At 61.5% G+C, this 57245-nt stretch carries 55 protein-coding genes and 1 pseudogene (1 of these 56 running past the window's edge); 12 read left to right on the forward strand and 44 right to left on the reverse strand.

Going from position 1 to position 57245, the window contains the following annotated elements; all coding sequences use genetic code 11:
• The 5 genes and pseudogenes from NBH21_RS06405 to fghA all read left to right on the forward strand — a co-directional run.
• Positions 1–127, forward strand: a pseudogene (locus NBH21_RS06405) (S-(hydroxymethyl)glutathione dehydrogenase); the annotation flags it as partial.
• Positions 124–585, forward strand: a complete 462-nt coding sequence (locus NBH21_RS06410; RefSeq protein ID WP_250916280.1) for a GNAT family N-acetyltransferase — start codon at positions 124–126, stop codon at positions 583–585. The pseudogene NBH21_RS06405 and the gene NBH21_RS06410, both read left to right, overlap by 4 nt.
• On the forward strand, positions 582–1022 hold the full coding sequence (locus NBH21_RS06415; RefSeq protein ID WP_099057953.1) for a YaiI/YqxD family protein: 441 nt from the start codon (positions 582–584) through the stop codon (positions 1020–1022). Before NBH21_RS06410 ends, NBH21_RS06415 begins: the two co-directional genes overlap by 4 nt.
• Positions 1023–1046: 24 nt before the next feature.
• The gene (locus NBH21_RS06420) at positions 1047–1709 is read left to right on the forward strand and encodes a DUF1345 domain-containing protein (RefSeq protein ID WP_250916279.1); all 663 of its coding nucleotides are present in this window, start codon (positions 1047–1049) and stop codon (positions 1707–1709) included.
• A gap of 25 nt (positions 1710–1734) precedes the next feature.
• The gene (fghA, locus tag NBH21_RS06425) at positions 1735–2568 is read left to right on the forward strand and encodes an S-formylglutathione hydrolase (protein WP_250916278.1); all 834 of its coding nucleotides are present in this window, start codon (positions 1735–1737) and stop codon (positions 2566–2568) included.
• A gap of 52 nt (positions 2569–2620) precedes the next feature.
• Here fghA and NBH21_RS06430 read toward each other — a convergent pair whose 3' ends face one another.
• From NBH21_RS06430 to NBH21_RS06470, 9 genes are all read right to left on the reverse strand, one after another.
• Positions 2621–4231, reverse strand: a complete 1611-nt coding sequence (locus NBH21_RS06430) for a glycoside hydrolase family 43 protein (RefSeq protein WP_250916277.1) — start codon at positions 4229–4231, stop codon at positions 2621–2623.
• Between the two features lie 96 nt (positions 4232–4327).
• Positions 4328–5380 carry an L-glyceraldehyde 3-phosphate reductase gene (mgrA, locus tag NBH21_RS06435; protein WP_250916276.1) on the reverse strand — a complete coding sequence of 351 codons (1053 nt, stop codon included), beginning with the start codon at positions 5378–5380 and terminating at the stop codon, positions 4328–4330.
• 64 nt (positions 5381–5444) lie between these two features.
• Positions 5445–6578 (reverse strand): Gfo/Idh/MocA family protein, encoded by a 1134-nt coding sequence (locus tag NBH21_RS06440; RefSeq protein WP_250916275.1) that lies wholly within the window; start codon positions 6576–6578, stop codon positions 5445–5447.
• Between the two features lie 22 nt (positions 6579–6600).
• The gene (locus NBH21_RS06445; protein WP_250916274.1) at positions 6601–7362 is read right to left on the reverse strand and encodes a sugar phosphate isomerase/epimerase family protein; all 762 of its coding nucleotides are present in this window, start codon (positions 7360–7362) and stop codon (positions 6601–6603) included.
• 67 nt (positions 7363–7429) lie between these two features.
• Positions 7430–9892 (reverse strand): glycoside hydrolase family 2 protein, encoded by a 2463-nt coding sequence (locus tag NBH21_RS06450; protein WP_250916273.1) that lies wholly within the window; start codon positions 9890–9892, stop codon positions 7430–7432.
• A gap of 62 nt (positions 9893–9954) precedes the next feature.
• The gene (locus NBH21_RS06455; protein ID WP_250916272.1) at positions 9955–11046 is read right to left on the reverse strand and encodes an ABC transporter ATP-binding protein; all 1092 of its coding nucleotides are present in this window, start codon (positions 11044–11046) and stop codon (positions 9955–9957) included.
• Positions 11047–11052: 6 nt separating this feature from the next.
• Positions 11053–11958, reverse strand: a complete 906-nt coding sequence (locus tag NBH21_RS06460; RefSeq protein ID WP_280925058.1) for a carbohydrate ABC transporter permease — start codon at positions 11956–11958, stop codon at positions 11053–11055.
• Between the two features lie 31 nt (positions 11959–11989).
• Positions 11990–12940, reverse strand: coding sequence for a carbohydrate ABC transporter permease (locus NBH21_RS06465; RefSeq protein ID WP_250916270.1), 951 nt, complete (start codon positions 12938–12940; stop codon positions 11990–11992).
• 263 nt (positions 12941–13203) lie between these two features.
• Entirely contained in the window at positions 13204–14439 is a 1236-nt protein-coding gene (locus NBH21_RS06470; protein WP_250916269.1) for an ABC transporter substrate-binding protein, read from the reverse strand.
• Between the two features lie 447 nt (positions 14440–14886).
• Between NBH21_RS06470 and NBH21_RS06475 the strand changes: the two genes are divergently transcribed.
• The gene (locus tag NBH21_RS06475) at positions 14887–15924 is read left to right on the forward strand and encodes a LacI family transcriptional regulator (RefSeq protein WP_250916268.1); all 1038 of its coding nucleotides are present in this window, start codon (positions 14887–14889) and stop codon (positions 15922–15924) included.
• Between the two features lie 78 nt (positions 15925–16002).
• On the opposite strand, the gene gndA is transcribed toward NBH21_RS06475, so the two are convergent.
• The 9 genes from gndA to ccoN all read right to left on the reverse strand — a co-directional run bounded on the left by gndA (position 16003) and on the right by ccoN (position 25796).
• Entirely contained in the window at positions 16003–17430 is a 1428-nt protein-coding gene (gndA, locus tag NBH21_RS06480) for an NADP-dependent phosphogluconate dehydrogenase (RefSeq protein WP_250916267.1), read from the reverse strand.
• Between the two features lie 140 nt (positions 17431–17570).
• Positions 17571–17726 (reverse strand): cbb3-type cytochrome oxidase assembly protein CcoS, encoded by a 156-nt coding sequence (gene ccoS, locus NBH21_RS06485; RefSeq protein ID WP_250916266.1) that lies wholly within the window; start codon positions 17724–17726, stop codon positions 17571–17573.
• The gene (locus NBH21_RS06490; protein WP_250916265.1) at positions 17723–20023 is read right to left on the reverse strand and encodes a cation-translocating P-type ATPase; all 2301 of its coding nucleotides are present in this window, start codon (positions 20021–20023) and stop codon (positions 17723–17725) included. The genes ccoS and NBH21_RS06490 overlap by 4 nt, the downstream gene beginning before the upstream one ends.
• Positions 20020–20520, reverse strand: a complete 501-nt coding sequence (locus NBH21_RS06495; RefSeq protein ID WP_250916264.1) for a FixH family protein — start codon at positions 20518–20520, stop codon at positions 20020–20022. Before NBH21_RS06495 ends, NBH21_RS06490 begins: the two co-directional genes overlap by 4 nt.
• Complete coding sequence (ccoG, locus tag NBH21_RS06500) at positions 20517–22106, reverse strand: cytochrome c oxidase accessory protein CcoG (RefSeq protein WP_250916263.1); 1590 nt, start codon at positions 22104–22106, stop codon at positions 20517–20519. Before ccoG ends, NBH21_RS06495 begins: the two co-directional genes overlap by 4 nt.
• A 282-nt stretch (positions 22107–22388) precedes the next feature.
• On the reverse strand, positions 22389–23252 hold the full coding sequence (gene ccoP / locus NBH21_RS06505) for a cytochrome-c oxidase, cbb3-type subunit III (RefSeq protein ID WP_250916262.1): 864 nt from the start codon (positions 23250–23252) through the stop codon (positions 22389–22391).
• Positions 23253–23255: 3 nt separating this feature from the next.
• A complete protein-coding gene (locus tag NBH21_RS06510; RefSeq protein WP_099057967.1) occupies positions 23256–23408 on the reverse strand; it encodes a cbb3-type cytochrome c oxidase subunit 3 in 153 nt (50 codons plus the stop codon).
• Between the two features lie 10 nt (positions 23409–23418).
• The gene (gene ccoO / locus NBH21_RS06515) at positions 23419–24150 is read right to left on the reverse strand and encodes a cytochrome-c oxidase, cbb3-type subunit II (RefSeq protein WP_250916261.1); all 732 of its coding nucleotides are present in this window, start codon (positions 24148–24150) and stop codon (positions 23419–23421) included.
• Between the two features lie 14 nt (positions 24151–24164).
• Positions 24165–25796 carry a cytochrome-c oxidase, cbb3-type subunit I gene (ccoN, locus tag NBH21_RS06520; RefSeq protein WP_250916260.1) on the reverse strand — a complete coding sequence of 544 codons (1632 nt, stop codon included), beginning with the start codon at positions 25794–25796 and terminating at the stop codon, positions 24165–24167.
• A gap of 285 nt (positions 25797–26081) precedes the next feature.
• On the opposite strand from ccoN, the gene NBH21_RS06525 reads away from it, so the two are divergent.
• Complete coding sequence (locus NBH21_RS06525; RefSeq protein ID WP_250916259.1) at positions 26082–26606, forward strand: hemerythrin domain-containing protein; 525 nt, start codon at positions 26082–26084, stop codon at positions 26604–26606.
• A 55-nt stretch (positions 26607–26661) separates the two neighbouring features.
• On the opposite strand, the gene NBH21_RS06530 is transcribed toward NBH21_RS06525, so the two are convergent.
• The 8 genes from NBH21_RS06530 to hemN all read right to left on the reverse strand — a co-directional run bounded on the left by NBH21_RS06530 (position 26662) and on the right by hemN (position 34616).
• Positions 26662–27390 carry a PAS domain-containing protein gene (locus NBH21_RS06530; protein ID WP_250916258.1) on the reverse strand — a complete coding sequence of 243 codons (729 nt, stop codon included), beginning with the start codon at positions 27388–27390 and terminating at the stop codon, positions 26662–26664.
• 265 nt (positions 27391–27655) lie between these two features.
• A complete protein-coding gene (locus NBH21_RS06535; protein ID WP_250916257.1) occupies positions 27656–28585 on the reverse strand; it encodes a lipid A biosynthesis lauroyl acyltransferase in 930 nt (309 codons plus the stop codon).
• A 3-nt stretch (positions 28586–28588) separates the two neighbouring features.
• On the reverse strand, positions 28589–29617 hold the full coding sequence (locus NBH21_RS06540; RefSeq protein ID WP_250916256.1) for a zinc-binding dehydrogenase: 1029 nt from the start codon (positions 29615–29617) through the stop codon (positions 28589–28591).
• Between the two features lie 64 nt (positions 29618–29681).
• Positions 29682–30971 (reverse strand): beta-ketoacyl-ACP synthase, encoded by a 1290-nt coding sequence (locus NBH21_RS06545; protein ID WP_250916255.1) that lies wholly within the window; start codon positions 30969–30971, stop codon positions 29682–29684.
• Positions 30972–30983: 12 nt separating this feature from the next.
• Entirely contained in the window at positions 30984–32189 is a 1206-nt protein-coding gene (locus NBH21_RS06550; protein ID WP_250916254.1) for a beta-ketoacyl-ACP synthase, read from the reverse strand.
• A 93-nt stretch (positions 32190–32282) separates the two neighbouring features.
• Positions 32283–32756, reverse strand: a complete 474-nt coding sequence (locus tag NBH21_RS06555; RefSeq protein ID WP_250916253.1) for an ApeI family dehydratase — start codon at positions 32754–32756, stop codon at positions 32283–32285.
• 122 nt (positions 32757–32878) lie between these two features.
• Positions 32879–33157, reverse strand: coding sequence for an acyl carrier protein (locus NBH21_RS06560; protein ID WP_003502893.1), 279 nt, complete (start codon positions 33155–33157; stop codon positions 32879–32881).
• A gap of 109 nt (positions 33158–33266) precedes the next feature.
• The gene (hemN, locus tag NBH21_RS06565; RefSeq protein ID WP_250916252.1) at positions 33267–34616 is read right to left on the reverse strand and encodes an oxygen-independent coproporphyrinogen III oxidase; all 1350 of its coding nucleotides are present in this window, start codon (positions 34614–34616) and stop codon (positions 33267–33269) included.
• A 199-nt stretch (positions 34617–34815) separates the two neighbouring features.
• On the opposite strand from hemN, the gene NBH21_RS06570 reads away from it, so the two are divergent.
• Positions 34816–35541: a Crp/Fnr family transcriptional regulator gene (locus NBH21_RS06570; protein WP_250916251.1), complete on the forward strand. Its 726-nt coding sequence runs from the start codon at positions 34816–34818 to the stop codon at positions 35539–35541.
• A gap of 61 nt (positions 35542–35602) precedes the next feature.
• Here the strand turns inward: NBH21_RS06570 and NBH21_RS06575 are convergent, their stop codons facing one another.
• From NBH21_RS06575 to cobA, 5 genes are all read right to left on the reverse strand, one after another.
• Positions 35603–36031 (reverse strand): L,D-transpeptidase, encoded by a 429-nt coding sequence (locus tag NBH21_RS06575; RefSeq protein WP_250916250.1) that lies wholly within the window; start codon positions 36029–36031, stop codon positions 35603–35605.
• 130 nt (positions 36032–36161) lie between these two features.
• Entirely contained in the window at positions 36162–37142 is a 981-nt protein-coding gene (gene cbiB / locus NBH21_RS06580; RefSeq protein WP_250916249.1) for an adenosylcobinamide-phosphate synthase CbiB, read from the reverse strand.
• Positions 37142–38143, reverse strand: a complete 1002-nt coding sequence (gene cobD, locus NBH21_RS06585; protein WP_250916248.1) for a threonine-phosphate decarboxylase CobD — start codon at positions 38141–38143, stop codon at positions 37142–37144. Before cobD ends, cbiB begins: the two co-directional genes overlap by 1 nt.
• Positions 38140–39444: a cobyrinic acid a,c-diamide synthase CobB gene (locus NBH21_RS06590; RefSeq protein WP_250916247.1), complete on the reverse strand. Its 1305-nt coding sequence runs from the start codon at positions 39442–39444 to the stop codon at positions 38140–38142. The genes cobD and NBH21_RS06590 overlap by 4 nt, the downstream gene beginning before the upstream one ends.
• Entirely contained in the window at positions 39441–40283 is an 843-nt protein-coding gene (cobA, locus tag NBH21_RS06595; RefSeq protein WP_250916246.1) for a uroporphyrinogen-III C-methyltransferase, read from the reverse strand. Before cobA ends, NBH21_RS06590 begins: the two co-directional genes overlap by 4 nt.
• A gap of 92 nt (positions 40284–40375) precedes the next feature.
• Between cobA and NBH21_RS06600 the strand changes: the two genes are divergently transcribed.
• The 3 genes from NBH21_RS06600 (at position 40376) to NBH21_RS06610 (ending at position 44359) form a co-directional block, all read left to right on the forward strand.
• Complete coding sequence (locus NBH21_RS06600; RefSeq protein WP_250916430.1) at positions 40376–41506, forward strand: cobalt-precorrin-5B (C(1))-methyltransferase; 1131 nt, start codon at positions 40376–40378, stop codon at positions 41504–41506.
• Position 41507: 1 nt separating this feature from the next.
• Positions 41508–42179 carry a cobalt-precorrin-6A reductase gene (locus NBH21_RS06605; protein ID WP_250916245.1) on the forward strand — a complete coding sequence of 224 codons (672 nt, stop codon included), beginning with the start codon at positions 41508–41510 and terminating at the stop codon, positions 42177–42179.
• A gap of 251 nt (positions 42180–42430) precedes the next feature.
• Positions 42431–44359 (forward strand): FAD-binding monooxygenase, encoded by a 1929-nt coding sequence (locus NBH21_RS06610; RefSeq protein ID WP_250916244.1) that lies wholly within the window; start codon positions 42431–42433, stop codon positions 44357–44359.
• Positions 44360–44394: 35 nt separating this feature from the next.
• On the opposite strand, the gene NBH21_RS06615 is transcribed toward NBH21_RS06610, so the two are convergent.
• From NBH21_RS06615 to NBH21_RS06655, 9 genes are all read right to left on the reverse strand, one after another.
• Positions 44395–45357 (reverse strand): nucleoside hydrolase, encoded by a 963-nt coding sequence (locus NBH21_RS06615; protein WP_250916243.1) that lies wholly within the window; start codon positions 45355–45357, stop codon positions 44395–44397.
• A 187-nt stretch (positions 45358–45544) separates the two neighbouring features.
• A complete protein-coding gene (locus NBH21_RS06620) occupies positions 45545–46000 on the reverse strand; it encodes a GFA family protein (RefSeq protein WP_113448526.1) in 456 nt (151 codons plus the stop codon).
• A 14-nt stretch (positions 46001–46014) separates the two neighbouring features.
• Positions 46015–46485 carry a hypothetical protein gene (locus NBH21_RS06625; protein ID WP_250916242.1) on the reverse strand — a complete coding sequence of 157 codons (471 nt, stop codon included), beginning with the start codon at positions 46483–46485 and terminating at the stop codon, positions 46015–46017.
• A gap of 49 nt (positions 46486–46534) precedes the next feature.
• Complete coding sequence (gene cobM / locus NBH21_RS06630) at positions 46535–47314, reverse strand: precorrin-4 C(11)-methyltransferase (protein ID WP_250916241.1); 780 nt, start codon at positions 47312–47314, stop codon at positions 46535–46537.
• A 60-nt stretch (positions 47315–47374) separates the two neighbouring features.
• Complete coding sequence (gene cobJ, locus NBH21_RS06635; RefSeq protein WP_250916240.1) at positions 47375–49201, reverse strand: precorrin-3B C(17)-methyltransferase; 1827 nt, start codon at positions 49199–49201, stop codon at positions 47375–47377.
• A gap of 4 nt (positions 49202–49205) precedes the next feature.
• Positions 49206–49934: a precorrin-2 C(20)-methyltransferase gene (gene cobI, locus NBH21_RS06640; protein WP_250916239.1), complete on the reverse strand. Its 729-nt coding sequence runs from the start codon at positions 49932–49934 to the stop codon at positions 49206–49208.
• A complete protein-coding gene (gene cbiE, locus NBH21_RS06645) occupies positions 49931–51160 on the reverse strand; it encodes a precorrin-6y C5,15-methyltransferase (decarboxylating) subunit CbiE (RefSeq protein WP_250916238.1) in 1230 nt (409 codons plus the stop codon). The genes cobI and cbiE overlap by 4 nt, the downstream gene beginning before the upstream one ends.
• A gap of 7 nt (positions 51161–51167) precedes the next feature.
• On the reverse strand, positions 51168–51812 hold the full coding sequence (locus NBH21_RS06650) for a precorrin-8X methylmutase (RefSeq protein WP_250916429.1): 645 nt from the start codon (positions 51810–51812) through the stop codon (positions 51168–51170).
• 28 nt (positions 51813–51840) lie between these two features.
• The gene (locus NBH21_RS06655) at positions 51841–53184 is read right to left on the reverse strand and encodes a sirohydrochlorin chelatase (RefSeq protein ID WP_250916237.1); all 1344 of its coding nucleotides are present in this window, start codon (positions 53182–53184) and stop codon (positions 51841–51843) included.
• Positions 53185–53518: 334 nt separating this feature from the next.
• On the opposite strand from NBH21_RS06655, the gene NBH21_RS06660 reads away from it, so the two are divergent.
• Positions 53519–54304 carry a TSUP family transporter gene (locus NBH21_RS06660; RefSeq protein WP_250916236.1) on the forward strand — a complete coding sequence of 262 codons (786 nt, stop codon included), beginning with the start codon at positions 53519–53521 and terminating at the stop codon, positions 54302–54304.
• Here the strand turns inward: NBH21_RS06660 and NBH21_RS06665 are convergent.
• The 4 genes from NBH21_RS06665 to cobN form a co-directional block, all read right to left on the reverse strand.
• A complete protein-coding gene (locus NBH21_RS06665; protein ID WP_250916235.1) occupies positions 54287–55549 on the reverse strand; it encodes a low temperature requirement protein A in 1263 nt (420 codons plus the stop codon). The genes NBH21_RS06660 and NBH21_RS06665 overlap by 18 nt on opposite strands.
• Before the next feature lie 103 nt (positions 55550–55652).
• The gene (locus NBH21_RS06670) at positions 55653–56078 is read right to left on the reverse strand and encodes an EamA family transporter (protein WP_250916234.1); all 426 of its coding nucleotides are present in this window, start codon (positions 56076–56078) and stop codon (positions 55653–55655) included.
• On the reverse strand, positions 56078–56710 hold the full coding sequence (gene cobO / locus NBH21_RS06675; protein ID WP_163899325.1) for a cob(I)yrinic acid a,c-diamide adenosyltransferase: 633 nt from the start codon (positions 56708–56710) through the stop codon (positions 56078–56080). The genes NBH21_RS06670 and cobO overlap by 1 nt, the downstream gene beginning before the upstream one ends.
• Positions 56707–57245, reverse strand: the final stretch of a protein-coding gene (gene cobN, locus NBH21_RS06680; RefSeq protein ID WP_250916233.1) for a cobaltochelatase subunit CobN. 3538 nt of this gene lie beyond the right edge of the window; the window shows 539 of its 4077 coding nt (coding positions 3539–4077); the start codon falls outside the window, past its right edge; its stop codon occupies positions 56707–56709. The genes cobO and cobN overlap by 4 nt, the downstream gene beginning before the upstream one ends.

Below are 57245 nucleotides of genomic sequence, written 5' to 3' on the forward strand. Positions count from 1 at the left end.
CTGGTACATGGAAGGCAAGATCCAGATCGACCCGATGATCACCCACACCATGCCGCTCGAAGACATCAACCATGGCTTCGAACTCATGCACAAGGGTGAATCCATCCGCGGCGTCGTCGTCTATTGACGGCCCTGCCCGCCTATATCGTCGATGTGCGGAGACTGGACCAGTTCTCCGCCATCGAACTCTATGACATGCTGAAAATGCGTGTCGATGTCTTTGTCGTCGAGCAGGAATGCGCTTATCCCGAGCTCGACGGCAACGACCCCGAATGCCTTCACCTGCGACTGATGAACGGTCCCGAACTCCTCGCCTGCGCCAGACTTTGGCGACCGCAATCGGATGCGAATCCACGGATCGGCCGTGTCGCGGTTTCACCCGACCATAGGGGAAAGCGTCTCGGAGAGGCATTGATGCGGGAAGCGATTACCGAGTGCGAGAAGGCCTATCCGAACGAACCGATAGAGCTTTCCGCCCAAGCCCATCTGCAGCGGTTCTATGCCTCGTTCGACTTCAGGCCGATCTCCGGCGAGTATCTGGAGGATGGTATCCCGCATGTCGACATGCTGAGGAACGCGCGATGATCTATGTCGATGCCGACGCCTGCCCGGTGAAACCGGAAATCCTGAAGGTCGCGGAGCGGCACGGAATGGAAGTGACCTTTGTCGCCAATTCCGGCCTTCGCCCCTCACGCGATCCCATGGTGAAAAATGTCATCGTTTCCAACGGGTTCGACGCTGCGGACAACTGGATCGCCGAACGGGCTGCAGCCGGCGACATCGTCATCACGGCCGATGTGCCGCTGGCCGGCCGCTGCGTCGCGGCCGGGGCTCAGGTGACGGGGCCGACTGGCAGGGTCTTTGACACCACCAATATCGGCATGGCCACCGCCATGCGCGACCTCGGGGCGCATCTGCGCGAAACAGGCGAAAGCAAGGGCTACAATGCCGCCTTCTCGCCGCGCGACCGTTCCGCCTTCCTCGAAACGCTTGACCGGCTCTGCCGCAGGGTCAAGAAATGAGCTGGTATCTTTAGGAAAGTGGCGATGAAGCAGGGAGGAAAGCGATACGGCATCGACCGGCGGCATCGTCCGTTCGTCGTCGCCCTGCTGCTGGCGCTCGTTACCCTGCCGATCACCATGCCGCTCGTGCCCGGCTTCACGGTGGAGATCGCGGCCATCGTCTTTTTCCTCGGCTATCTCCTGCAGATCGCCCACCGCATGCCGGTGCTGACCGCCGCCCATTTCAGGGCGAGCGCCGACAGCGACGACGCCCCGGCACTGACCATTATCGCCGTGACGCTGCTCGTCGTTGCTGTCGCCGTCATTTCGCTGTTCCTGGCGCTCAACCATGTGGCCGCCTCGACGGGCTGGACACTCGGGCTTGCCTTCTGCTCCGTCATTCTCGGCTGGATGACCATCCACACCATGGCCGCGATGCACTATGCCCATATCTTCTGGCGCCCCTCGACGGCTGGCGGAAAGAAGACACATAAGGGCGGCATGGATTTTCCCGACACCGAGGAGCCCGGCGGTTACGAGTTTCTCTACTATGCCTTCGTCATCGGCATGACGGCGCAGACGTCGGACGTGGCGATCACCACGACGACGATGCGCAAGGCCACGCTGGTACACTCCATCGTCTCCTTCTTTTTCAACACGGTGCTTGTCGCAGCGGTCGTGAATGCAGCGGTCGCTCTGGCAGGCTGATTCTATCAAATCAAGGGTAAGTTCCATGAAAATCATCTCCCAGAACACCGCCTTCGACGGCATGCAGGGCGTCTTTTCCCACGACTCCGATGCCTGCCAGTGCGAGATGACCTTCGCCGTCTTCGTACCGCCGCAGGCGATCAAGGAAAAGCGGCCGGTCCTCTGGTATCTCTCGGGCCTCACCTGCACCCATGCCAACGTTATGGAAAAAGGCGAGTATCGCCGCATGGCTTCCGAACTCGGCCTCATCATCGTCTGCCCCGACACCAGCCCGCGCGGCAACGACGTGCCGGACGAACTGACCAACTGGAAGATGGGCAAGGGCGCGGGCATGTATCTCGATGCGACCGAAAAACCCTGGTCCGAGAACTACCAGATGTACACCTACATCACGCAGGAACTGCCGGCGCTGGTCGCCGAACACTTCCGCGTCGACATGGACAGGCAGGGCATCTTCGGCCACTCGATGGGCGGCCATGGCGCCATGACCATCGCGCTGAAGAACCCCGAAACCTACAGGAGCTGCTCGGCGTTTGCGCCGATCGTCAGCCCTTCGACGGCCGACTGGACGCCCGACGCCTTCACCAAGTATCTCGGCGAGGATCAGGCCGCATGGCGGCCCTACGACGCCTGCGCGCTGGTCGAGGACGGCGCGCGTTTCCCGGAATTCCTGATCGATCAGGGCAAGGCCGACAGCTTCCTCGAAACCGGCCTGAAACCCTGGCTGTTCGAAGAGGCGATCAAGGGCACCGATATCGGCCTGACACTCCGCATGCATGAGCGCTATGACCACTCCTACTTCTTCATCTCCACCTTCATGGACGATCACCTGAAGTGGCACGCCGAACGCCTCGGGTAAGCCAGCTTCACCTGTCAGACAGAAAGGGCGGCCACGAGCCGCCCTTTCCCTTTCAAAGCCTGCGATAGACGAACCGGTCGAAATCGGCGGGCTTTGCACGCCCGCTGATATCGAAGGCGAACATGCCGGTAAACGCGCCGGTGAAAGACCCGTGTTCTCCCCGGCCGCCCTCATCCGAAACGACACCGGCATCGAGTACAGGTCCGATCGACCGCCATTGGTCCTCACCCGCAGCGCGCCAGAAAAATCGCAGCGCGTTGTCGATGACCTCCATGGCGAGATCCATTGCGCCCGGCGGCACGGCAATGCCGTGACCTGCCGGAAACTCCAGCCGTCCCTCCGGGTAATCGCCGGGGCATGATAGGACCGTCAGGACACGACCGAGCTTTTCGTGCAGCGTTACACCCAGCGCATGGAACTTGTGCCGGTTGTAGTAGTAGGTCAGCCCCGCGACCTGCTGATAGGTATCCGGCTCGAATTCGACCCTTGTCTCGGCCCGGAACCGGTGATCCTCCTGCCTTCGCGCAACCAGCGACTGTTCGAACCAGGAGCCGATGCTTTCGCGCGCGAAAAGCCGAAGATGCCCGGGGCGTCGCGTCAGGCTGAAAAGCCGGTAGGGTTCGGGGCTTCTGAGCCATTGGAAGTCTTCCGGCAATTCCACGCCATCGAAATCGCTCTGGACGACTTCAGGGCGTTCGTTCCGTGTCACGGTAAAGGGCGCCTCGACGCTGACGGCGGGTACAGGGCCGCCATCGGCGAGATAGAGCCAGCCGTCATCACGCCAGATGCATTTCTGGATCGCCGTCTCTCGGCCGAGCGTGCATCTTTTCAAGGGAGAAAGCGGCCGGCCGCAGAGATGAGTGTGATAGGCCTCGCCTTCCGGCGTCTCGACATACTGGCCATGCCCGGCCCTCTGCAATGTTGCCTGCGGGTGGTCCTTCGAGGTGATGAGATGCGCCCGCGGATGCATCTCGTAAGGGCCGTCGATCGTTCGGGAGCGTGCCATGGTCACGGCATGGTCGTAGCCCGTGCCGCCCTCGGCCGTCGTGAGATAGTACCAGCCGTTACGTTTGAAGAGATGCGGACCTTCCACCAGCCCCAGCGGACTTCCAGCAAAGATGTTCTTCACCGGCCCTGTAAGTTTCTTCGATACGGGGTCCCATTCCTGCAGAAGGATACCGTCGAATGCGGGGTGCTTTGGGGATCCGCCATAGCTTTCGGAGCGATGGTTCCATTGCATGTTGAGGAACCACTTGCGCCCGTCGTCGCCATGAAAAAGCGACGGGTCGAAACCGGAAGAGTTCACATAGGCCGGATCGGACCATTCCCCATCGATGGTGGGCGATGTCACGATGTAGTTATGGGCATCCTTGAAGTTACCGTCGAAGCGCTTCACGTCGGTGTAGACGAGCCAGAACAACCCGTCGGAAAATGACAGGCAGGGCGCCCAGACGCCGCAGCTGTCGGGATTGCCGCGCATGTCGAGCTGGCTTGCCCGCTCCAGCGGCCGCCGCACCAGCCGCCAGTTCACCAGATCCCGCGAATGGTGGATCTGCACGCCCGGATACCACTCGAAGGTCGAGGTGGCGATGTAGTAGTCCTCTCCGACCCGGCAGATCGACGGATCCGGGTTGAAACCCGGCAGGATGGGGTTCTGGATCATGTGTTCTCCTCCCGAAAGAACTGAGGTAGCAGCCCCTCATCCGGCAGCGTCCTACGGACCTTTCTGCCCGCCGGAGCTGAGGGGTAACTCCAGCGGCTATTTCTTCCGTCTCGGCGGTCCCTTGCGCTCGGCGGATGCTGCCCAGATGTTGATGTCGGCGTCCCTGGCATAGACATCGATCTCGGCCAGTTCCTCCTCGGAAAACGCACGGTTCTCCAGAGCCTTGACGCAATCTTCCACCTGTTCCGGGCGCGACGCGCCGATCAACGCCGAGGTGATCCGCCCGCCCCTGAGCACCCAGGCGAGCGCCATCTGCGCGAGCGTCTGGCCACGCCGCCCGGCGATGGCGTTCAGCGCGCGGATATTCTCGATGTTGCGCTCGTTGAGGAAGGCCGGATCGAGAGAACGGTCGAGCGCTGCACGGCTGCCGGCCGGAATACCGCCGAGGTATTTCGAGGTCAGCATGCCCTGGGCCAGCGGCGAGAAGACGATGGAACCGACGCCGAATTCCTCCAGCGTGTCGACGAGGCCGTCCTCCTCGATCCAGCGGTTGATCATCGAATAGCTTGGCTGGTGGATGAGAAGCGGCGTGCCGAGCGATTTCAGGATGTCGTAGGCAGCACGCGTCCGGTTCGAGTTGTAGGAGGATATGCCGATGTAAAGCGCCCTGCCCGAGCGCACGATGTGGTCGAGTGCTGCGCAGGTTTCCTCGAGCGGCGTATCAGGATCGAAGCGGTGGGAATAGAAGATGTCGACGTAATCGAGGCCGAGCCGCTTGAGGCTCTGGTCGCAGGAAGAGACCAGATATTTCCGGCTGCCCCATTCGCCATAGGGACCCGGCCACATGCGATATCCGGCCTTGGTCGAGACGATCAGTTCGTCCCGGAGACCAGCGAAATCGGTTTTCAGGATTTCACCGAAAGCCTGTTCCGACGCGCCGCCGGGCGGGCCGTAATTGTTGGCGAGATCGAAATGGGTGATGCCGAGATCGAAAGCTCTCTGGCAGATCGCCTGCTTGGTGACATGCGGTGTCTCGACGCCGAAATTCTGCCAGAGCCCGAGCGAAATCGCCGGTAGTTTCAAGCCGCTCTTGCCGCAGCGGTTATAGGTCATCCGCTCGTAGCGGTCTTCGGCCGGTGTCCAGGTCATGTATTCCTCCAGTATGAAAGACGGGGGCTCCTCACCCCCGTCTTACCGGCAATCATCCGCGTCGTCACCGCAGCAGAGCGTGCGCCTCTTCGATGCCGAGTGCGGCGGGTTGGGTGCAGGTGGTCGAGAGAGTCACGAACTCTCCGGTCTCTCCGGATTTCAGGATGGAGGTCATGACATCGACGCCGTGCAATGCGCGGTCGAGCGAGCAGCGAGCGTCCCGTCCATCGAGGATAGCGGTCGCCATATCGGCAAGGCCCGCCGTGCGGTAGTTGGCGCGAGGCCCCTGCGGGCTTTCCTGATTGTCGACGCCGAAGGGATGGTCCCACACCTCCAGCGGCCGAATATCCTTGTCACGGCCGGAAGCTTCGACCTTGCCGCCGAAGAAGTTCGGATCGGGAAGGAAGAGCGAGCCATCCGTGCCGTAGAGTTCCATGTTGCCGTGGCGGTGGGACCAGACATCCCAGCTTGCCGAGAGCGTGACGGTCGCGCCGTTTGCGAACTCCATCAGCGCATGGATATTGGTCGGCGTCCGCACGGGGATCACCTCGCCTGCCCGCGGCTGGCTGGTGATGGTGCGCGTCTCCGACGCCATGGAGGTGAGCGCCGCCACGCGCTTCACAGGGCCGATCAGGTTGACGAGATTGGCGATGTAGTAGGGCCCGAGGTCGAGGATCGGCCCGCCGCCCGGCAGGAAGAAGAAATCCGGGTTCGGATGCCACATTTCCATGCCCGGGCTCATGACGTGGCAGGTACCCGACGTGATCCGGCCGACGCCACCGCCCTCGATGAACTTGCGGGCAAGCTGGTGCGAGCCGCCGAGGAAGGTATCGGGCGCGCAACCGACGGAAAGCCCTTTCTCCTTGGCGATCCGGCGAAGCTCCTCGCCGGCCGAGAGGCTGAGCACTAGCGGCTTTTCCGAATAGACATGCTTGCCCGCCTCGAGGATGCGCTTGGACACGGCGTAATGCGCGTCGGGAATGGTCAGGTTGACGATGATGTCGAGTTCGTCATTCGCCAGCAGTTCGTCCAGGGTCTGCGCCTTGACCCCATACTCCTCCGCGCGCAGTTCCGCGGCATTCATGTTGAGGTCGCTGCAGGCCAGCACCTTCAGCCCCTTGAACAGCGGGGAAAGCGAAAAATAGGTGGTCGAGATATTGCCGCATCCGATGATGCCGACGCCGAGTTCGCGTGCCATGGGATTGTCCTGAGTGAAGAGGTCAGTAGGTATTGAACGATGCGATGGAGCGTGTGATCAGGCGGCCGATATCCTTCGGATTGTCATGTTCAAGGATGTAATGGGCGACGCCATAGGGTTTGAGCGCTGCAATGAGATCCTTCCACGGCACGGTTCCGTGACCGACATCCGCCCAGCCGTCCTCATCGGTGTTGGTGCCGGCCGGCGCGATGTCCTTGACATGGACGGCGGTGATGCGCTTGCCGTAGCTTTCGATCCAGGCGAAGGGGTCGGCCTTGCCCCGGATGACCCAGGCGATATCCGCCTCCCATGAGAGTTCCGGTCCGCCAGCAAGGATCTGCTCCTGCGGCGTGGAGCCGTCCGGGAGCGTTGCGAATTCGAAGTCGTGATTGTGCCAGCCGAACACCAGACCGGCATCGCGGAACGGCTTGCCGGCTTCCTGCAGGCGCTTGCCGAAGGAAAACCAGCCGACCTCGTCCGTCGGACGGGCGTCGGGCATCAGGTAGGGGCAATAGATCGCCTCGATGCCGAGCGCCCTGGCGATCTTCAGCGCCCTGCCGGCATCGCCTTCCAGCATGTCGAGGCCGAAATGGCCGGTGGGCATCGTCAGCCCGTTGCTGTCGAGTTCCGCACGAAGAGAAGCGAGACCCGCATCGTCGAGCGAGGCATACATCGCGCCATAGCCTTCGACATGGGTGTAGCCGGCCTTGGCGAGTTGCGGAAAGATCGCGGAAAAGGGCTGGAAATTGCGGGCGCTATAAAGCTGGAAACCAAGCTTGGTCATGGGGTTATTCCTCCTCTTGGCGAACAGGGACGAAGTTGCGCCCTGCCCGCTTTCCCTGTGAGATTGTTCAGCCGGCGGACTGGCTGCCGTGAAGGTCGTAGACGGTGATCCTCGGAAGCGATCCGGCGGCAAGCGGTGCTGACGGCTTGAAGACGATGCGGCGGGTCTGACCGCCATGAAGATCGAAGGCATTGTCGGAAAAGCGCCCGCCGACATCGGCCTCGAGCATGACGAACAGGGCGAGGCCCCGGGCGCTGACGTCAATCTCGAACGAGCCGCCTGCGATCTCGCTGACCGAGACATCAAGTCCGGATGGCTGAAGATCCAGCGCCTTGTAGGTGCCCGTTACGTGATGTCCCTCGCCGGCCATGCCGTTGGAAGCCGTGAAGCTCCAGCCGAGAAGGCTGTCGATCGGCACATCGGTCGCGTCGATTTCGACCAGCGTTCCCGCCCGGTCCGGCGCGCAGGTGCCGCTGGTGCTCGCTAGCGGAATGCGTTCGCCGGCGAGTGTCAGCGCAAACAAGGTCAGGTCGATTTCGACCGGATCGGCAGTGTCGTTGACCATGGAGAGCGCGATACGCGTTCCATCGGCGGACGGGATGGCGGCGACATTGACCGGCTGGAAAAACCGGCGCGCCATGTAATGCATCGCCTTCCAGCCGCCGCCGTAATCGAGGCTCGACCACGAAGCGACCGGCCAGGTGTCGTTGAGCTGCCAGTAGAGCGTACCCATGCAATGGGGTTTCAGCGAGCGCCAGTAATCGACAGCCGTGCGGATCGCGAGACCCTGCTGGATCTGCGAGAGATAGACGAATTTGGGAAAGTCGCTCGGGAAGCGGAAATAGCGGAACATGGTGCCGGCAATCCGCTCGTTGCCTCCGGCGTTCTTCTGGTGCAGTTCGATCACCGGCGAGGCGATGTTGAGGTCGGCCTCCTCCGCAAACTCGCGGATAACAGGCAGGGACGTGTAGGACTGGAAGCCGAATTCCGAGCAGAAGCGTGGTCTGACGCTGCGGTAATTGTCGAACGACTTATTCTCGTGCCAGACCGACCAGTAGTGCATGTCGCCGGAACCGTCGGCATGCCATGCGTCGCCATAATCGAGATAGCCGGAAGCAGGGCTCGACGGCCACCAGATCGCCTGCGGATACGCACTCTTCACGCCCTGCTCGATCGTCCGGTTGAGCCGGTCATAGGCGACGAGATAACGATCGCGGTTCTTGACCGATTCCGGGAACCAGGTGAGCGCGCCGACCAGTTCGTTGTCGCCGCACCAGAGTGCGATGGAGGGATGCGACGAAAGCCGCCTGACCTGATAATCGACTTCCTGCACCACATTCGAGAGGAAATCCTCGCTGCAGGGGTAGAGATTGCAGGCGAACATGAAATCCTGCCACACCATGAGCCCGAGACGGTCGCACAGATCGTAGAACCAGTCGGCCTCGTAGAAACCGCCGCCCCAGATGCGGATCATGTTCATGTTGGCTTCGACGGCCGAGTTCAGAAGGTCCTCTGTTTTTTCCCGGTCCGTGCGGGAATAGAGGGCATCCGCCGGTATCCAGTTTGCCCCACGGCAGAAGATCTCGCGGCCGTTCACCCGGAAAGCAAAGCGGCTGCCGGCCTCGTCCGGATCGGTCAGGAGTTCGATCGTCCGAAGCCCGATCTGCCGGGTGACCGTCTCGCCGGGAATGTCGACGGAAAGAGCGTAAAGCACCTGTTCGCCGCTTCCCGCCGGCCACCAGAGCCTGGGGCTGTCGACATGAAAGACATGGGTGATCTTCGTCTCTCCGGCCGCAATACCGCAATCGAGCCTCACCCTTTCACTATCGAATTCGAAATGGACCGGCACGATGGCGGGATCGGCCGAAAACAGTGTCAGGGTGACATGGATATCGACGCTGCCATTCTCGTGGTGGACTTGTTCGGTCTCGAGATGTTCGATCCGCGCGGGATCGAGCCTCTTCAATGCAATGTTGCCGTAAAGGCCGAGCGGCGCGATGGCGATGTTCCAGTCCCAGCCGAAATGGCATTGCGGCTTGCGCAGCATGTTGCCGTTCGGGATTGGCGAATTGGCCTTTTGATACGGAATGTAGAAGGGCTGCCGCGCCTGCCGCTCGGCGCCGGCCGCAATGCTCGAATGAAAATGGATGCGGATGCGGTTTTCACCCGGCTCTATCGCCTTGGACACATCGGGCCGGTAGCGGCGGAAGCAGTTATCGGCTGAGAGCACCGGCACGTCGTTGACGAATACCACTGCGACCGTGTCCAGATTGTCGATATCGAGATACCAGTTGCTGCCTTCCGCATGATCGACGAAGAAGTTCCGCTCAACCGACCACTCGCGTTCGGCAACCCACTGCACCGCCTCCTCGTTGCGCCCCCAATACGGATCGGGAATGATCTCCGCGGCCTGTAGCGCCGAATGAACGTCACCCGGCAACACTATCGTCGCGGAATGTTCACCATCCCCGGAGGAAAGCCGCCATTCGCCTGAAAGGTCGATTGTGGGAGTATCGATATGTGATGCCATGTCCTTGATCCGGATATCTTATGCAAAACAGAGTGAGGTGAACCGCAGCAGGCCGCAGTCGCTCAGATCCGCTCCTCCGCGCCCGCGTCGAAAAGAGACGCCACGGACATGTCGAAACCGAGGCGCACCTTGGTGCCCGGGCTGTAACGCCGGGTGCCTGCTGTCCTCACCGAAATGACGTGGCCGGCATGCTTCAGCCAAAGCAGGTTGTCCGCCCCCATTGGCTCCTCAATGTCGACGGTTGCCTCATGGATTTCTGCCGCCTCCGGCACATCCTCGTCCAGCATGACGTGTTCCGGCCTGACCCCGAGCACGACCTTGCGGCCGGGTTCCAGAGAAGCGCCAGTCTGATAGCCGTAGAGCGAGAAATCAGCGCCGCCGGTGGTGAAAACCACCTTGCCCTCGCGGCTGGCGAGTTCTCCCCGGAAGAAGTTCATCGGCGGCGAACCGATGAAGCCTGCAACGAACAGGTTTCTTGGCCGGTTGTAGATCGTCATGGGGTCGTCGAGTTGCTGGATCACGCCGCTCTTCATGATGGCGATGCGATCGGCCAGCGTCAGCGCCTCGATCTGGTCGTGGGTGACGTAGATCATCGTGTTCTTAAGCGATTGGTGCAGCCGCTTGATCTCCACGCGCAGCTCCGAGCGCAGCTTGGCGTCGAGGTTCGATAGCGGCTCATCGAACAGGAAGACATCGACATCGCGCACCAGCGCGCGGCCGATGGCGACGCGTTGACGCTGGCCGCCGGAAAGCGCTGCCGGCTTGCGGTCGAGCAACTGCTGGATCTGCAGGATCTCGGCGGCGCGCGCCACCTTCTCCCGGATCTTCTCCGCCGGCACCTTGGCGACCCTGAGACCGAAGGAAAGGTTCTTCTCCACGCTCATCTGCGGATAAAGCGCGTAGGACTGGAACACCATGCCGATGCCGCGATCCTTGGGTTCTTCCCAGGTGACGTTACGATCCTTGATGAAGATCTGGCCGTCGGTCGGCTCCAGGAGACCGGCGATGCAGTTGAGCAGGGTCGACTTGCCGCAGCCGGACGATCCCAGCAGCACGAGGAATTCGCCGTCCCGGATGTCGAGGTTGAGGTTCTCCAGAACGTTGACCGCGCCGAAGCTCAAAGACAGGTCCTTGATCGATACACTGTACGACATATGCGCTTAACCCTTCACTGCGCCGGCGGCGATGCCGCGGACAAAAAGCCGGCCGGACACGAAATAGACGATGAGCGGGACCGCGCCGGTTAGCAGCGTGGCAGCCATGTTGACGTTGTATTCCTTCACCCCCTGGACGGAGTTGACGATGTTGTTGAGCTGAACCGTCATCGGGTAATATTCCGGTCGGGTGAAAACGACGCCGAACAGGAAGTCGTTCCAGATGCCGGTCACCTGCAGGATCATCGCGACCACGAAGATCGGCAAAGACATCGGCAGCATGATGCGGAAATAGATCTGCCAGAACCCCGCCCCGTCGATGCGCGCCGCCTTGAACAGCTCCTCGGGCAACGAGGTGAAGTAATTGCGGAAAAGCAGCGTCAGGATCGGCATTCCGAAGATGGTGTGCACGATCACGAGACCGCTCAGCGAGCCATAAAGCCCGATTTCGCGCAGCACGATGACGATCGGGTAGATCATCACCTGATAGGGAATGAACGCGCCGACGATCAGGATGGTGAAGAAGAAATCCGCGCCCTTGAAGCGCCAGTTGGCGAGCGCGTAACCGTTGACCGATGCAATCAGGATCGAGATCAGCGTCGAGGGAACGGTGATGCGCACCGAGTTCCAGAAACCGCGCGAGAGACCGTCGCAATTCAGGCCCGTGCAGGCCGTCGCCCAGGCCTTGACCCAGGGCTCGAAGGTGATCTCTACAGGCGCCGAGAAGATGTTGCCGAGCCGGATTTCCGGCATGCCTTTCAATGATGTGACAACCATCACATAGAGCGGCAGCAGGTAGTAAGCCGCGGCCACGAACAGCGTGCCGTAGATCACGATGTTGCGCGATGAAAGCTGACTCTTCGGCTTTGCCCCGCGCGGCCCGGCCTGAAGGCGGCCTGCCGGCTCATCCATGCCGGCGACGGACGAATTGAGGGAACCCGTGTTATCCACGCTTCTTACCTCCGAATTCCAGATAGGCCCATGGAATGACGATGATCGCGACCGTGACCAGCATCATGGTGGAGGCGGCAAAGCCCTGCCCCAGGTTCTGCGCCTGGAACATGTAATCGTAGACGTATTTCGCCGGCACTTCGGAGGCGATGCCCGGACCGCCGCTCGTCTGGGCAACGACGAGATCGTAGACCTTGACGATGCCACTCGCGATGATGACGAGCGTGGTGATGAATACCGGCCGCATCATCGGTATGACGATGAACAGATAGGTCCGCCACATCGGGATGCCATCGACACGCGCTGCCTTCCAGATGTCTTCGTCGATGCCGCGCAGGCCGGCGAGCAGAAGGCACATGACGAGGCCCGTTCCCTGCCACAGCCCTGCGATCAACACGCCGTAGATGACGATGTCGGAGTTGTAGAGCGGGTCGAAGGTGAAGCTCGTCCAGCCGAGGCTCCTGACCACCGACTGAATGCCGAATTCCGGATTGAGCACCCATTGCCAGACAAGGCCCGTCACAATGAAGGACAGCGCGAAGGGATAGAGAAAGATCGTCCGGAATGTGTTTTCGAAACGGATCTTCTGGTCCATCAGCGCCGCCAGCATGAAGCCGATCACCAGGCTGAAGATCAGCGTTAAGATGCCGTAGATCGCGAGATTCTCGATCGAGACCAGCCAACGGGGCGCAGCCCACAACCGCTCATATTGATCGAACCCGACGAACTTCAGTCGGGGCAGCAGCTTGGAATTGGTGAATGAATAAACGACCGTCCAGACCGTTCCGCCGAGAAAGATGACGAGAGCCGTCAAAACCATCGGAATCGAGGCAATCTTGGCGTTGAGATTGCGCAAGAGCTGATTGGGTCGGCCTGAGCGCTTCCGGCCCGCCGATCGGCCAGGAAATTGGTCCGGCAATGGGCCGGTCAACTGATCCGTCATGGGTCACTCCTCCTTAGAGCGCCGTGCGTCCCATCCGGGCGCACAAAGGACGCTCTAACATCTTGAATCTACGCATCGGCCCGAAAATCGATCCCGATCTTCGGGCCGATGCGCTGGTGATCCAGTACTTCCCGCACGACAGCTCGCCGCGAAGCATGGGGCTTCCGGTTCCGTCATGCAGGCACGACTTGCGAGGCGTCGCTTCCCGCTGTGGAAGCCCGGCGCGGATCAGGACCCGCGCCGGAAGCCTCGGGAGACTGTGATCAGTCCGCCGACGCGATGATGTCGACGAAGCGCTTCTGCGCGTCCTCCGGTGTCATCGACGGATTGGCGAAGAATTCGGAGAACAGGTCCTCCTTCTGCTTCTGGCTGTCGGCCGACAGAAGCTGGTCCGTCCAGGGGATGACGTCGCCCTTGGCGAGGATATCGAGACCTTTCTTCATGCAGTCGTTGGCCGCAGCCAGATCGACGTCGCCGCGCACCGGCAGCGAACCCTTCTTGAGGTTGAAGGCGACCTGCGTCGCCGGCGCGACGAGTGTCGAGGCAAGCACCTCCTGCGCCTTGGACTTTGCTTCGTCCTTCAGCAGCGGGAAGTAGAAGGCATCACCGCCCGTGGCGATGACCGCATTGACGCCGAGACCCGGCAGGCAGGTGTAGTCCTTGCCCGCAACCTTGCCGGCGAGCGCAAATTCACCCTGAGCCCAGTCGCCCATGATCTGGCCGCCGGCCTTGCCGGTGATGACCATATTGGTCGCCTGGTTCCAGTCCTGAACGTTCGTGCCCTTCGACAGACGGCGCGCGTCATCGGCCGCCTTGAAGATCTTGGCGATCTCCGGACCGGCGGCCAGTTCGGCATCCTTGTCGCCGAACACCTTCAGGAAATTGTCCTTGCCGGCGAGCGCCAGGAACAGAACGTCGAAGGCGCCGTTCGACTGCCACGGCTGACCACCGACAGCGAGCGGCACGATCCCGGCCTTTTCAAGCGCGGGTGCAGCGGCAACGAATTCGTCCCAGTTCCCGGGAACCTCGACGCCAGCTTTGGTGAAGGCATCGTTGGAAAGCCAGAGCCACTGCCAGGAGTGGATATTGACCGGCGCGCAATAAATCTTGCCGTCGATCGTGCAGCTGTCGAGAAGGCTTGCCGGACGGATGATTTCCTTCCACTTCTCCTTGGTCGCGACATCCGTCAGGTCGCGCATGAGGCCGGACTGGACGAGTTCTTCCGCCTGACGGCCATGGTTGAACTGGGTAGCCCCCATCGGATCGCCGCCGGTGATGCGGCTTACCATGATCGGTCGGGCCGTCCCGCCGGAACCGGCAATGGCGCCATCGACCCATCTGTTGCCCGTGGCATCGAAAGCCTTGGCAAGTTCCGCGACCGCGGCCGCCTCCCCGCCCGACGTCCACCAATGGGTCACCTCGAGATCGGTGGCATGAGCGGCACCGAACGGCAGTACGACGCTAGCGGCCAGAAATGCCGCGACGCTACGAAAATTCATTGAGTCTCCTCCCTCACTGAAACGTTGCCGTAAAAATCTATGCGAAACGATTTAGTCACGCAACCGTCGCGTGGAAATTTTATTTTTACTTTATGAATTTCCATCCTGAATTGCGTAAGAGACTAACAATACCCACCGCCACTGTTCTGGAAATTCCGCGACGCGGGAACGCGGGAAGCTTCTAAAAACTCAATGACATGCTTTGAATCAGCGAAATAATTGCTGTGTCGCACACGTCGTGAATATCTGCAGCGCAGCAGAAACGGGGGAAACGGCACCTTCACCCAAAGATTGTACACGTATTGCGATGCAATATGGAATTCGCTCGACAAACGAACTGTAACGTTTCAGTTTTGAACGAAAACCATTCACCCAATACACGAGGATGCGTTTGCAGCCGTCGAGAAGGTAATTATACTGCTTGTTCGGGGCAGTGACGGGGACAGCATGAAAAACGGAAATGAAGGAGCCATACCGGCTCCGGCAGCAGAGACCAGGGAGCGGCCAACCCTCAAGACCATTGCCTTCATGACCGGACTAGGCATCACCACGGTTTCGCGCGCCCTCAAGGACGCGCCGGATATCGGTGCCGAGACGAAGGAGCGGGTTCGCATGGTCGCCCGCCAACTCGGATATCAGCCCAACCGCGCCGGCGTTCGCCTGAGAACGGGAAAGACCAACGTGATCGCGCTGGTGCTGAGCATCGACGAGGAGATCATGGGCTTTTCCAACCAGATGGTCTTCGGCATTTCGGAAGTGCTGTCCAACACGCCGTACCACATCGTCGTGACGCCGCATTCCCATTCCAAGGATCCGATGCTTCCGATCCGCTATATTCTGGAGACCGGATCGGCTGACGGCGTCATTATCTCCCGCACGGAACCGGATGATCCGCGCGTGCGCCTGCTCGTCGAACAGAACATGCCCTTCGCCACCCATGGCCGCACTGATTGCGGCCTGGTGCACCCCTATCACGACTATGACAACGAAGCCTTCGCCCATCAGGCCGTCGAACGACTGGTGAAACGGGGGCGTCGTCGCATCGCGTTACTTCAGCCACCGAGCAAGCTCACCTACTATACGCACACGCGAAACGGTTTCCTGTCCGCCCTGCATCAGGCCGGAGCGGAGGAAGTGCCCTTGCGGGTCACGATCGATTCACCGCTGGCCGACATCCGCGATGCGGTGGAAGCCCTGATGCGTTCGGACAATGCGCCTGATGGCATCGTCTGTTCCGCCGGAAGCGGTGCTATCGCCGTCAACGCCGGCATCGAGGCGGCTGGAAAACACGTCGGCCGAGACCTCGATCTGGTGTCGAAACAGTCGATCCCGATCCTCAACTGGATTCGGCCGGAGATCATCACCGCCTTCGAAGACGTGCGGGAATCCGGTCGCGAGCTGGCCAGCGCCGTGATCGCCCGCATCGACGGTGCAGCGCCCGAACAGCTCCAGAGCATCAGCCTGCCCGTCTGGCCTGTTTCCTGAAGTCTGGACTGGCGCCGGAAAATGAAGAACCGGCTCAAGGCCGGTCCTCCTGTTCCTAATGATGGCGAAGGTGTCCCCTCAGGCCGCACTGGCGCCGCTGCCCCACGGACCGTGATGGATGTCCTTGCCATCCGTGCGGTCGAAGCCATGGGCGCCGAAGAAATCACGCTGGGCCTGGATCAGGTTCGCGGTGCCGCGAGACTGCCGGTAGGCGTCGAAATAGGTAAGCGCCGAGGCAAGTGCGGGAACCGGCAGTCCCGCGGAAACGGCTGCGGCAACAACACGGCGAAGCGACGGCAGGCTTTCCTTGACCATGGCCGAGAATGCCGGCGTCACGATCAGGTTGGCGGCATCCGGCGTTGCCGTGAAGGCGCGGGTAATCTCGTCGAGGAACTGCGAGCGGATGATGCAGCCGGCGCGCCAGATCTTCGCAATCGTCGGCATGGGCAGCGACCAGCCGAATTCCTTGCTGGCGGCGGCCATGACCGCGAAGCCCTGCGCATAGGCGGCGATCTTGGCCGCGAAGAGCGCAAGCTCCAGATCCGTCTCCAGATTGCCGCCGGAAAGCGTGAACGGCAGCTTTTCCTTGCCGAACAGGGCTTCGGCCGCTTCACGCTCGGACTTCATCGAGGACAGGCTTCGTGCAGCGACCGCCGCTTCGATAGCCGTCGCCGGAATGCCCATCTGCTGTGCCTCGATCACCGACCACTTGCCAGTACCCTTCTGCCCGGCCTTGTCGAGAATGAGGTCGACCACGGAGCCGCCGGTCGCCGGATCGGCAGCCTTCAGGACCTTTTCGGTGATTTCGATCAGGTAGGAATTCAGACGGCCCTTGTTCCAGCCGCCAAAGGTCGCGCCGATCTCGGTCGCGCTCTTGCCGAGACCGTCACGCAGGATGCCGTAGATTTCCGCGATCATTTGCATGTCGGCATATTCGATGCCGTTATGGATGGTCTTGACGAAGTGGCCGGCGCCATTGAGGCCGAGCCATGCGCAGCACGGGTCGTCTTCGTATTTTGCGGCAATCGAGGTGAGCACGGCTTCGACGCGCGCATAGGATTCAGGCGTGCCGCCGACCATGATCGAGGGGCCATGACGCGCCCCTTCCTCACCGCCCGATACCCCCATGCCGATAAAGGTCAGTCCTGTGCCGGAAAGCCGCTCGAAGCGCGCCATGGTATCGCGGAAATTGGCGTTGCCGGCGTCGATCATGATGTCGCCGCCCGAGAGATAGGGCATCAGCGCATCGATCTGCTGGTCCACGGCATCGCCGGCCTTGATCATGATGATGATCGGCCGCGGCGGGCGGATGGCCGCGACAAACTCTTCGATCGTGTGGCAGGCGACGATCTGGCCGGCAAGGTCGCCGGCTTCACCGAGGAATTCGTCGGTGCGCGCGGTCGTTCGGTTGAAGACGGCGATCCTGTTGCCCTTCTCGGCGATATTGAGCGCCAGATTGGAACCCATCACGCCAAGCCCGATCAGTCCGATTTCAGCCTGCTGCATTTCCTGCTCCGATTCAAAACGATTGAAATTCAAATCGGCCTGTTTTGGCACTCCTTCATTGCAGGAGCAAGAACGATCCTCGGTAAAACATTCGTGCCTGGTTCGGAACGACCGCGATCAGGTTGCGGTCAGGATCTCGATCACTTCTCCGGGCGGTCGTCGGCATCGTCGAGGACGCGCCATGCAGCGCCCTCCAGATCCTCGTACTGACCGCTCTTCAGCGACCAGAGGAAGGCAAACAATCCCAACCCGCCGAGAAACAGCGCGATAGGGATCAGGTAGATGAGCATGTTCATGATGCAAGCCTTGCATTCGGAGCCGGAAAACCGGCGGCCGGCTGGGATGTTTCCCCTTCCGAGCGCAGGTTGAGCCGGTTCAGCCGAAGGGCATTGACGACGACGATGATCGACGAAGTGGACATCGCGACGGCGGCGATCAACGGCGTGGCATAGCCGAGAATGGCTATTGGAACGGCAATGAGGTTGTAGCCGATCGCAAGCACGAAATTCTCACGGATGAGCCGCCCTGCCCGACGTGAAGCCTCGATGGCGAAAGCGATGGATTCGAGATTCTGCCGCATGAAGACGAAGTCCGCTGCCTGCCGACCGACATCTGCAGCCGTCGCCGGCGCAATGGAGACGTGGGCCGCCGCGAGCGCCGGTGCATCGTTGATGCCGTCCCCGACCATCAGCAGCTTGTGTCCCTCGGCCTGTACGGAAGCGCAGAATTCCGCCTTCTCGCGCGGGGCGAGCTCCGCCTTCCAGTTGTCGATGCCGAGCCGTCTGGCAAGCGCGCCCACCACTGCGGCACGGTCGCCGGAGAGAATGCCGATGGAATAGCCCTGCTTCTTCAAAAGTGCGATGGCAGCCTCGGCGCCGGGACGCAGCGTATCCTCGAAACGGAAGGCCTGCAATTCACGTCCGTCGAGCGACAGGACGACTTCCGAGAAGGCGTGATCGGCGAACAGGCCGGCCGCATCGCCGAGAGCGAACTTGCGGCTGCCGAGCCGGTAGGTTCCTTCAACGGAACGGGCTTCCACGCCGGCGCCGGGAATTTCCGTCACGGACGAAAAAAACCTCGCCGGAACCGTTGCCGCCTGCCACAGCGCCTCGGAAAGCGGATGGCGGGAATGGGCGGCCAGCCCCGCCGCTATGGCAAAAGCACTGGCGTCCACCTCGGCGACATCGATCAGTCTTGGCCTGCCGAGCGTCAATGTGCCGGTCTTGTCGAAGGCGATGGTGTCGATTTCGGCCAGCCGTTCCATCGCCGAGCCGTCCTTCACCATGATGCCCGACTTGAAGAGACGTCCAGCAGCAACGACCTGTACGACCGGCACGGCAAGGCCGAGCGCGCATGGGCACGTGATGATGAGCACGGCGACCGCCACCAGCAGCGCATGCTTCCAGTCTCCGTCGTAAAAGCCCCAGGACATGAAGGTGATGAAGGCAGTCAGATGCACGGCGGGCGAATAGAACTGCGCGGCGCGGTCGGCAATGCGGCGATAGCGCGCCCTGCCCCCCTCGGCGGCTTCCATGAGGTTGATGACTTCCGCAAGAAACGAGTTCTTGGCCGTTGCTCTCGCTTCGATCACCAGCGAACCGGTCAAGCTGAGCGTGCCCGCCTGCACGGCGTCTCCGCTCGTGACCTGCAGTGGTGCGCTCTCGCCGTTAACGATCGACACATCAATGTCGCTGGCACCCGAAAGAATGAGGCCATCCACCGGCACACGTTCACCGGCGGCAACGGCCACGCTGTCACCCACGCGAATTTCCTCAAGCGGCCGGTATTCGCGTGAACCGTCTTCCGCAACCACCATGGCGCCGCGCGGGCTGAGCCGTGCAAGGCCGCTGATCGCAGAGCGCGCCCGGTCCCGCATCATGTGATCGAGCGTCCGGCCGATCAGCAGGAAGAACAGGAGCGAGGCCGTCGCGTCGAACCATGCATGCTCGCCGTGATTGATCGTTTCCCAGAGGGAAATGAAGTAGGAAAGCGTGATGCCGATGGCGATCGGCACATCCATATTTGTGCGACCGTGTCGGATCGCGTTCCAGGCAGACTGGTAGAAGAACCGGCCGGCATAGATCAGCGCCGGCGCGGCGATCATTGCCGAAATCCAGTGGAACATGTCGCGTGTGGCGGCATCCGCCCCCGACCACACGGAAACCGAAAGCAGCATGATATTGGTCGCCGCGAAGCCGGAAACCGCAACGGCGCGAACCAGCTTGTTGCGCAATTCGTCGGAAGCCTCCTCCGCCGGCGTGAACAGATGGGATTCATAACCGGTCGAGGCGATGGCTCTTGCTATGCCGACAGGGTCCGTCGGCCGTCCCTCGACCTCATCCCTCCACACCACGGAAACGCGCTTTGTCGAAAGATTGACGCGCGCCCGCTGCACCTCCGGAAGCGCACGCAGCACGCCTTCGATAGTGGTGATACAGGTACCGCAATGCACGGCCGGCACGCTCAGGTCGACCTGATGAAGGCCTTCGCCGACATCGCGACTGGAGAGACGCAACTCCTCCGAACTCGGCAGGGCATGCCCTGCCCGCTCGATATCGAGTGCTCCCTCGGTGCCGGCTGCGCAGCAGCTCATTTCTGCTCTCCAATCACCGCGATGCGGTTGGCTTCGTGCATAATCAACTGGCCGTCCTTCATGGCCTTCACCTCGACAATCCAGTGGCCGTGGGCAACGTCATGTTCGGCAACGTAGACGCCGCTTCCGGTCGGGATGAGCGTCGCGACGAAATCCTGATGCTCGCCGACCGGCCGCTTGAAGTGGGCCGTCACCTCGTCCGCGACGACAGGCTCGTCGCCCGGAAGCATTAGGGTATAGACGATCTTGCCATCCTTGACCTCGAGCTTGCCCTTGATGCCGGTCGCCAGCATGCCGCGGATCGCGGCCGCCTTGCCGTTGAATTCCTGGCTGGCGATGTAGGTGTTCTGCACCACGAGGCCACTCCACGTCGACGAAGCAAAATAGGCCATCGTCATGTTTACGGTGATAATGACACCGAAGAAGGTTACCAGAAGAGCGGCCATATGCCAGCCGGTGAAAACGAACCCGGCCTTTTCGTTGCCTGCAGCACTCATTTCTTCTTCACTCCGGGTCCGTTGAATACGGCCTTGTAAGAGTTCTCCTCGTCGCCGGCAGCGTCCTTGACTGTGAAGCGGAAGTGCTCCGATTCCCATGCTACCTGATCTCCGGGCAGTGTGACGAATACCTTGAGCGTGGTCGCTTCGTCCGGTTCGACCGAGACCTCGAACGAACGCACCGCATCGGAGGAAACGCCGTTCACCTTCATCGTCGCATCCGGCAGTCCATCGAGCGACACCACGATGTTGCGGGGCTGCGGGATCATGTTGAGGATGCGAAGCGTATAGCCGTTACGGATCGAACCGTTGGATTCGAGCACGTATTGCGGATTGCGGTCATGCAGCACGTTGAGTTCCAACCGGTCGCGGCTCAACAGCGCAACCAGAAGACCGATACCCACGGCCGACCAGACGCCCATATAAAGCAGTGTCCTCGCCCGGAAGATGATCCGCCAGTTGAAGTGCCGGACCTTGTCGCTGAACGAGCCATCGGCGGTCCGGATGTTCAGCGGATTGATCGCTGTCGTGCTGTTATTGGTCGCGAGCGCCATATTGCCCTGGTATTCATCAAGCGTCGCATAGGCGATAAGCCCGCGCGGCTTGCCGATCTTGTCCATCACGCCGTCGCAGGCATCGATACACAGCGCGCAGGTGATGCATTCAAGCTGTTGCCCGTCGCGAATGTCGATACCCATGGGACAGACCGCGACGCAGGCGTTGCAGTCGACGCAATCGCCAACGATATCGCCGGCCGCCGCGGCCTTCTTGGCATGGCGCGAACGCGGTTCGCCGCGCCAGTCGTTATAGGTGACGACCAGCGAATTCTCGTCGAGCATCGCCGCCTGGATGCGTGGCCACGGGCACATGTAGATGCAGACCTGCTCGCGCATCAGGCCGCCGAACACATAGGTCGTGGCGGTCAGGATGGCGACGGTCATGTAGGCGACGGATTGCGCCTGCCCGGTCACGACATCCATCAGGAGCGTCGGCGCATCCGCAAAGTAGAAGATCCAGGCGCCGCCGGTGGCCACGCCGATCGCCAGCCAGATTGCATGCTTGGATACGCGTTTCCAGATCTTGTCGAAGCTCCACGGCGCGTTTTCAAGCTTCATGCGCGCATTACGGTCGCCTTCGATGGCCCGTTCCACCACAAGGAACAGATCCACCCATACCGTCTGCGGACAGGTATAGCCGCACCATGCGCGGCCGACCGCCGAGGTAATCAGGAAGAGACCGAAACCGGCCATGACCAGAAGGCCCGCAACGAAGAAGAATTCCTGCGGCCAGATCTCGATGAAGAAGAAATAGAAGCGCCGGTGAGCAAGGTCGATCAGGACGGCCTGGTCGGGAGCAAATTCACCGCGATCCCAACGCAGCCAGGGCGTGAGATAGTAGATACCGAGAGTGATGAACATCACCAGCCACTTGAACTGGCGGAAACGCCCCTCCGCCCTCTTCGGGAAGATTTTCTTGCGCGCCTCGTAAAGCGGTCGGCGCGTCTTGGCCGACATCACCGCCTCGGCGTCCAGACGTTCGACTTCTGCGGGCTCGGCCGCCTTCCCTTTGTCAGCATGCAGATTCATCGGAGACCTCGTTGTTCGGTGTTTCTTCTCCCATTTGGCATGATAACTCGCCTTGACTTATATCAAGCAGCGGCGAAGCGTCGCAATGGATATGAAATACACTATATGAACTTCCGGTATTGGCGGGATAATAGCTGAAATTGTCGGTTTGCGCTTGATTTCGTTCAACGGCCACCGACACCCAGCGACAAAAAACCACGCCCCGAAGGGCGTGGCTTAAAGAGCGAGATGGCAGGAGCCGCAGCGAAGGGTGTGGCCTGTCTCCGCCGCAGCCTTCCGGACTTATTCGCCGCCGCCCAGCGAGTGGACGTAGACAGTCAGTTCCTTGACGGTGGCGTCACCCAGGCGGGCGCTCCAGGCCGGCATAACGCCGTGCTTCGGACGCGAGATCTGCTGCGCGATCTCGGCCTCGCCGTTGACCTTCAGCCAGATGGCGTCTGCGAGGTTCGGTGCACCGAAGTCGCGGCCGCCCTTGGCGTCCTCGCCGTGGCAGGAGGCGCAATTGTCTGCGAAGACCTGCTTTCCGGGCTCGACAAGCGCGGCATCCGAGGGGGTAGCGGTCAGGCTGATGACGTAGGCGGCAACCTGCTTGACCTGCTCGGGCTCGAGAATGTCGGCGAAAGCCGGCATTTCCGAAACGCGGGTATCCGGATCGCTGTCATAGCGGATGCCATGGGCGATCGTGGTGTGGAGCGATTCGAGATCGCCACCCCACAGCCAGTCGTCATCGTTGAGGTTCGGATAACCGACGCCACCCGAAGCACCGGAGCCATGGCAGGGCGTGCAGTTGACCTTGAAGGCAGCAGCACCGCCAGCCGTTGCGAACTGGGCCAGTTCCGGATCGGCAACGATCTCGGCCAGCGGAAGCGCCGCGATCTTCTCGACGAAGACGGACTGGGCCGCCTTGGCATCGTTCAGCTCCACCGCGACCTGTGCGCGGCTGGAGAAACCGAGCATGCCCTTGGTGTTTTCCTTCAGGAGCGGCCAGGCCGGATAGGCGATCGTGTAACCGATGGCCCACAGGATGGTCAGGTAGAAGGTGTAGACCCACCAGCGGGGCATCGGATTGTTCAGTTCGCGGATGCCGTCCCACTCGTGGCCAGTGGTTTCGACGCCACTGATTTCGTCAATGTGTTTTTGTGCCATCTCTTAGTCCTCCTTGAGAGGGATGCGTGCCGCATCATCGGCCGGTTTCTTTCCGCCGGGCCGCAAGGTGAACACGACGACGCCCACGAAGAACAACGTCATGCCGAGCAAGCCCCAGCTGTCTGCGAAGTGGCGCATGGCCGTATAGGTTTCCATGTGCTCCTCCTCAGCGATAACCGGTCGCGTCGTCGTAGGTCGAGAAGTCGACGAGCGTACCAAGCATCTGGAGATAGGCGATAAGCGCATCCATCTCGGAGAGTTGAGCCGGATTGCCATCGAAGTCACCGACCTTGGCCTTCGGATAGCGTTCAAGCAGCGCCGAGGTATCCGCATTCGGGTCCGCCTGAGCGGCAAGATCCGCTACGCCGTTCTCGATCATTTCGTCCGTGTAGGGGACGCCAACGGTGCGGTTGGCCTTGAGGTCCATGGCAACGTTGGTGACCTTGAGCGGCGTGGTCTTCAGGAAGGCGTAGCTCGGCATGATCGATTCCGGCACGACGTCGCGCGGTTCGGTCAGGTGCTGAACGTGCCACTCGTTCGAGTAGCGGTCGCCGACGCGGGCGAGATCGGGTCCCGTCCGCTTCGAGCCCCACTGGAACGGATGGTCGAACATCGACTCCGCTGCCAGCGAGTAGTGACCGTAGCGCTCCACCTCGTCGCGGAACGGACGGATCATCTGGCTGTGACAGACATAGCAGCCCTCGCGGATGTAGATGTTCCGGCCCGCGAGTTCGAGCGGTGAGTAAGGCCGCATTCCCTCGACCTTCTCGATGGTGTTCTCGAGATAGAACAGCGGAGCGATTTCCACGATGCCGCCGATGGTGACCACCAGCAGGGATCCGAGGAACAGAAGGCTCGTGTTCTTCTCGAGGATTGCGTGTTTATCAAGAATGGACATGAAAGCCTTCCTTCTTATTCAGCCGGCTGGACAGCAACGGCAGGAACGGTGGAGCCCGGGATCGGAGCTTCCTGGCGTTCGTAGCCGAGGATTGTCATCAGCACGTTGTAGGCCATGACGATGCCACCCAGGAGGTAGAGACCGCCACCGACGGCACGCAGCACGTAGTACGGGAACAGCGCGGCGACCGATTCGGCGAACGAGTAGACCAGGAAGCCCTGGCTGTCGTATTCGCGCCACATCAGGCCCTGCTGGATACCGGCGACCCACAGAACGGCGGCGTAGATGACGATGCCGAGGGTTGCGAGCCAGAAGTGCCAGTTGACCAAGCGCAGCGAGTAGAGGCGGTTGCGGTTCCACAGCTTCGGCGTCAGGTAGTAGACAGCACCGAAGGTGATCATGCCGACCCAGCCAAGAGCGCCCGAGTGAACGTGACCGATGGTCCAGTCGGTGTAGTGGCTGAGCGAGTTGACAGCCTTGATCGACATCATCGGGCCTTCGAAGGTCGACATGCCGTAGAAGGCGATGGCGATGACCATCATGCGGACGATCGGGTCGGTGCGGATCTTGTCCCATGCGCCCGAGAGCGTCATCAGACCGTTGATCATGCCACCCCAGGAGGGCATCCACAGCATGATGGAGAAGACCATGCCGAGCGTCTGGGCCCAGTCGGGCAGCGCGGTGTAGTGCAGGTGGTGAGGGCCGGCCCAGATGTACATGAAGATCAGAGCCCAGAAGTGGATGATCGACAGGCGGTAGGAATAGACCGGACGGCCGGCCTGCTTGGGCACGAAGTAGTACATCATGCCGAGGAAGCCCGCAGTCAGGAAGAAGCCGACGGCGTTATGGCCATACCACCACTGGGTCAGTGCGTCCTGTACGCCCGAGAAGAGCGAGTAGCTCTTGTAGCCGAGGAAGGACACAGGCATCGACAGATTGTTGACGATGTGTAGCATCGCGATGGTGACGATGAACGACAGGTAGAACCAGTTCGCGACATAGATGTGCGATTCCTTGCGGGTGAAGATCGTCCCGATGAAGGCGATCAGGTAGGCAACCCAGACCACGGTCAGCCAGAGGTCGACATACCATTCCGGTTCGGCGTATTCGCGGCCTTCGGTAATACCGAGCAGGTATCCGGTCGCAGCCATCACGATGAACAGGTTGTAGCCCCAGAATACGAACCAGCCGAGCGAACCGCCGAAGAGGCGCTGGCGCGACGTGCGCTGTACCACATAGAAAGACGTGGCGATCAGCGCGTTGCCACCGAAGGCGAAAATGACGGCGGACGTATGCAGAGGACGCATGCGGCCAAAATTAAACCACGGTTCGATATTGAGATCCGGAAATGCCAGTTGGAGAGCCACGACGACGCCGACCAGAAAGCCGACCACGCCCCAGAACACCGTGGCGATGACGCCGTACTTGACCACTTCATCGAAGTATTCGGATTTGATCTGGGCGGCAGTCTTCGCGTTCACCGGTGCGAACTGCATCCGCCGCAGCATGACGATCGTGCCCGCTGTGAGCACGAAGAACGCAACCCACATATGGGTCGCGAACAGGCTGTCGTAGGCGAAAGCCGCCCCCAGCAGCGCGGCGAAGGCGAGCACCGCCATCACCATTGTTTCTAACGTGTAATTCATTGTTGGAATCCCCCAACGGCTTGCTGATCATTCACAGGGGTCATCTCGTCGCTCGCGAGCAGATTCCCCCTGCGTCGTTTGCAGAATTCGCATTCGCACTGAGAAGACACCTTGATCCAAATCAATGCAAGGGGGCGCTCTTTTAGGAAAAGTTGCATTGTCGCCCGATTGTTTCGCGTTCCAAAGGGGAGGAACACGGAAAACCTTGCGTGAGGGCGATTGGGGATAGCTGGAAACACGAGGCAACATCACACGCGACCCATCGACGCGCCGGAGAAAGCGGATATGCACGGCAAGACAACAAACAAGGATCCGGACAACGGAACAGCCCCCTTCCCGCCGCTCAACGTACTCAGGGATGAGCGACGTTCTCTCGCCTGGCTCAGCAAGGCGCACGAGGAACAACTAGCGCTCTGTAGCGAGCTCGAGGAGATCGCTGATTCTCTCCCGGCCAGCATCAACCGGCAGAAGTGCATCTATGCTGCCAAGGCGCTGGGTCCGCTGATCAAGGGCGTCCACCACTATGAGGAAACGGTCCTCTTCCCGTGGATCGAGACCGCGTTATCGGCGACTCCACGGCTGCATGACACCCTCGACCGGCTGAAATTCGAACACTTCGAGGATGAGTGTTTCGCAGAGGAACTAACGGACGCCCTGCTCAAGCTCGGCTCGGGCTTGCCGGCCAACATGGAGGCCGTCGGCTACATGTTGCGCGGCTTCTTCGAGGGCATGCGCCGCCACATCGCCTTCGAGCGGGAATACCTGCTGCCGCAGATCCCCAACGACGCGGCAGCATCCGGACCGAACTGAAACGGATCGGAATTGATCCCGGCAGCGATCTTGGCTTAACGCTGAAAACCTATCGTCAGGCGGCGATTTCGCCCGCCGCCTTGACGCCGTCCATCAGCATCATGACGGCGCCGATCACTTCGCCGCGAGGCGTGCGCAGCGGCGTCAGCCTGCAGCGCATCATGCTGCAGCGGCTCTCTTCCCTATGGAAATAGCTGGAATCCACTCGCTCGCCGGCAAAGCAGCGGTCGAGGTTCTTCTCAATGGCAACGCCAGCCTCGATGTCTCCGAGAAAATCAAAGATTCGGCGCCCGACCAGATCGAGGGGCGTGCTACCAACAAAACTCGCATGCGCCGGATTGGCGTAGAGATAGCGGTGGTCGAGCGTGATCACTGCGACACGATCGGGAAGGTTGTTCAGAATGGATTCGTTGAGAAGGTCGTCCTCAACCAGCCCCAGCCGCTTCGGAGCGTCCGTCGGCACGTCGCCCGACGTCTCCGTCTCTGAACCGAAATACCGGTCCAGCAGGATTGAAAGGGTTGCCGCATGCCTGAGTATGCACGACCGATCATCGGCATCCTCGCGGATCAGGTTGCCGACGAAGCGCAACTGAAGGTGTATCTCCCGCATATCCGCGGCCCGGTAGTTCACCACGGCAGAAATCAGCGGATCGAGTTCGCGGTCAAGCAACCGCACAAGTCGGTCGTCACCGACGCGGATAGCCTGCTGGAGCTGTACGCTCTTCATCGAGACCGCCTCGAACAGGGGCAGCAGACGCTCCTGATGGGACTCGTTTGAGGTCAATTGGCACCACCCCTAGACAACACCGCCGCACGCAGCGAAGACGCACACAAAATACAACCAAAGGTCTCATTCTATTTCCAGCGAGTTAACATGAATGTATCTCACGTTCAACTAGCTAAAAGTCAGGTATTGCCGCCTCATAGTTCTGCCCAAGTGCAGGCGCAACATTCACGGAAATGCCGGTTGTAACGATACAGTACCGCCTTTGCGACAAATGCAATCGCGTCGCAACAGCGATGATCTGCTCGCAAACGGCTGATTTGGACTAGATATTTTTCTTGATGTTCCAGCGGTCGTGATACCAGAGCCACTGCTCCGGATATTCCCGCACCCAGGATTCAACCTTGTCGTTGAGATACTGGGCCGTGCCCTGCACGTCGATGCGGCCGTCCTTGTCGCGCGGCAGCTCAACCTTCGGCTCGATTTCCAGCCGGTAGCGGTTGTTCGGAAGGCGGATGCAGCGGGCCGGATAGACCTCGCAACCGAACTGCCGCACAAGTTTGGCGAGCAGCGGATTGGTGCGGACATCCTGACCGAAGAAGGTCGTCGGCTGGCCCTTCTTGAACTTCTGGTCGACGAGAACGCCAACGCCTGCGCCGGCTTCCAGCTGGCGGGCCAGCTGGAAGGATGAACCGGCATGGGACGGCACGAGATTGCCCATGCGGGCGCGACGGAAGTCGAAGACCATGTCGGCGATATAGGGATTGTTCGGCGGACGGAACAGCACGGTCACATAGAGACCGAAGGCAGCACCTGCCACCGGCAGCATCTCGAAATTGCCGGTATGTCCGGTAAAGACGATAAACGGGCGCGGATTTTCCAGGAGATCGATGAAGATCGGAACGCCTGAAACCTCCACCCGGCCCTCGCCCTGGCGTTCGGGATCGAAGTCGAACAGTTCGTCGAGAAAGACGTATTCCGCAAGCTGACGGCCCATATGCCCCCAGGCGTCGCCGGCAATCTTCTGGATCTCGGCTTCGGTCTTTTCCGGAAAGGCGTTGCGGAGATTGGTCAGCATCAGCCTGTGACGCGACGTCTTCGGTCCGACGAAGCGGACCACCCGGTCGGAGGCGTTGATCGCCGCATCGGCGGGCAGGAATTTCAGCACCCGCAGCAGGATAAGCACCAGCTTCGCCACCAGCCATTGCGGGAAGCGGCGAAACGCCAGAACGATCTTGGTGACGAGCGGCCGCAAGGGTCAGTCCATCTTGAGGATGATCTTGCCGAACACCCGCCGCCCCTCCATGCGGGCGAGCGCGCGATCGATATCTTCAAGGCCGACTTCCGTATCGATCACCGGATGCACGATGCCGCGTGCCATTTTCTGCATGGCGTTGGCCATGTTCTCCATGCGGCAACCGAACGAGCCGAGCAGCTTCAGCTGCTGCTGGAACAGCATCATCAGGTTCATGTCGGTCGACACTCCGGAGGTCGAGCCGCAGGTGACAAGACGTCCGCCGCGCTTGAGGCAAAGCATGGAGCCTGCCCAGGTATCCTTGCCGACATGTTCGAAGACGACGTCGACGCCCTTCTTTTTGGTCAGCTTGCGCACGACGCCTTCGAAACGGTCGGTGCGGTAGTTGATGACGTGATCGGCGCCAAGCGCCTTTGCCCCTTCGATCTTGTCGTCCGAACCGACGGTGGTGATGACTGTGCAGCCGATCTTCTTGGCCAGCTGGATCGCAGCCGTGCCGATACCCGAACCGCCAGCATGCACCAGAATGGTCTCACCGGGTTCAAGCTTGGCGTTGTCGAACAGCATGTGCTCGACGGTGCCGAAGGTGACGGGAGCAACGGCGGCGGCGACAGCATCGATGCCCGGAGGCGCGGGTACGAGCTGACGAGCCGGAATGTTCATCTTCTCCTGCGCGAAGCCGTCGAGGTGGAAACCGTGCACACCGCCGACATGTTCACAGAGGTTATCACGACCTTCGCGGCAGGGCTTGCACAGCCCGCAGACGCGCGCGCCATAAACGGAAACGAGCTGCCCCGGCAGGACGTTGGCGACACCCGGACCGATCGCCTCGACCACACCTGATGCTTCGGCGCCGATGGTCAGCGGCATCTTGCGCTTCGCAAACGCCATGCCGCGCCAGCCCCAGACGTCGATATGGTTGAGTGCGACGGCCTTGACGCGCAACGTCACCTCGCCGGGACCCGGCGCTTCCGGTTCCGGCAGGTCCACGATTTCAAGCTTGCGGTCTTCGACGAGCTGGAGTGCGCGCATAAGGTCTATCCTCGCGCCCTGAGGGCGTTCTTATCTGGTAACTAGATTGCGTGTGACCCGTGGCTTAAGCCGGTTCACGCGTCATGACAAGGCTGGCGTTCTGTCCGCCGAAGCCGAAGGAGTTCGACAGCACGACCGAAACATCGGCCGACCGCTTCACGTTCGGAACCACGTCGAGAACGATTGCCGGATCGGGATTGACGTAATTGATCGTCGGCGGAACCGTTCCCGTCAGCATCGTCTGGATCGAGAACACGGCTTCGACCGCGCCTGCGGCCGTCAGCGTATGACCGATCATCGACTTGTTGGAGGAAACCGGAATCCGGTCCTTCAACCGCTCGCCGAAAACGGACAGCATTGCGCCATATTCCATCTTGTCGTTTTCAGGCGTCGACGTGCCATGGGCGTTGATATAGCCCACCGCTTCTTCCGAAAGGCCGGCATCCTCGAGAGCCGCCCGGATCGTGGCGATTGCAGGTCCGCCGTCCGGCGAAGAGCGCGTGCGGTGGAAATGGTCGGCCTTCTCGCCGCAACCCTTCATGATGCCAAGCACCTTGGCGCCGCGCGCAACGGCCGCTTCAAGCGATTCCAGCACCAGCGTCGCTGCACCTTCGGCGATGACGAAACCGTCGCGGTCCTTGCTGAACGGCTTGGAAGCCTTTTCCGGCGGATCGTTCTGGGTGGAAAGCGCCGAAAGCAGCGCAAAGCGGATCAGCGCTTCAGCGCCGACCGAACCATCGGTCGCAACCGTCAGTGCCCGTTCCGTGCGACCCTGGCGGATTGCCTCGACGCCGAGCTGGATCGCGGTGGCACCGGAAGCGCAGGCGGTCGACAGCGTCACCGGCAGGCCGCGCGTGCCGAAGCGATCGGCGAGCCGTTCGGAAATCGAGCCGAACTGAACGGCTTCCAGAAACACCGGATCGGCCTTGGCGCGCATGGCAGCCAGAAGGCGGTGATAGGCGTGGCCCTCGTTGTCTTCCGGCGGCGTGCGCTCCGCGAGATTGAAGCGGTCATCCCATTCCGGCTCGACCGGCGGGGCGGCGAGGAAGAGAGGACCGTCGAAATCGCCGGAAAGGCCTGCCTGGGCCAGCGCCTCGATGGTGGTTTCGCGCGCCATGGCATAGGAGCGCTCGACGGCGTTCACGGCCGGCAGTTCGATGAAATCCACGGTACCGCTGATGCGGGTGTTCAGGCCCTCGGTCGGGAAACGCGAGATCTTGTGAATGCCGGATACGCCGCCGGTCAGCTTTTCCCAGTTGTCGGAAAGGCCCTGCCCGAGCGAGGTGATGACGCCCATGCCGGTCACGGCGATGATGGGACGGCCAAGATGGTCCTTGAAACGAGATTCCGTCATGATCCTATCTCCTCACGCTTCGGCCGAAAGATGCGCCATGCCTTCGCCGCGCACATATCCCACCGTCGTCACCACGGCATCCGTCGCCGGCTTTGTCATGACGCCTTCGTTCTTTTCGTCGAAGGACGGCACCACCGACTTCGCATCGAGCGCAAGCGCGGCAAGAGCGAGGCCGAGCGGGAACTGAGCCTCGAGCGCATGACCCGTCACGCCGCCGAAGCCGCGGACGGAAGCCCCTGGGAATGCATCCTCCAGAACCGTCTTCTCACGGGCGGAGAGGTCACACATGCCGCTCGCACCGGAAAGCACGAGCGTGCCCTTGCCCGCTCCGGCGGCAACCGACGATGCCATGCGTTTCAGGCGCTTTTCGAGCCCGCCATCTTCACGCCGGCCGCGGTCACCTTCGATGGCGTCGATCGAGGCATAGATATGGGCGCCGCGCGCTTCCGCATGCTCCCGTGACTCGAGCATCAGGAATGCGCCGACGGTGCCGAGCACCATACCGCCGCCATGATCCGGCTGGCGCTGCCACATCGGATGCCAGTCGCCCGTCGCATGGGCCTGGATACCTTCGACCAGAAGGAAGATGTCATCGCGGTCGGCAATGAATGCGCCGCCGACAAGCGTGTGTGTCGACTGCCCGGCCTGAATGCGTGCAAACGCGGTCTCGACGGCGGAAATACCGGCGGCCTCTTCGCCCATGAAGGTGCGCGAAGAACCGGTGACCTTGTGCACGATCGAGATGTTGCCCGCCATCAGGTTGGAAAGCTGCGCGAGGAAAAGCGTCGGGCGCAGCTCGGTGGTGAGCTTTTCGTTGACGAGCTGCGCGCGGTCGTTGCGCTTCAGCCCCTCGTTGACGATCAGCGTATCGACGTTGATATCGCGCTCGCCGCCGCCGGCAGCAACGATCATGTCCATTGTCGAGCAAGCCTCGGCGTCGTCCTTCAGGCCCGCATCATCGAGCGCCAGACCGGCGGCATAGACGCCGAGCCGCTGCCAGTTTTCCATCTGGCGCTGGTCGCCACGCTTGGCGATCTGCTGCGACCAGTCGATCTCGGGCATGGGGTGAACCGGATACGGCTTGAACTTCTCCGTCTCGACGACGGGAGCCGGAGCGCCGGCCGCAGACAGAAGCGCGACATGCGGCTCCTTGCCGGTTCCGTGGCATGTCACGATGCCGATGCCGGTGATCACCACATCATTCGGTTTTTTGACCATCTTCAATCCTCTCGCCGGAACGGTACCGGCGCAGCGGGCCACGGCGCTCGGCCGGCCCGCATCCGTCAAAAACGACCAGCCGCCCGGAGAGAACTATCGGGCGGCGGCAATAGCCTCCATGAGGCCGATTTCGGTGGCGCGCTTGCGCACGATATCGGCAAGCGGCACTTCGCTGAACGGCATGGTCCTGAGCTTGAGCTGCGCATCGCAGACCTTCTTGCCCTCGGACGAAATCTTCGCCTTGGTCACAGCAAAGCCGGAGCCGTCGTGTTCCAACTGTGCCTCGATGTCAAGCACCGCGCCGGGTTCGACAAAGGTGCGCATCTTCGCGCCGTCGACCGACATCAGGAACGGCATGGCGGTAAAGTTCTTCACCGCCAGCAGCATCATGCCGGAAGCCTGCGCCATGGTTTCGATCAGGAGAACGCCGGGAACAAGCGGCATGCCGGGAAAGTGCCCCTCGAAGACGGGGCTTGCCTGCGGCACGACGGACCTTGCCTTAAGCACGCCAAGGCCGAGGTCTACGGCCTCGACCTTGTCGATCATCTGGAAATATTCAAGCAGCATCGGAAACCTCCGCCTTAGAGCGCCGTGCGTCCATCAGGACGCACAAAGGACGCTCTAACATCTTGATTCCGCGCATCGATCCGAAAATCGCATCCGATTCCGGATCGATGCGCCAAGGCGGATCAGCCCTTGGCTGCCCTCAGCTCGTCGATCTTGGCACAGAGATTCTTCAGCACGAAATACTCTTCGGTCGAAACCTTGCCTTCGTTGACTTCCTGCGTCCACTGCTCGAGCGGGATCTTGATGCCGAACTCCTTGTCGATCGCGAAAACGATGTCGAGGAAGTCCAGGCTGTCGATGCCGAGGTCGTCGATCGTATGGCTTTCCGGCGTAATCGTCTCGCGGTCGATTTCGCTCGTTTCAGCGATGATGTCGGCAACTTTGTCGAATGTAGCGGTCACGCCAATACCTCATATGTCGAAAATCTGAGTTCCACATAGGGAAAACCATTCTAAAAGCCAATGGCAAGTTTCACCAATCGCGAAATTTGCAGTCAAGGTGTTGCTCAACTCAAACAGCGACGGAATGGCGACCCTTGCCGTTTGCCAGATAGCTGTCGAAAACGGCCGCGACACTGCGTGCAAAAGGCTTGCCCGCTTCAGTGAGCCGGAAGTCGTCATTGACGATCTCGCATATGCCGTCGCTGTTGCGCGCACAGAACTCCCGCGCCTCGGCGATCACCACCTCGCCTGCCTGCGGATAGAGGCTGCGGACACCATTAAACGAGAAGCCGAAACGGCACATGATCTGCTCGATCACATGAGCCCGTAGCCGGTCGTCCTCGCTGAGCTCGATCCCGCGCACCACGGTCAGCCCGTCCGCATCGGCAAGCCGCTCATATTCACCGGTAGCCGGCATGTTCTGCACATAGCCCTGCGGAAGCTGTCCGATCGAGGACGCGCCGAGCCCGATCAGTGCTTCGGCCGCATCGTCTGTATAGCCCTGGAAATTGCGCCTAAGCTTTCCGTTGCGAGCCGCGACCGCAAGCCGGTCGTCAGGCCGGGCGAAATGGTCGATGCCGATCGGCTCGTAACCGGCCTCGACCAGCATGTTCGCTGCCCTCGTCATCTGCTGGAAGCGTTCCTCGATGCCCGGGAGCGCATCCTCGGGAATCATCGTCTGGTGCTTCTTCATCCACGGCACATGCGCATAGCCGAAGAGTGCGATCCGGTCGGGCGAGAGCGAAATGATGTCACGCACTGTCGTATCGAGCGTCTCGAGCGTCTGGTGGGGCAGTCCATAAAGAATGTCGCAGTTGACCGAGTGAACACCCCTCGCCCTGACCGCATCGACCACGGATTTCGTTTGCTCGAAGGTCTGGATGCGGTTGATCGTCTTCTGGACCTTGGGGTTGAAGTCCTGCACGCCGAGGCTCGCCCGGGTCATGCCGATGGCGGCCAGCGCGTCATAGCGCGGCGCGTCAAGGTCGTTCGGGTCCATCTCGACGCTGATTTCCACGTCGTCACCAAAGGCAAACGCATCGCGGAGCGCCTTCATCAGGTCCACCATGTCCTCGGGCGCGACCATCGTCGGGGAACCGCCTCCGAAATGCACTGCCGAAACCTTGGCATCCCTACTAACGAGGCCACCCACCCTCGCGATCTCCCGCTTCAGCGACTTCAGATAGGCCGCGATCGGCTCGTATTTCAGCGTGTGTTTGGTGTGACAGGCACAAAACCAGCACAGGCGATCGCAATATGGAATATGCAAATATAGCGAAATATCCTGCCCTGCACCGAGCTCGCCAAGCCACTGCGCATATTTGCCGCAGTCTATACCTTCGTAGAAATGCGGCGCCGTGGGATAGCTGGTGTAGCGCGGGACAGCGCCGGAATACTTGGCAAGAAGCGAGTTTTGCATGGATCTATCCGCAGTCTCAAAAATATCAGGGATACTCCCCTGATACGCTCGGTCGCAGCCCCTGCCTTTGACTTCGATCAATTTGCTGGTAGATTAACCATCGGAGTTCAACTAGAACTCGCTGGCCTTCGGGCAGGCTGCTACGTAGTGAAACGGCGTGGTAGCGATAGTTTAGCGCGCCGGACAGGATCTTCTTGAAATGGACGTACTGAAAAGAACGACAGGCGAATGCGAGGCCCCAATGGTCTGTCGAGCCTGCGAGGCACGTCATGGTGGTGTCTGCGCTGCCCTGAGTGCCACCCAGCTTTTCGAACTCAACAAGCATTCGAACCGGCGCAAGATCGCGGCCGGCGAGGAAGTCATCGGCCAGGGCGAGCGCGTTTCGAGCTACAGCAACATCCTGAACGGCGTGGTGAAACTTTCCAAGATGATGGCTGACGGCCGCCAGCAGATCGTCGGCCTGCAGTTCGCGCCCGATTTTCTCGGTCGCCCATTCCTTGGCGAGAGCACCATCACGGCTGAGGCAGCGACAGATACCGAGATCTGTACCTTCCCGCGACCGCTGATCGATCGCATGGTTGGCGAAGCGCCGGATCTCGAGCGAAAGCTGCACATCCAGTCGCTCAAGGAACTGGACGAAGCGCGCGACTGGATGCTGACGCTCGGCCGTAAGACCGCCCAGGAAAAGGTCGCAAGCTTCCTCCACCTGATCGCGACCCATATCGATCCGGACAAGGGCAGCGCCACGACCTTCGATCTGCCGCTTTCGCGCGCCGATATCGCCGACTTCCTCGGCCTGACCATCGAGACCGTCAGCCGCCAGATGACCAAGCTGCGCAAGGACGGAGTAATCGTCATTGAGAACAACCGCCATGTGGTCGTTCCCGATCTCAATCGCCTGCGTTATGCGGCCGGCAACGACTGATCGTCACGGGCCAAGGGGCTCCAGGCATCCGGAAATTTGAAGAACCGCGCCTCACCCGACCTTACTGGGTGATGACGATTCGCGTATTGCTAAGGCCGTTCGTCGTTGCCATTGAGAAGAAGCGCGCCGCGTTGTCCGGATGCAGGCGGATACAGCCATGGGACGCCGGCGAGCCGAGCCGCTTCAGGTCGTAGGTCGCGTGGACTGCATAACCACCATTGAAGAAGATCGCGAACGGCATCGGCGCATTGTCATACTTGCGCGAACGGTGATCTTTCGACGCCCACTTGGCGCTGTAGCTGCCGACCGGCGTGACATAGCCCTTGCGCGCGGTGGACACCTTCCAGCGATATTTCACGAAACCGTTCTGCGAAACGGTCATGGTCTGCGTGGAAATGTTGATCTTTGCCGTGAGCATGCCCGCTTCCGCCAGAACCGGAGCAAATTGCAAGGCAAGAAAGGCCGAAGCCGCAATAAGCAGTTTACGCATGGTGTCCCCTGTCGATTTCCTGTTTCCCAGGATTTTTACAAGGGGCAGTTATAGTAGAAAGCTTGATATATCCGGTTAAGCTGGAGAGCTAAGAGAAGATTAAGCCCGGCGTTTCTCGCGTCCCTTCACTCTACACAGCGGCAATCAGGAAAAGCAACGCCACAAGGCCGATAAGGACATGGCAGGCGGAGTAGAAAACCCTCACGCCATCCTCGATATCCGCCGCGGTTGCCACCGCGCGACCAGCGCCGTTGATCATCGGTTCGCTGACCCGCTGGCCGCCATAGATGCGCGGTCCGGTCAATTGGATGTCGAGTGCTCCGGCCATGGCGGCCTCCGGCCAGCCGGAATTCGGCGAGCGGTGCAACCCGGCATCCCTGAGCGCAACGGACAGCGAGCGCCTCGCAGCCACAACCCCTTGAGAAAAAAGGGCTGCGAGCGCGATGACAAAAGCGGAGAGCCGCGCCGCCGGCCAGTTCGCGAGATCGTCGAGCCGGGCCGACGCCCAGCCGAAATCGCGATATTTCTCGTTCTTGTGGCCGATCATCGAATCGGCGGTGTTGAGCATTTTGTAGGCAAGGATTCCCGGCAGGCCGAGGATGGCATACCAGAAGGCTGGCGCCACGACGCCATCGGCGAAATTTTCCGCAAGACTCTCGATTGCCGCTCGGCAGATCGCCGGCGCATCGAGCGTCGCGGGATCGCGTCCGACGATCAGCGAAACCGCCCGCCGCCCGCCCTCGACTCCATCGGCCCTTAAACCCGCAGCGACCGCACCGACATGATCGGCAAGGCTCTTCTGCGCCAGAAGCACGGCGACAACAAGCACCTCGAGAACGAAGCCCGGCGGACCAAACGCTGCAAAGATCCCTTCCAGCATCCCGCCGACGAAGAGCGACAGGCAAAGCAAAGCCATGATGGCGATGACACCATTTCGTCGCCGGATCGCATCCGGCGCTCCGGAACGGTTGAAATTCCGGTCACAAAAAGCAATCGCCTTGCCGAACACCACGACCGGATGCGGCACGCGGGCCCAGACCGCCGGAGGGTCCCCGACAACACGGTCGATGAGAAGCGCAAGCGCGAGCGCGGCAAGGACCGAAGCCCCCATCATCGCCTCCATGCCTTCAATGCCTGCGCCAAACGCCGGTCTGATTCCTCATCGGGCGCAAGGCCGATCCGCAGCCATGTCGGCGCATAGTCGAAGGCGCGGGTGAGGATATGTGAGCGGCAGAGATGTTCGTGGAGTGTCGCCGCCTCGTCATCCTCCACCAGCGCGAAGAGATCGGTGCCTCCGCTGACGCGCAAGCCAGCATCGGCGAGCACGGCACCGAGCGCCGCACGCCGCGCGGCGATCCCTTGAAGAATGCTGTCCGTCTCGCCGGAAAGCAGAGAGGTAGCCACCGAAAGCGCCGGGCCGGAGACGGCCCACGGCCCAAGCCAGCTTTCCATCCTCTCAAGGATCGCAGGCGCAGCAACCACAAAGCCGAGACGAATACCGGCCATGCCGAAGAACTTGCCGAATGAACGAAAGACGATGAGGTTCGGGCGGCGCATCACCTCTCCTGCGACACTGACCTCCGGCACACAGTCACCGAACGCCTCATCGACCACCAGAAATCCACCGGACTGCGACAGGCGTTCCACTACCTCCAGCAACTGCTCAGGCTGGAAAACCCTCCCCGTCGGATTGTTCGGATTGACCGCCACGACAAGGCCGTGCCGAGTATCGACATTTTCAAGCCCGGCAATCCGCTCGACCGAGCGCCCCTCAGCCTCGAACACGCGACCATATTCGCCATAGGTGGGCGACAGGATGGCGACCGGTCTGTCGCTGGCGACGAGGCGTGGCAGCATCTGGATCGCCGATTGCGTGCCCGGCACTGGCAAGGGCAGGACTTCGCCCGTCCGGTAAAAGGCTTGAGCCGCCCGGCGTGCATCGAGTTCAAGATGGCGATCCGGCAGACGATGCCAGGCGCGTAACGGCACCTCCGGCAATTCAGGCGGGCAAGGATTGAGGCCGGTCGAAAGGTCGAGCCAGTCTTCTGCCCGACCGCCAAAGCGCGCCGCGGCAACCGTGATGCCGCCGCCGTGAATGACCGTTCCGCTCATGCCTCGGCACTCGCAAGATCGATCAGATGCATGTAGGAGCCGGCCACATTTCCGCGCTGCAGTCCCACCTGCCCCAGATCCACGCCCAAGGCGTCTTCGACTGCAAACAGGCGGTCGGCATCGCCCTCGGAAACGATCGATGCATAGTGGAACTCGTGCGCGGACATCGGCTCCATGAAGAAATCCGTCAGCGGCACCAGCGAGCGGTAACCGAGATGGCGCTTTCGCTGGGCATAGCTGGTGACGACAGGAAGAAGACCGAGCATCCCGTGGCTTACGCCGTCGCCATCGACCAGTGCCTCGCCGAGCGTCATGTAGCCGCCGCACTCGCCGTAGATCTTCACGCCCCGGGCCGCCGCATCGAGCATTCCGGCCCGGAAGACGGACGCAGAGGCAAGCGTTCCCGCATGCAACTCCGGATAGCCGCCCGGCAGATAGATCGCATCGGCTTCGGCTGACGGGGGCTCGTTGGCAAGCGGTGAGAAGAACGAGATTTCCGCCCCGCGCCGGCGCCAGCCGAGCAGCATGTGCTCGTAGCAGAAGGCGAAGGCGACATCTCGCGCGACGGCGATCTTCTGCCCAAGCGGCGGAAGGCGATCGATATTGGCTTCCGACGCACGGTCGGGAATATGTCGGGCCGTGCGCATGATCGCATCGAGATCGCAGCCCGCCTCGACGGTCGTGGCCGCCCTGTCGATGAAATCTTCCAGTTCGCCATGTTCGCCGGCCTGAACGAGACCGAGATGCCGCTCTGGCAGATGCAGCGACGCATCGCTGCGGATGACGCCCATCACAGGCATGCGGATGCCGCCGAGTGCCTCGCGCAGCATCGTCTCGTGCCGGTCGCTGCCGACCCGGTTGAGGATGACTCCGACGACGCGGGTATCGATCCGGAAATTGGCAAAGCCGCTGACCAGCGCCGCAATAGAATGGGACGCCTTGGCGCAATCGACCACGAGAATGATGGAAAGCCCGAGGATCGACGCCAGATCGGCCGCCGAGCCGCGACCGTCGGCCGCTCCGTCGAACAGTCCCATCATCGCTTCGATCACGAGATCCTTGCCGCCGAAACGGTGGATGGCGGCATTGGCGAGCAGCAATTCGCTGCGCATGCCCCAGGGATCGAAATTGAGACAGGTCTCTCCGCTTGCCGCGGCATGAAACTCCGGATCGATGTAGTCGGGGCCGGCCTTGCCGGGGGCAATCGAATAGCCGTTCCGTTTCAGCGCCCGGAGCAGCCCGAGCGTCACGGTCGTCTTGCCTGCACCCGAAGACGGCGCTGCGATCAGGAGCCCGCTCATGCGCTATCCTTCCTCTGCCGGTGGGCAAACGGATCGGGCAGCAACGCGCGCCCGGACAAGGCACCGAGCCAGTCGAGCGAAGGCCTGAGACGCACCACCTCACCGACCACGACGATGGCCGGAGGCTCAAGACCGGATGCAGCGACATCCTCGACTGCCCTGCCGAGCGTCGTCTCCAACACTTTCTGCGATGGAGTCGCTGCATCGCAGACAAAGGCAACCGGTTCGTCCGGCGAGCGTCCCGAGGCAATCAGGTTGGCGCTGATGGCCGCGATATGCTTCATCGCCATGTACATCACGATGACGGGGGAACCGCGGCCGATCGCCTCCCAATTGATCCGGTCGGGAACGACGCCGGAGGAATCATGCCCGGTCAGGAAGGTGACGGCGTGATTGATCTCGCGATGGGTGACCGGAATGCCGGCATAGGCAAGACCGCCGATACCGGCGGTAATGCCGGGAACGATGCGGAACGACACGCCATGCTCGATCAACGTCAGCGCCTCCTCACCGCCACGACCGAAGACGAAGGGATCGCCGCCCTTGAGGCGCAAAACCTTGCGACCCTCCCTGGCAAGCTCCACCAGCCGCAACGAAATGTCGCGCTGCTTGGCGGAAGGCTTGCCTCCGCGCTTTCCCGCATATTCGAGTTCTGCACCGGCACGCGCGAGCTTCAGGCAGTCCTCGTTGACCAGTGCGTCATGGACGATCACGTCCGCCTCGGCCAGAGCCTTTGCCGCAAGCAGCGTCAGGAGACCGGGATCGCCCGGCCCAGCACCCGCCAGCCAGACATGGCCGGGCATCATCGAAGGCAGATCGGAAAAGGGATCGAAACTCATGGTCTTGCTCTATGCTTCGCATGACGAAATTGCAATCGGAGAAGCCGCTCGCGACGCTTTCGGTCGAGCCCGCGAACGCCTATAACAGCGCCATGACCGACGCCGAAAAACCCGCCCCGAACGCTCCCGCAGAAGGCCGCACCGAACGGCCCGAAGGTCCCTTGCGTACCGGCTGGACGACGGGAGCCTGTGCGACTGCCGCGACCAAGGCGGCCCTGACGGCGCTGATCACGGGCGAATTCCCCGATCCCGTCACCGTCCGACTGCCACGCGGCGAGGAACCGGCCTTCGCGCTGGCCTTCGAAACCCTCGGCGACGGTTACGCAATGGCCGGCATCGTCAAGGATGCCGGAGACGATCCGGATGTCACTCATGGTGCAACGGTATTTGCCTCGGTGCGCCCCTTGCCGCCCGGAAGCGGTATCCGCTTTGCTGCCGGCGACGGGGTCGGCACGGTGACGCGCCCCGGCTTGCCGATCGCGGTCGGCGAAGCCGCGATTAATCCGGTTCCGCGCTCGATGATGTCGGCGGAGGTTATGGCGCTCTGTTCTGAACACGGGCTTCCGGGCGATGTCGAGATCACCATCGCCATCCCCGGTGGAGACGAGATCGCCCGGCAGACCTGGAACCCGCGCCTTGGCATCATTGGCGGCCTTTCCATTCTCGGCACCACCGGCGTCGTCCATCCTTTTTCCTGCGCTGCCTGGATCCATTCGATCCATCGCGGCATAGACGTCGCCCGCGCCGAAGGCATCACCCATGTTCTCGGCGCGACAGGATCGACATCGGAGAAAACCGCCCAGCAACTGCACGGACTGCCGGATGGTGCGCTGCTCGACATGGGGGACTTCGCCGGCGGCCTGCTGAAATACCTGCGCGCGCACCCTGTTCCACGGCTGACGATTGCCGGCGGTTTCGCCAAGATGGCCAAGCTCGCACAGGGCGCACTCGATCTCCATTCCTCGCGAAGCCAGATCGACAATAACTATTTTCTTTCATTGTCTTGCGTCAAAAACCTAGATCAATCAATCAAAGACAGGATCAAGGACGCGAATACTGCTCTGGAAGTCTATGGGATAACAAAGGAAAATGATATCGACATTGCCACCCAGATCGCGGAGGGTGCACGGCGCACAGCCATCGAGACGCTACGCGGCGCACCGGTCGAAGTCGATGTGGTGGTGACCGACCGGCAGGGCAGGATCATTGGTCGGGCGCCCTGAAATGCGGGAAAAGATCCTGATCCTTGGAGGCACGGCGGAGGCCGCCGATCTTGCAACCAGACTGGTCGCGGAGGGGAAGGTGGATGTCCTGACCTCGCTTGCAGGCCGCACCGCCAACCCCGCCCCGATTGCTGGCACCGTCCGCATCGGCGGCTTCGGAGGTGTCGAAGGGCTGGCGAGATTTCTGACAGAAAACCATATCGACCGGGTGATCGATGCCACCCACCCCTTCGCGACCCGGATTTCGGAAAACGCCCGCCTCGCCTGTGAGAGCGCCGGCGTCCCTCTGGAACGTCTCGACCGGCCATCATGGACGCGCGACGACAAGGACCGGTGGACCGAGGTGGACACGCTGGAAGAGGCGGCGGCGGCATTGCCGGGCGGCGCCCGCGCCTTCCTCGCGCTCGGCCGCCAATACCTCTCCGCTTTCCAGAAGCGCGACGATTGCCACTTCGTCATCCGCATGGTCGACCCGCCAGAGAAGACGCTCGGCTTCCGGGATTTCGAACTGATCCTCGGCAAGCCCTCCGGCGACCCGCGCTTCGAGGCCGAATTGCTGAAACGGCACAGGATCACCCACCTCGTCTGCCGCAACTCCGGTGGAAATGCCGGTTACGGCAAGATCCTCGCAGCGCGTGAATTGGCGCTTCCGGTGGTGCTGATAAGGCGCTGACCACACACGGAATTCCTCACCGCCCGGCCAGTGACCAGCCATGTTTCGCCTGCAAGGTCCACATTATCAGGATCGTTGCGTCCACTTAATAAGCATACATACCATTGACACGGCAATTTAATAAGCATACTTACTTATCCATCGACGGAGGAGGACAGCCGTCACGCAAAATCAAGGACGAGGATTTTCCGGCAACAGCGATGTTGGCCGGGATGCCGTTCTCATCGGCACCAAGCGGAGGAGCAATCGCAATGCAGTTTCATCTCAACGGGTTCAGAACAGGCGATCCGGACGTATCGGTCTCTTCGAAGTCTCCTGAGGACACGACACGCCCCGAGGCCTTGCCTGCCGAAGTCGATGTGCTCATCATCGGCTGCGGTCCGGCGGCGCTGACGCTCGCTGCCCAGCTCTCGTCCTTTCCGGATATCAATACGGCTATCGTCGACCAGAGGGACGGACCGCTTCGGCTCGGTCAGGCCGATGGCATCGCCTGCCGCACCATGGAGATGTTCAACGCCTTCGGTTTTGCGGAGCGCGTGCTTCGCGAGTCCTACTGGGTCAATGAAACCGCCTTCTGGAGACCGGATGCGGCCGCGAGTAACAACGTCGTCCGACATGGCCGAGTGCAGGACGTGGAAGACGGCCTCTCCGAGTTCCCCCATGTCATCCTCAATCAGGCGCGCGTGCACGATTTCTATCTCGACATCATGCGCAATTCGCCGAACCGGCTCGAACCCCACTATTCCCGTCGCCTGGTCGACCTGACGATCGATCCGGACGCCGGCGATTATCCGGTAACCGCCACCCTGGAACGGCTGGATAGCGGCCATGAAGGTGAAACCGAACAGGTCAGGGCGCGCTATGTGGCTGGCTGCGACGGCGCGCGGTCCACGGTGCGCAAGTCCCTCGGCCGGGAGCTGAAGGGCGATTCCGCAAATCAGGCATGGGGCGTGATGGACGTTCTTGCCGTTACCGACTTCCCGGACATCCGGCTGAAGGCGCTGATCCAGTCCGCCGACGAAGGCAGCATCCTGATCATCCCCCGCGAAGGCGGCTACCTCGTGCGCATCTATGTCGAACTGGACAAGCTCGCCGCAAACGAACGCGTCGCGAGCCGTAACATCACTCTCGACCAACTCATTGCAGCGGCGCGACGGATCATGCGGCCTTATAGTCTCGAGGTGAAGGAAGTCGCCTGGTGGTCCGTCTATGAAATCGGCCAGCGGCTGACCGACAAGTTCGACGACGTGCCGGAACAGGACGCCGGGACCCGCCTGCCCCATATCTTCATCGCCGGCGACGCCTGCCACACCCACAGCCCCAAGGCCGGTCAGGGCATGAACGTTTCCATGCAGGACACCTTCAATCTCGGCTGGAAACTCGCCTATGTCCTTCAGGGACGTTCAGGCCCCGAACTGCTGCACAGCTATTCGGCCGAGCGTCAGGCCATTGCCCAGGATCTCATCGACTTCGATCGCGAATGGGCGAAAATGTTGAGCGCCCCGCTGAAATCGGACACGAACCCCGATGGCGTCGAGCCGGCGGAAGTCCAGAAATACTTCGTGCAGCACGGCCGCTACACGGCCGGGACCATGACCTGTTATGCGCCGTCTGTGCTCACCGGACCGGCAACCCATCAACATCTTGCGGCCGGTTATCCGATCGGCATGCGTTTCCATTCCGTGCCGGTCGTCCGGCTGGCCGATGCGAAGCCCATGCATCTCGGCCACGCCCTGAAAGCCGATGGTCGATTCAGGCTCTTCGCCTTCGCCCCCGATGAGGACCCGGCAGCCCCGTCGTCCGCCATCCGTGCGCTCTGCGATTTCCTGTCGAATTCGCCCGCGTCCCCTCTGCTGAAATATACCCCCGAAGACGACGACGTGGATTCGCTGATCGATCTCCGCGCAATCTTCCAGCAGAGCCATCGCGACCTGTCGCCGGAAACCCTGCCCGCCCTTCTTCTGCCGGTGAAAGGCAAGTTCGGCCTCAAGGATTACGAAAAGGCATTCTGCCCCGATCTCAAGAATGGCCCGGATATCTTCGATCTGCGCGGCATCGACCGGAAACGCGGCGCCCTCGTCATCGTCCGCCCCGACCAGTATGTCGCTCATGTCCTGCCGCTCAACGCTCATGCCGAACTCGCCGCCTTCTTCGACGGGTTCCTGCAGCCGAGGAGATAGGCCGATACAAAAAAGGGGCCGCTTGGCCCCTTTTCTCAGTCTTCCTTCACGCTGACGATCGTGTCGTGAATGACCTTCAGCACCGCGTCGGGTTCAATGTCGACGCAGACCTTCTGGCTCGGCAGGTTGTCCCAGTCGCTTGGGCCGAAACCACGCGTATCAGGTTTCTGGATCGTCGCGCCGTCGGCAATGCCGCCGCAGACGACACGCACAGAACCCGAGCGGGTCGTGAAAAGTTCCGGCGCCACGACATAGACGCAGGCGCAGCTATCATGCACCACCATGCCGTCGGGCACGCGGCTCTCGTAGAACTTGATATAGAACTGCGAGAGAGCGAACAGCAGCCGAGCACGGCTGGAGCCCGCCGCGTCGCGGATGTCTGCAAGTTGCTGACGGGTCATCACCGTCTTCGTGGTCACGTCCAGACCAACGATGACCACCGGCCAACTCGCGGTGAACACGATATCGGCGGCTTCCGGATCGCCATGGATATTGGCCTCGGCAGCCGGCGTCACATTGCCGTTGATATCGAAGGCGCCACCCATGATGACGACTTCCTTGACCAGAGAAACAATCTCAGGATCTTCCTTCAACGCATTGGCAAGGTTTGTCATTCTTCCAACCGCCACCAGCGTCACCTCACCCGGATTGGCCCGGATGGTGTCCACGATGAAGCGATGGGCCGGCCGCGGATCGACAGGAAGGTCTATACTCTCGGGCACGCCGATATTGCCGAGACCGTCATCACCATGGATGTACTTCGGCGGCTCGTGGGAAACGCGATGCGGGATGAAGGTCTCGCCGGCGCCGCGCGCCACAGGAGCATCGATCTTCCACTCGCGCTTGAGGAACAACGCGTTGCGCGTCGTCGTCTCGATGGTCGCGTTACCGAAGACCGTGGTCACACCAAGAAGATCGATCTCCTGATGATGATGAAGGAAGAGCAGCGCCATGGCGTCATCGACGCCCGGATCCGTATCGAAAATGACCTTGTGCATGAAATCCGCCGAATTGCGTTTTGGAAGGAATGCGAAGCCGTTGTCTTAGAGCAATTCCAGCAAAAGTGTGAAGCGGTTTTGCGTCAGGAATTGCGTCGAAACAAAGAGATAGAGCATAATCCGACCGGAGTGAAACGAGGATCGACAAGATTATGCTCGAAGATTTGCCGATGTCGCGCCAACCGGCTCAGTTGCCCGATTGGGCGAATTCGGCCATCAGGCCGGGAAAGTCCTCCATCGGCGGAAATTTCGGGTAGCTGTGCCGCGCCGGCGTTTCAGCCCAGGGCAGCTTCTCGCTGGTGTAGCTTTCGATGAAAGGACGGAAACCGCCGAAATCATCGAGAAGTGCTGAACGTATGTTGACGAAGGGTCCCATGCCATCGAAACGCGTGAACATCCAGCTCATGCAATGGGGGCAGAAGAAATGCCGCAGATCTCCGTGCAGCCCGCCGATCTCCGGCTCGAGGCCGGAAACCTCGAACGCCTCCAGCGGGTAGAGCGAACTCAGCGAAAACGCGCTCGACGTCATCTTCTGGCACCCGGTGCAATGGCAGGCCATCGTCATCATCGGCCTGCCCTTCACCTTCAGCCTCACCTGCCCGCAGCGGCAGCTGCCTTCCGTAATACCGTCCTTTTCCGACATGGCATTCCTCCCTTTCAACAATGACGATTGGCCAGTCTTCGCGCCCGGTCCCCATCCCGCGCATGATCCCGGCGCCTGATGAAATCGACGGCGCGCGGTCGGGGATCGTGGAGATACTGGTCAGGCCCCAGCATCTTGCGCGCGTTCAACTGTTCGGTGTCGAGCGCGTCGAAATCGACATCCTCGATAACGCTGCTCCAGCCGGGGCTGTGCGCAGACCAGCCCTTGCGGTGATGCGCCAGAAGCCGGTCGCGCAACGAGTAACCGTGAAAATCGAAAGCGATAATGCCGTCTGTCACATACATATGCCCGCCCGCGAAGCCCTCGGCGGGAATGATGCGCTCGGCATAAAAGCCCTGGAGCGGCGGTTTCTGGAGATAGACGCCCGCAAGGATATGGCATGCGCCATAGCCGAAGAAGATGCGGTCAGGCAGCGCCCACCGCCTCACCGGGTCCTTCTTGATTCCGCGCTTGAGGATGTACATACGCGAAGGCTACAGCTTTGTCCGCCGCGGTCAACGGCGGACAAACCGGTTACTTCACGGCCTTCTTCTTCTTGCCGACATTCCTCAACACATGGCTGAAGTCGGAATTGTAAAGGTCGCTGTCGCGGAATTCGACGTGACCGAACACCCTGCCGACCATGATCAGGGCCGTGCGAGTGATCTTCGCCTTGCGCACCTCCTCCGCCATGTCCTTCAGCGTCGTACGGATGAAAAGTTCGTCCGGCCAGGTCGAGCGATAGGCCACGACAACGGGGCAATCCTCGCCGTAATAGGGCACAAGCGTATCGCGGACATGGCCGAGATTGCGGATGGAGAGGTGAATGGCAAGCGTTGCCCGCGACTTGCCGAGGATCTCCAGCGTCTCGAACTCCGGCATGGAGGATGCCTTCATTTCGGTCCGCGTGATAATGATCGTCTGGGCGATCTCGGGCAGGGTCAGCTCTGTCTTGAGCCGTGCGGCGGTCGCGGCAAAGGCGGGAACGCCCGGCACCACGTCGTAGGGAATACCGAGCGCATCGAGCCGCCGCATCTGTTCGGCGATCGCCCCGTAGATCGACGGGTCGCCGGAATGCACCCGCGCCACATCCTCGCCACGCGCATGCGCGGCTTCGATCTCGGCGATGATCTCGTCGAGATGCATCGGCGCCGTGTCCTTGACGATCGCTCCCTCCGGAGCGGCCCTGACGGTTTCCTCCGGCACCAGCGAACCGGCATAGAGACATACCGGGCACCGCTCGATGAGCCTTAGCCCCCGCACGGTTATGAGATCAGGTGCGCCGGGACCGGCACCGATGAAATAGACGGTCATGCTGTCATCCTTGTCAGTATTCGAGGTCTGTGCCGCGGCAAATGAATGAAGATGCGGACCTCACTCGGCCGCACCCTTCATCCCCGTATCCGACTTCCCGGAATAGCCGCGCGGCGTGTAGACCCAGGTCTTGCCGTCGCCCATGGTCACCGTGCGGCTCTCCGACGATCCCACCACCACCACGGTCAGCATGTCGACGTCGTCGACATTGAGTTCGCCGAGCGGAACGGTGCGGACATGTTCGCCGGGCCGGCCGAGATTGGTGGCGAGGATCACCGGCGTGTCGGCCGGGCGGTATTCCAGAAGCTTGTCGCGTGCCCAGGCAAGCTGCGTGCGGCGCTTCATCGATACCGGATTGTAGAAGGCGATGACGAAATCGCCCTCGCCTGCCGCCTTCACGCGCCGCTGGATATGCTCCCAGGGCGTCAGCAGGTCGGAAAGTGAGATGGTGCAGAAATCGTGGCCGAGCGGAGCGCCGATGCGGGCCGCAGCCGCCTGCAGAGCGGAAATGCCGGGCGAGACCTGCACGTCGATCCGGCTTGCGGCATCCGTAATCCCGCCCTTGTCGAAAAGTTCGAACACAAGCGTCGCCATGGCATAGATGCCCGCATCGCCGGAGCAGACCAGCGCCACCGTCCTGCCCTCGCCGGCAAGCTCCATGGCATGCACGACGCGCGCCTCTTCCTTGCCGAGGTCGAAATCATGCCGCGCCTTGCCGCAGGCAAGCGGTCCCAGCAGGTCGAGATAGAGGGAATAGCCGACGAGATCGGTGGAGGCCGCAACCATGGCCGAAACCTCAGGCGAGCGCCACTGGTCGGCCCCCGGGCCGATACCGACCACGTAGAGCGTGCCACGCGCCCGTCCTACAGCATTGGCTTCCACGATACCGCTGGAGCGGGCAATAGCGGCGGTCGCTCCTTTCGACTTGATCTTGGCGAGAACGAGTTCGCTATCTGCACCGGCCGCTGCCAGCGCCGCACCTTCGGCGACACCATGGCACCCGACCTCGGCGAAAACGATATCCGACGGGTTCTTTAACCTCGGGGCCTCTTCCTCCAACCTTGCAGCGCTGAAGAACCGTGCCGGCACGCCGAAATGCGCGGCAACCGCATGGATCGCCCGTTCGTCGGCCTTGAGATCGATAGAGGCCACTGCCGCGAGGCTCTGGCGGGCGAGGCCGCTTTCCTCAAGCGCCTGTTCGGCGAGCGCGATTGCCTCCTCCGTCGAAGCATTGCGCTCGCAACCCATGCCGAGCACCAGGGTTTCAGGATGATAGACCAGTTCGAGCGCGCCTGCCGTCTTCGGCTCGTCGGTAACCGTCAGTGTCACCTTGCCGTCTTCAGAGAAAGGAATGCGCGAGGAGGATAGCCACGACGCACTGCCTTGCAACCGTGCGGAAGCGCCCGCGACAAGCTCGGCCATCACCGCCTTGGCGTTTTCCGGATTGGCAAGCCCATAGCCCGCCGGCGGTTCATCGAGAGCGAGGCCGAATTTCAGGTCGCCCGCCGTGGTGATCGCCGCGCGGCAGTTGAGGCCATCGGCGATCTGCCGCGCCAGATCGTTGCCACCGTGATGACCGCCGAGCAGCGGCACGACGGAAGCGCCGTCCTGCGAGACGGCAACAACCGGCGGCTCGGCATGCTTGTCGGCCAGCAGCGGCGCAAGTATCCGCACCAGCGCTCCACAGGCCATGACGGCGACAATCGGCCGTCCGGTGGCAAACAGTGTCGCGATATGGGTCTTCGTGTCCTCGAACAGGACGTCGGCATCGCTGGTCCGCGCTTCGGCCCCATGCAGCTCGCCGCCGATGGCGAGTGCGATCTTGCGTCCGATATCATGGCCGGCCTGCGACAGGATGACGACGGCAGGTTTCTGGGCAAGGGTCATTGGATCATTCCGTTGCAGCGGCGGTCCGGGCGTTCCAGCCCTCCCCGCCCTTGTAGATAAGGATCATCGAGAAATAAGGCGCGCTTTCCTCCGCCACATCGGCCAGCGGCAGCACGCGCTGTTCGGCAAGGCTGACGCGCTCGACATAGCCTGCACATGACGTCAGTCCCATCGCCTCGATCAAGGCGCGGATGCGGGCGAAATGCCGGCCGACCTTGATGATGGCGACGGCACCCGCCGCCTCGATCCGCGCCCGCATGATCTCGTCGTCGAGCGGACCGGGCACGATGCTGAGCACGTCGTTTCGCGCTGCAATCGGTCGACCGAGTGCCGCCGCCGCCGCCATCATCGAGGAAACCCCCGGCACGATCTCGGTCTCGTAGCGGTCGGACAGCCGTTCGAACAGGTACATGAAGGAGCCGTAGAAGAAGGGATCGCCCTCGCACAGCACCGCCACGTCGGAACCGGCGTCCAGATGACGCGCCAGTGTCTCCGCCGCCCCGTCATAGACCTCCTGCGCCGGGAAACGCTCGACCCGCATCGGCACGATGACGGGCACTTCCAACTGATGCGCGCCGATATAGGGCGCAGCAATCTGCCGGGCAAAACTCGGACCGGTATCCGGCGCGGGATACGCAATGACCGGCGCGCCCGTCAGAATGCGGTGTGCCTTCAGCGTGATGAGTTCCGGATCGCCGGGGCCAAGACCGAGGCCATAGAGTTTGCCGGTCATGCCGTCTCTCCCTTCGTCACCGACCAGATCGTCACCGGCATCAGCGACTTCCATCCGCAATAGCGCCCGACAGGCGCCGCGCGCGCGACCTGCAGTCGGACGAGTTCACCGCCATGGATGCCGCGCAGCTCGGCAAGCCTTGCCTCGCCCTCGATGGTCACCGCATTGGCGACCAGCCGCCCGCCCACCGGCAAGGCCTCCCAGCAAGCCTCGAACAGACCTTCATGGGTAATGCCGCCGCCGATGAAGACGGCATCGGGCGCATCAAGACCGGCAAGGCCCTCCGGCGCCCTCGCCTCGACGATATCGAGATCCGGCAGGCCGAGAGCGTCGGCGTTCTCGCGGATCATCGCGACCCTTTCAGGCTTTTCCTCGATGGCAATGGCCCGCGCGCCGAACCCGATCCGCATCCATTCGAGCGCAATCGAACCACAGCCTGCGCCCACATCCCACAGCAGTCCATGCGGAAAGGGTTGCAGGATGGACAGCGTCACCGCCCGGATTTCCTTCTTTGTCAGCTGCCCGTCATGGCGGAAGGCATCGTCCGGCAAGCCCGCCACAGGCGAAACCAACGGCGAATCCGAAACGCAGTCGATCGCCAGCGTGTTGAACTCCGCGATCTCGGGTTGCGCGCCCAGAAGCTCTGCGGCTGTCATGGCGAACACCCGCTCGCGGTCGCCGCCCATATGCTCCAGCACGGTCAGAACGGAATTGCCGAAGCCGCGCTCCACCATCAGCGCCGCTGCACCCAGCACCGTTTCCGCCCCGGCGGTAAGCGCCAGGATACGGTGCCGGGGCATCAGGTGCCGGTTGAGAGAGGCAAGCGGACGACCATGCAACGAGATCGTCGCCACCGACTGCAGCGGCCAGCCGAGCCGGGCGGCGGCAAGCGAAAAGGCCGAAGGCGATGGCAATACGTACATTTCACTTGCCCGCACATAACGCCGGAGCGTTGCCCCGATGCCGAAATGCATGGGATCGCCGGTGGCGAGAATGGTGACGGACGAGCCGCGCAGCTTCAGCACCTCGCGCAAGGTCTCGCGGAACCCGCCACTCCAGTTGAGAATGCGCTTGAGCGCCGGAAGCGCACTGCCGTCGATCACGGCATCCAGCCGCTCGCCGAGCACCAGCGTTTCCGTCTGCCAGATGATCGATTGCGCTTCCGGCGTCAGGCTTTCGAGGCCGTTGTCTCCGACGCCGATGATGGTCAGCCATGGTTCAGTCATTGGCGTTTCAGTCATTGGCGCCGAGCCCTCCCGCAAGCGCATTGACGGCGGCAGAGGCCATGGCCGAACCGCCCCGCCGGCCGCGAACCGCGATGAACGGCACTCTGCGGCTGTGCTCGATCAGTTCGTCCTTGCTCTCCGCCGCGCCGACAAACCCGACCGGAAGGCCGAGGATCAGCGCCGGCTTCGGCGCTCCCTGATCGATGAGTTCCAGCAGCCGGAAAAGCGCCGTCGGCGCATTGCCGATGGCAACCACAGCCCCGACAAGCCTGTCACCCCAGAGGTCAACCTGCGCAGCGGAACGCGTATTGCCGATTTCAGCCGCCTTCGGCCTCACGCGCTCATCGTTCAGGAGGCAGATCACTTCGTTGTCCCCCGGAAGCAGCCGCCGGATAATGCCGTGGCGAACCATTTCGACATCGCAGAGAACCGGCGCGCCGGCGGCCAGCGCCGCAGCCCCCGCGTCGAATGCCCCGTCCGAAAACGCGATATCGCCGGCAAGGTCCGTCATTCCACAGGCATGGATCAGGCGGATCGCCAGCTTCTCCATCCCACCGGAAAAGCGCGACAAATCCGCTTCCCGGCGGATCGTCTCGAAGGACTGCCGATAGATCTCTGCCGGATCGCGGATGTAGTCGAACGAGGCGCTCAGCGGATACTCCTCTCTGGATTGGAAGCCATCACTTCTTCTTCATCGAATTGGGCCCGAGCGGATGGTCCGCATGCGGGTAAGGCGCGTGGTGATGACCGTGATGCCCGTGGTCGTGCGAGTGACCATACCCGTGGTCATGTCCGTGATCGTGATCATGGTCATGATCGTGGCCATGATGTCCATGGTGGTGATCGTGGTCATGATCGTGATGGCCGCAGCCGCAGTTCGGGCCGTGTTCGTGAGCCGCCGGCTTGCCGCTGGAGGGAGCGTTCATAACGGCTTCCAGCCCAGCATCGGGTGCGGCATTCAGGAGGTGGCCGTATTTGCCGCCGAGCGTGGTGGAGGCGCCATAGTCGAAGGCAGGCGCCAGATCGTTCGGCTCCGCATGGCTGTGCACCGGCGTCCACGGCAAGCCGTGTTCCTTGCAGAATTCCGGATCGCGACAGGACGCATCGCAATCGCCGCCGCATGGACAGTCTTCGAGACCTCCGCCGATGCCCTCGACATGGTGGTGATGGCTTTCCTGCGGCTGGCCGAGATCCGCCTCGAAGCCGAGAACCTGCTCCCGATACTTGCACATCTGGCAGTTCATCAGCGCGGCACCCTCGAGGATTTCCCCGACGCGATCCTGAAAGGCGTCCAGCACCAGCGGATGGTCGTTGAGATAGCTCGCCTTGACGAACTGGATCTCCGGATGCCGCTCGGCAACGACATCGGTATAGCTGTAGATGCGCTTCACCAGCACACCGGTGAACAGGAAATACGGGAAGACGATGATGCGCTTGTAGCCGAGCCGGGCAGCATGCTCGAGGCCCGGCTCGACCAGCGGGAAGGTCACGCCGGAATAGCAGGTTTCGCCCCAGCCGAAGCCCATGCCTTCCCAGAGCATGCGCATGACCTTGGTGGCGTTGGAATTGGCATCGGGATCGGACGAGCCGCGCCCCACCACCATCAGCAGCGTCTCGTGCTTGTCGACGAAACCGAGCGTCGCGTTCGCCTCGTCAACGGCCTCCTGGATACGGTCCCCGGCAGCGCGGGTCATCTTCAGGTCGATCCCGAGTTCCCGCCCGTAGGTGATGACCATACCGGGGTTCTGCGCCTGATAGGTGTTGAGCACCGAGGGAATGTCGTTCTTGGCGTGTCCCGCAGCAAACAGCATGCCGGGAACAGCCAGAACCCGCGTCACGCCTTCGGCACGGAGCTTGTCGAGGCCGGCTGAAATCACCGGATTGCAGAATTCGAGATAGCCGTATTCCACCGGCAGGTCGGGATTGCGCTCGCGCAACGCTTCCGCGATCACCGCGAATTCGCGCGCTGCGTTCTGGTTGCGGCTACCGTGTCCGCAAACCATGATTCCGAGTTTTTCAGCCATGAGCCAAGGCCTCCATGCTTCGTTGCCGTTTATGTACGAAGCGCCGGAACCGCATGTTGCGGCTCTCTGGCCTTGGGGACAGCTCCGGAATTGGCCCCCTGATTGGGTCGGCCGCACCGGACTATTTCCAGCCTGTCGAACAGGCGCCGTCGCACATGAGACAGAGCTTTATCGAAGGCGACATGACCGGTCAAACCCGTTTGCGCCGGATTGTGTGGAGGATGCGCCGAAGGTCTCAGATGCGACCGGCATTCGCCCCGCAACGTGTTGCCCCGACTGGCGGTTTGGTGCATGACAGGACCTCCCGCCGCAGCCGAAACTACACAGGATCATCGTGATCGATCTCGCACTCCAGAGCCTGGTGCTTCTCTTTCTCGCAGCCTTCATCGCCGGCTTCATCGATTCGATAGCCGGCGGCGGCGGTCTGATCACTATTCCTGCCATGCTGATCGCGGGCATTCCGCCACTTGAAACGCTTGGAACCAACAAGTTGCAATCGATGTTCGGGGCCGGTTCAGCGACCATTGCCTATGCGCGACGCGGCCATGTCGACCTGAAGAGCCAGTTGCCGATGGCGGCGATGGCGGTATTCGGCGGAGCTGTCGGCGCAGTGATCGCGACGGTCGTTCCCGGCGACTTGCTGCGCGTGATCATGCCCTTCCTGCTGATCGCGATCGCACTTTATTTCGCGCTGAAGCCCAACCTGCACGACGAGGACCGCCACCAGCGCATGACGCCCTTCGTCTTCGGCCTGACCTTCGTGCCGCTGATCGGCCTGTATGACGGCGTGTTCGGCCCGGGCACCGGCTCCTTCTTCATGCTGGCCTTCGTCTCGCTTGCCGGTTTTGGCGTGCTCAAGGCCACCGCCCACACTAAACTTCTCAATCTTGGCTCCAATGTCGGCGCCTTCGTGGTTTTCATGGCAAGCGGTGTGGTTCTCTGGAAGGTCGGGCTGCTAATGGGCTTTGGCCAGTTCCTGGGTGCGCAGGCAGGGTCACGGCTCGCCATGCGCATCGGCGCAAGGCTGATCAAGCCGCTCCTGATCGTCACCTGCGTCGCGCTAGCATCGAAACTGCTGATGGATCCGACCAACCCGGTTCGCCTATGGGTGGGGTTCTGAGGCCCCGGACAAAGGCTTGGCCTCCAGCGGGATGCGGTCGGCAACACCGGTTCGCAACGACAGGAATTCCCATACGGCCACGATCAGAAGAATTGCGGTTGCGGAAAACTGCAGTGCGAAAGGCGGCAGGCTGGAGACGATCCCCAAGCCGACGATAGCTATCGCCCCGGCGCAATGGGAACTCGGCAGCCCGCGCCCCGCAAGAAACTTGAGCCCACCCGTACCGGTCAGGAAAAGCGCCGGCCCGCCGGCAATCGTTACTGTTTCCCGCAACCCTGCCGGATCGAACGCCTGCGAGAGGCTGAAATCCTCACCGACGGCGGTCATGACGATGCCCATCACGATTGGCAGATGGCCGTAGACGAACAGTACCTCCGCAATCAGTTGCGGGTTGCGAGTATTTTCCGCCTTTCTTGCCATCCTCTTCTGGCCATCGTGAAAATAGAGCCACCACATCAGCACCGTGCTTGCGAAAGCGCAGCAGAAAACGAGAAAAGTCAGCGGAGTCTGCATGTGCTCGACGGCGGTCTTGCCCGTCGTCAGGATCGTCTCGCCCAGGCAGATGATGACGAACAACGCGGTACGCTCGGCAAAATGCTCGCCTGAGACCCGGAGTGTTTCGCCGTTCGCGCCGCGCATGAGGCCGGGCAGATAATAGTTAAACGTCGGGGCCGCATATTCGATCAGGATCGCGACGCTCCAGAGCGCTATTCTGGATGAGGGCTCGACCAGCGCTCCGCTCAGCCACAACCAGGCAGAGAAGGTAAGCCAGATCGTCATTCTGAGAAACGTCAGAAAAGCAGGCCGGTCGGCATTGCGATGGGCAAACAGGGAAAAAAGCGACCGGCCGATCTGCATGGCGGCATAGACGGAAGCGAACAGCAACCCTTTGTCATGGAAGGCTTCCGGCAGTGCGATCGAAAGCAGTATCCCGCAAAACATCAGCGCAAAGAGCAGGAGCCGCACCTCGGCTTTCCGGGTGTCGAGAAGATTGGTGAGCAGCGTCGTCTGTATCCACACCCACCACAGCGCGAGCAGCAATATCGCGGCTTCCACGATGGATGTCATACCGAAATCCTCGGCAAATGTGTGCGACATCTGGATCAGCGCGAACACGAATACGAGGTCGAAGAACAGCTCGGGAAACCCGGCCTTTTCCCGATCCCTGCGCAAAAGACCGCCTTCCCCGCTCGCTCTCCCGTCACCGGAAGTGTCGTGTTCAGACGCGGCCCTGTCCAATGTCATCTCTGCTCACTCACGCCATCTTTCCAGTGGTTGAAAAACGGCAGAGGTCGGGAATGGTTCCCCTTCAAGACATTCTCGGCAAAACGCCGAGAAGGCCGGAAAACTAGAAAACCGCCACCATGACGGCGCCCGCCCCGATCATCGCAACACCGGCCCAGGCGCCAAGGCTCAGTTTTTCGCCGAGGAAGATCGCGGCAAATATCGCCACCATCACGATCGACAACTTGTCGATCGGCGCGACGCGGGCGGCATCACCAATCTTCAGCGCCCGGTAATAGGCAATCCACGAGCCACCGGTCGCAATGCCGGAAAGACCGAGAAACACCCAGGTCTTTGCAGAAATGCTCGATGGCGACTGCCACTGGCCGGTGGCGGTCACGATGCCGATCAGGACGAGAAAGATCACAACCGTGCGGATCAGCGTCGCGAGATCCGAATTGACGCCTGCTACGCCGACCTTGCCGAAGATCGCCGTCAGCGCCGCAAAGACCGCCGACAGAAATGCCCAGAAGGCCCAGCTCTGGCTCATCAGAATTCCACCCCGATCTGCGCCTTGATGCCGGAGCGGAAGGGATGTTTGACCAGTTCCATCTCGGTCACGAGGTCGGCGATCTCGATCAGTTCATCCTTGGCGTTGCGGCCGGTCAGCACGACATGGGTCATCTCCGGCTTCTCGGTCTTCAGGAACTCCACAACCTCGGCGATATCGATGTAGTCGTAGCGGATGGCGATGTTGATCTCGTCCAGCAGCACCATGGAATAGGAGGGATCGCGGATCAGTTCCTTGGCCTTTTCCCAGGCGGCTTGCGCCATGGCGATGTCGCGCGCCTTATCCTGCGTTTCCCAGGTGAAACCCTCGCCCATGGTATGGAATTCGCACAGATCGCTGAAATGCCTGAGGATCAGGTCACGCTCGCCGGTCGACATCGCCCCCTTGATGAACTGCACCACCGCACATTTCTTTCCATGCGCGATATGGCGGAAGATCATGCCGAAGGCGGCCGACGACTTGCCCTTGCCCTTGCCGGTATGGACGATGACGAGGCCCTTCTCGCCCGTCTTGGTGGCCATGATCTTCTCACGCGCCGCCTTCTTCTTCGCCATCTTCTCCGCGTGGCGGGCGAGATCCGCGGGCGACGAACCCTCAACTTCCTCGGTCATGGTTCCTGTACTCCATTCATCGTTTCGGCTCCGCGCTTGGAGAGCCGGGAAAGATCGAACATCGCCGAATTGCTCTTCGGCGTCCACAACCTGCGATCGATCGCCTCGATCAATCGTTCGGCCAGTTCCCTGAGTGCCGGCGCATTCTTCTCGGCCATGAAGTCGCGGACACGTTCATCCAGAACGAAGGCCTGATAGACCGCCTCGAAATGGTGGTCGCGCACGGCACCCGTCGTCGCAGCGAAGGCGAACATGTAATCGACCGTCGCGGTGATCTCGAAGGCACCCTTGTAGCCGTGCCGCATCACGCCCTCGATCCACTTCGGATTGACGACGCGGGCGCGCACCACGCGGGCGATCTCTTCCTCAAGGCTGCGGATCACCGGCTTTTCCGGTCGCGAATGATCGTTGTGATAGACGGTCGGACGATTGCCTGCGACATGCTCGATCGCCGCCGTCATGCCGCCTTCGAACTGGTAATAGTCGTCGCTGTCCAGAAGGTCGTGTTCGCGGTTGTCCTGGTTCTGCACCACCG

Source organism: Ciceribacter sichuanensis (genome assembly GCF_024055605.1).
GTDB lineage: Bacteria > Pseudomonadota > Alphaproteobacteria > Rhizobiales > Rhizobiaceae > Allorhizobium > Allorhizobium sichuanense.

Coding starts and splice junctions, on each gene's coding strand:
- NBH21_RS06415 (WP_099057953.1), top strand. CDS start 582: ATGATCTATGTCGATGCCGACGCCTGCCCGGTGAAACCGGAAATCCTG.
- NBH21_RS06420 (WP_250916279.1), top strand. CDS start 1,047: ATGAAGCAGGGAGGAAAGCGATACGGCATCGACCGGCGGCATCGTCCG.
- fghA (WP_250916278.1), top strand. CDS start 1,735: ATGAAAATCATCTCCCAGAACACCGCCTTCGACGGCATGCAGGGCGTC.
- NBH21_RS06430 (WP_250916277.1), bottom strand. CDS start 4,231: ATGATCCAGAACCCCATCCTGCCGGGTTTCAACCCGGATCCGTCGATC.
- mgrA (WP_250916276.1), bottom strand. CDS start 5,380: ATGACCTGGACACCGGCCGAAGACCGCTACGAGCGGATGACCTATAAC.
- NBH21_RS06440 (WP_250916275.1), bottom strand. CDS start 6,578: ATGGCACGCGAACTCGGCGTCGGCATCATCGGATGCGGCAATATCTCG.
- NBH21_RS06445 (WP_250916274.1), bottom strand. CDS start 7,362: ATGACCAAGCTTGGTTTCCAGCTTTATAGCGCCCGCAATTTCCAGCCC.
- NBH21_RS06450 (WP_250916273.1), bottom strand. CDS start 9,892: ATGGCATCACATATCGATACTCCCACAATCGACCTTTCAGGCGAATGG.
- NBH21_RS06455 (WP_250916272.1), bottom strand. CDS start 11,046: ATGTCGTACAGTGTATCGATCAAGGACCTGTCTTTGAGCTTCGGCGCG.
- NBH21_RS06460 (WP_280925058.1), bottom strand. CDS start 11,958: ATGGATGAGCCGGCAGGCCGCCTTCAGGCCGGGCCGCGCGGGGCAAAG.
- NBH21_RS06465 (WP_250916270.1), bottom strand. CDS start 12,940: ATGACGGATCAGTTGACCGGCCCATTGCCGGACCAATTTCCTGGCCGA.
- NBH21_RS06470 (WP_250916269.1), bottom strand. CDS start 14,439: ATGAATTTTCGTAGCGTCGCGGCATTTCTGGCCGCTAGCGTCGTACTG.
- NBH21_RS06475 (WP_250916268.1), top strand. CDS start 14,887: ATGAAAAACGGAAATGAAGGAGCCATACCGGCTCCGGCAGCAGAGACC.
- gndA (WP_250916267.1), bottom strand. CDS start 17,430: ATGCAGCAGGCTGAAATCGGACTGATCGGGCTTGGCGTGATGGGTTCC.
- ccoS (WP_250916266.1), bottom strand. CDS start 17,726: ATGAACATGCTCATCTACCTGATCCCTATCGCGCTGTTTCTCGGCGGG.
- NBH21_RS06490 (WP_250916265.1), bottom strand. CDS start 20,023: ATGAGCTGCTGCGCAGCCGGCACCGAGGGAGCACTCGATATCGAGCGG.
- NBH21_RS06495 (WP_250916264.1), bottom strand. CDS start 20,520: ATGAGTGCTGCAGGCAACGAAAAGGCCGGGTTCGTTTTCACCGGCTGG.
- ccoG (WP_250916263.1), bottom strand. CDS start 22,106: ATGAATCTGCATGCTGACAAAGGGAAGGCGGCCGAGCCCGCAGAAGTC.
- ccoP (WP_250916262.1), bottom strand. CDS start 23,252: ATGGCACAAAAACACATTGACGAAATCAGTGGCGTCGAAACCACTGGC.
- NBH21_RS06510 (WP_099057967.1), bottom strand. CDS start 23,408: ATGGAAACCTATACGGCCATGCGCCACTTCGCAGACAGCTGGGGCTTG.
- ccoO (WP_250916261.1), bottom strand. CDS start 24,150: ATGTCCATTCTTGATAAACACGCAATCCTCGAGAAGAACACGAGCCTT.
- ccoN (WP_250916260.1), bottom strand. CDS start 25,796: ATGAATTACACGTTAGAAACAATGGTGATGGCGGTGCTCGCCTTCGCC.
- NBH21_RS06525 (WP_250916259.1), top strand. CDS start 26,082: ATGCACGGCAAGACAACAAACAAGGATCCGGACAACGGAACAGCCCCC.
- NBH21_RS06540 (WP_250916256.1), bottom strand. CDS start 29,617: ATGCGCGCACTCCAGCTCGTCGAAGACCGCAAGCTTGAAATCGTGGAC.
- NBH21_RS06545 (WP_250916255.1), bottom strand. CDS start 30,971: ATGACGGAATCTCGTTTCAAGGACCATCTTGGCCGTCCCATCATCGCC.
- NBH21_RS06550 (WP_250916254.1), bottom strand. CDS start 32,189: ATGGTCAAAAAACCGAATGATGTGGTGATCACCGGCATCGGCATCGTG.
- NBH21_RS06555 (WP_250916253.1), bottom strand. CDS start 32,756: ATGCTGCTTGAATATTTCCAGATGATCGACAAGGTCGAGGCCGTAGAC.
- hemN (WP_250916252.1), bottom strand. CDS start 34,616: ATGCAAAACTCGCTTCTTGCCAAGTATTCCGGCGCTGTCCCGCGCTAC.
- NBH21_RS06570 (WP_250916251.1), top strand. CDS start 34,816: ATGGACGTACTGAAAAGAACGACAGGCGAATGCGAGGCCCCAATGGTC.
- NBH21_RS06575 (WP_250916250.1), bottom strand. CDS start 36,031: ATGCGTAAACTGCTTATTGCGGCTTCGGCCTTTCTTGCCTTGCAATTT.
- cbiB (WP_250916249.1), bottom strand. CDS start 37,142: ATGGGGGCTTCGGTCCTTGCCGCGCTCGCGCTTGCGCTTCTCATCGAC.
- cobD (WP_250916248.1), bottom strand. CDS start 38,143: ATGAGCGGAACGGTCATTCACGGCGGCGGCATCACGGTTGCCGCGGCG.
- NBH21_RS06590 (WP_250916247.1), bottom strand. CDS start 39,444: ATGAGCGGGCTCCTGATCGCAGCGCCGTCTTCGGGTGCAGGCAAGACG.
- cobA (WP_250916246.1), bottom strand. CDS start 40,283: ATGAGTTTCGATCCCTTTTCCGATCTGCCTTCGATGATGCCCGGCCAT.
- NBH21_RS06600 (WP_250916430.1), top strand. CDS start 40,376: ATGACCGACGCCGAAAAACCCGCCCCGAACGCTCCCGCAGAAGGCCGC.
- NBH21_RS06605 (WP_250916245.1), top strand. CDS start 41,508: ATGCGGGAAAAGATCCTGATCCTTGGAGGCACGGCGGAGGCCGCCGAT.
- NBH21_RS06610 (WP_250916244.1), top strand. CDS start 42,431: ATGCAGTTTCATCTCAACGGGTTCAGAACAGGCGATCCGGACGTATCG.
- NBH21_RS06615 (WP_250916243.1), bottom strand. CDS start 45,357: ATGCACAAGGTCATTTTCGATACGGATCCGGGCGTCGATGACGCCATG.
- NBH21_RS06620 (WP_113448526.1), bottom strand. CDS start 46,000: ATGTCGGAAAAGGACGGTATTACGGAAGGCAGCTGCCGCTGCGGGCAG.
- NBH21_RS06625 (WP_250916242.1), bottom strand. CDS start 46,485: ATGTACATCCTCAAGCGCGGAATCAAGAAGGACCCGGTGAGGCGGTGG.
- cobM (WP_250916241.1), bottom strand. CDS start 47,314: ATGACCGTCTATTTCATCGGTGCCGGTCCCGGCGCACCTGATCTCATA.
- cobJ (WP_250916240.1), bottom strand. CDS start 49,201: ATGACCCTTGCCCAGAAACCTGCCGTCGTCATCCTGTCGCAGGCCGGC.
- cobI (WP_250916239.1), bottom strand. CDS start 49,934: ATGACCGGCAAACTCTATGGCCTCGGTCTTGGCCCCGGCGATCCGGAA.
- cbiE (WP_250916238.1), bottom strand. CDS start 51,160: ATGACTGAACCATGGCTGACCATCATCGGCGTCGGAGACAACGGCCTC.
- NBH21_RS06655 (WP_250916237.1), bottom strand. CDS start 53,184: ATGGCTGAAAAACTCGGAATCATGGTTTGCGGACACGGTAGCCGCAAC.
- NBH21_RS06665 (WP_250916235.1), bottom strand. CDS start 55,549: ATGACATTGGACAGGGCCGCGTCTGAACACGACACTTCCGGTGACGGG.
- NBH21_RS06670 (WP_250916234.1), bottom strand. CDS start 56,078: ATGAGCCAGAGCTGGGCCTTCTGGGCATTTCTGTCGGCGGTCTTTGCG.
- cobO (WP_163899325.1), bottom strand. CDS start 56,710: ATGACCGAGGAAGTTGAGGGTTCGTCGCCCGCGGATCTCGCCCGCCAC.